Annotated in this window: 60 protein-coding genes and 4 pseudogenes (2 of these 64 only partly in view); 36 read left to right on the top strand and 28 right to left on the bottom strand. The window is 37.2% G+C overall.

The window, feature by feature from the left end; all coding sequences use genetic code 11:
• The 4 genes from GPDM_RS00770 to GPDM_RS00785 all read right to left on the bottom strand — a co-directional run.
• On the bottom strand, positions 1–690 hold the 5' portion of the coding sequence (locus tag GPDM_RS00770) for a class F sortase (RefSeq protein WP_008427943.1). The gene continues 279 nt to the left of window position 1, outside the view; only the first 690 of its 969 coding nucleotides appear in the window; its start codon is at positions 688–690; its stop codon lies off the left edge, out of view.
• A gap of 58 nt (positions 691–748) precedes the next feature.
• A complete protein-coding gene (locus tag GPDM_RS00775; protein WP_008427946.1) occupies positions 749–2,083 on the bottom strand; it encodes a hypothetical protein in 1,335 nt (444 codons plus the stop codon).
• Positions 2,084–2,350: 267 nt separating this feature from the next.
• A complete protein-coding gene (locus GPDM_RS00780) occupies positions 2,351–3,172 on the bottom strand; it encodes an aldo/keto reductase (RefSeq protein ID WP_008427950.1) in 822 nt (273 codons plus the stop codon).
• Between the two features lie 130 nt (positions 3,173–3,302).
• Positions 3,303–4,121 (bottom strand): alpha/beta fold hydrolase, encoded by an 819-nt coding sequence (locus GPDM_RS00785; protein ID WP_008427952.1) that lies wholly within the window; start codon positions 4,119–4,121, stop codon positions 3,303–3,305.
• 159 nt (positions 4,122–4,280) lie between these two features.
• On the opposite strand from GPDM_RS00785, the gene GPDM_RS00790 reads away from it, so the two are divergent.
• From GPDM_RS00790 to GPDM_RS00805, 4 genes are all read left to right on the top strand, one after another.
• Positions 4,281–5,351, top strand: a complete 1,071-nt coding sequence (locus GPDM_RS00790) for an aldo/keto reductase (RefSeq protein ID WP_008427955.1) — start codon at positions 4,281–4,283, stop codon at positions 5,349–5,351.
• Positions 5,352–5,769: 418 nt separating this feature from the next.
• Positions 5,770–6,051: a hypothetical protein gene (locus GPDM_RS00795; protein WP_008427957.1), complete on the top strand. Its 282-nt coding sequence runs from the start codon at positions 5,770–5,772 to the stop codon at positions 6,049–6,051.
• On the top strand, positions 6,038–6,352 hold the full coding sequence (locus GPDM_RS00800) for a TIGR04104 family putative zinc finger protein (RefSeq protein ID WP_008427959.1): 315 nt from the start codon (positions 6,038–6,040) through the stop codon (positions 6,350–6,352). The genes GPDM_RS00795 and GPDM_RS00800 overlap by 14 nt, the downstream gene beginning before the upstream one ends.
• Before the next feature lie 96 nt (positions 6,353–6,448).
• The gene (locus tag GPDM_RS00805) at positions 6,449–7,258 is read left to right on the top strand and encodes a hypothetical protein (RefSeq protein WP_008427962.1); all 810 of its coding nucleotides are present in this window, start codon (positions 6,449–6,451) and stop codon (positions 7,256–7,258) included.
• Positions 7,259–7,597: 339 nt separating this feature from the next.
• Here GPDM_RS00805 and GPDM_RS00810 read toward each other — a convergent pair whose 3' ends face one another.
• Positions 7,598–8,215: a GntR family transcriptional regulator gene (locus GPDM_RS00810; protein WP_008427965.1), complete on the bottom strand. Its 618-nt coding sequence runs from the start codon at positions 8,213–8,215 to the stop codon at positions 7,598–7,600.
• 195 nt (positions 8,216–8,410) lie between these two features.
• Here GPDM_RS00810 and garR point away from each other — a divergent pair, with 195 nt between their 5' ends.
• The 8 genes and pseudogenes from garR to GPDM_RS00845 all read left to right on the top strand — a co-directional run bounded on the left by garR (position 8,411) and on the right by GPDM_RS00845 (position 15,699).
• Complete coding sequence (garR, locus tag GPDM_RS00815) at positions 8,411–9,301, top strand: 2-hydroxy-3-oxopropionate reductase (protein ID WP_008427967.1); 891 nt, start codon at positions 8,411–8,413, stop codon at positions 9,299–9,301.
• A 7-nt stretch (positions 9,302–9,308) separates the two neighbouring features.
• Complete coding sequence (locus GPDM_RS00820) at positions 9,309–10,748, top strand: four-carbon acid sugar kinase family protein (protein WP_008427969.1); 1,440 nt, start codon at positions 9,309–9,311, stop codon at positions 10,746–10,748.
• Between the two features lie 52 nt (positions 10,749–10,800).
• Entirely contained in the window at positions 10,801–11,634 is an 834-nt protein-coding gene (locus GPDM_RS00825) for a class II fructose-bisphosphate aldolase (protein WP_008427970.1), read from the top strand.
• A gap of 153 nt (positions 11,635–11,787) precedes the next feature.
• Positions 11,788–12,237 (top strand): annotated as a pseudogene (locus GPDM_RS16910) (GntT/GntP/DsdX family permease); the annotation flags it as partial.
• A gap of 52 nt (positions 12,238–12,289) precedes the next feature.
• On the top strand, positions 12,290–13,132 hold the full coding sequence (locus GPDM_RS16915; protein WP_272941503.1) for a GntP family permease: 843 nt from the start codon (positions 12,290–12,292) through the stop codon (positions 13,130–13,132).
• A gap of 531 nt (positions 13,133–13,663) precedes the next feature.
• Complete coding sequence (locus GPDM_RS00835) at positions 13,664–14,590, top strand: trypsin-like serine peptidase (RefSeq protein WP_237704108.1); 927 nt, start codon at positions 13,664–13,666, stop codon at positions 14,588–14,590.
• 87 nt (positions 14,591–14,677) lie between these two features.
• Positions 14,678–14,935: a hypothetical protein gene (locus GPDM_RS00840; protein ID WP_008427976.1), complete on the top strand. Its 258-nt coding sequence runs from the start codon at positions 14,678–14,680 to the stop codon at positions 14,933–14,935.
• A gap of 185 nt (positions 14,936–15,120) precedes the next feature.
• Positions 15,121–15,699 (top strand): hypothetical protein, encoded by a 579-nt coding sequence (locus tag GPDM_RS00845; protein WP_237704109.1) that lies wholly within the window; start codon positions 15,121–15,123, stop codon positions 15,697–15,699.
• A 168-nt stretch (positions 15,700–15,867) separates the two neighbouring features.
• On the opposite strand, the gene GPDM_RS00850 is transcribed toward GPDM_RS00845, so the two are convergent.
• The 4 genes from GPDM_RS00850 to GPDM_RS00865 all read right to left on the bottom strand — a co-directional run bounded on the left by GPDM_RS00850 (position 15,868) and on the right by GPDM_RS00865 (position 19,058).
• Positions 15,868–16,827, bottom strand: a complete 960-nt coding sequence (locus tag GPDM_RS00850; protein WP_008427979.1) for a CBASS cGAMP-activated phospholipase — start codon at positions 16,825–16,827, stop codon at positions 15,868–15,870.
• A 600-nt stretch (positions 16,828–17,427) separates the two neighbouring features.
• Positions 17,428–18,171 carry an SDR family NAD(P)-dependent oxidoreductase gene (locus GPDM_RS00855; protein ID WP_008427981.1) on the bottom strand — a complete coding sequence of 248 codons (744 nt, stop codon included), beginning with the start codon at positions 18,169–18,171 and terminating at the stop codon, positions 17,428–17,430.
• A 117-nt stretch (positions 18,172–18,288) separates the two neighbouring features.
• Positions 18,289–18,591 carry a hypothetical protein gene (locus GPDM_RS00860; protein ID WP_008427983.1) on the bottom strand — a complete coding sequence of 101 codons (303 nt, stop codon included), beginning with the start codon at positions 18,589–18,591 and terminating at the stop codon, positions 18,289–18,291.
• A gap of 65 nt (positions 18,592–18,656) precedes the next feature.
• The gene (locus GPDM_RS00865) at positions 18,657–19,058 is read right to left on the bottom strand and encodes a DUF4362 domain-containing protein (protein WP_008427984.1); all 402 of its coding nucleotides are present in this window, start codon (positions 19,056–19,058) and stop codon (positions 18,657–18,659) included.
• 387 nt (positions 19,059–19,445) lie between these two features.
• On the opposite strand from GPDM_RS00865, the gene GPDM_RS00870 reads away from it, so the two are divergent.
• Positions 19,446–19,721, top strand: coding sequence for an AbrB/MazE/SpoVT family DNA-binding domain-containing protein (locus tag GPDM_RS00870; RefSeq protein WP_008427987.1), 276 nt, complete (start codon positions 19,446–19,448; stop codon positions 19,719–19,721).
• A 67-nt stretch (positions 19,722–19,788) separates the two neighbouring features.
• Here GPDM_RS00870 and GPDM_RS16270 read toward each other — a convergent pair whose 3' ends face one another.
• The 3 genes from GPDM_RS16270 to GPDM_RS00885 form a co-directional block, all read right to left on the bottom strand.
• Positions 19,789–20,436 carry a hypothetical protein gene (locus tag GPDM_RS16270; RefSeq protein ID WP_008427990.1) on the bottom strand — a complete coding sequence of 216 codons (648 nt, stop codon included), beginning with the start codon at positions 20,434–20,436 and terminating at the stop codon, positions 19,789–19,791.
• Positions 20,433–20,996 (bottom strand): GNAT family N-acetyltransferase, encoded by a 564-nt coding sequence (locus tag GPDM_RS00880; RefSeq protein ID WP_008427992.1) that lies wholly within the window; start codon positions 20,994–20,996, stop codon positions 20,433–20,435. The genes GPDM_RS16270 and GPDM_RS00880 overlap by 4 nt, the downstream gene beginning before the upstream one ends.
• Positions 20,997–21,071: 75 nt before the next feature.
• Positions 21,072–21,410: a hypothetical protein gene (locus GPDM_RS00885; RefSeq protein ID WP_008427993.1), complete on the bottom strand. Its 339-nt coding sequence runs from the start codon at positions 21,408–21,410 to the stop codon at positions 21,072–21,074.
• Positions 21,411–21,681: 271 nt separating this feature from the next.
• Here GPDM_RS00885 and GPDM_RS00890 point away from each other — a divergent pair.
• A pseudogene (locus GPDM_RS00890) lies at positions 21,682–22,367 on the top strand (copper homeostasis protein CutC).
• Between the two features lie 163 nt (positions 22,368–22,530).
• Here GPDM_RS00890 and GPDM_RS00895 read toward each other — a convergent pair.
• Both GPDM_RS00895 and GPDM_RS16985 read right to left on the bottom strand, forming a co-directional pair.
• Positions 22,531–23,688: a DNA/RNA non-specific endonuclease gene (locus tag GPDM_RS00895; protein WP_008427996.1), complete on the bottom strand. Its 1,158-nt coding sequence runs from the start codon at positions 23,686–23,688 to the stop codon at positions 22,531–22,533.
• A gap of 395 nt (positions 23,689–24,083) precedes the next feature.
• Positions 24,084–24,188: an IS3 family transposase gene (locus GPDM_RS16985; RefSeq protein WP_081458190.1), complete on the bottom strand. Its 105-nt coding sequence runs from the start codon at positions 24,186–24,188 to the stop codon at positions 24,084–24,086.
• Between the two features lie 383 nt (positions 24,189–24,571).
• Between GPDM_RS16985 and GPDM_RS00900 the strand changes: the two genes are divergently transcribed.
• Genes GPDM_RS00900 through GPDM_RS00910 form a run of 3 tightly spaced genes read left to right on the top strand, consistent with a single transcriptional unit; the run spans position 24,572 to position 29,900 of the window.
• On the top strand, positions 24,572–26,110 hold the full coding sequence (locus tag GPDM_RS00900; protein WP_008427997.1) for a MutH/Sau3AI family endonuclease: 1,539 nt from the start codon (positions 24,572–24,574) through the stop codon (positions 26,108–26,110).
• Positions 26,111–26,146: 36 nt separating this feature from the next.
• Positions 26,147–27,352, top strand: coding sequence for a hypothetical protein (locus tag GPDM_RS00905; RefSeq protein ID WP_008427998.1), 1,206 nt, complete (start codon positions 26,147–26,149; stop codon positions 27,350–27,352).
• The gene (locus GPDM_RS00910) at positions 27,345–29,900 is read left to right on the top strand and encodes an SNF2-related protein (RefSeq protein WP_008427999.1); all 2,556 of its coding nucleotides are present in this window, start codon (positions 27,345–27,347) and stop codon (positions 29,898–29,900) included. The genes GPDM_RS00905 and GPDM_RS00910 overlap by 8 nt, the downstream gene beginning before the upstream one ends.
• Before the next feature lie 36 nt (positions 29,901–29,936).
• Here the strand turns inward: GPDM_RS00910 and GPDM_RS00915 are convergent, their stop codons facing one another.
• Positions 29,937–30,605: a BglII/BstYI family type II restriction endonuclease gene (locus GPDM_RS00915; RefSeq protein ID WP_008428000.1), complete on the bottom strand. Its 669-nt coding sequence runs from the start codon at positions 30,603–30,605 to the stop codon at positions 29,937–29,939.
• A 295-nt stretch (positions 30,606–30,900) separates the two neighbouring features.
• Positions 30,901–32,163: a DNA (cytosine-5-)-methyltransferase gene (gene dcm, locus GPDM_RS00920; RefSeq protein ID WP_008428001.1), complete on the bottom strand. Its 1,263-nt coding sequence runs from the start codon at positions 32,161–32,163 to the stop codon at positions 30,901–30,903.
• Positions 32,164–32,694: 531 nt separating this feature from the next.
• Here dcm and GPDM_RS00925 point away from each other — a divergent pair.
• Positions 32,695–33,033, top strand: coding sequence for a hypothetical protein (locus GPDM_RS00925; RefSeq protein ID WP_237704110.1), 339 nt, complete (start codon positions 32,695–32,697; stop codon positions 33,031–33,033).
• A 99-nt stretch (positions 33,034–33,132) separates the two neighbouring features.
• Here the strand turns inward: GPDM_RS00925 and GPDM_RS00930 are convergent, their stop codons facing one another.
• Together GPDM_RS00930 and GPDM_RS00935 are read right to left on the bottom strand one after the other, a co-directional pair.
• A complete protein-coding gene (locus GPDM_RS00930) occupies positions 33,133–33,477 on the bottom strand; it encodes a helix-turn-helix domain-containing protein (protein ID WP_008428003.1) in 345 nt (114 codons plus the stop codon).
• A gap of 171 nt (positions 33,478–33,648) precedes the next feature.
• The gene (locus GPDM_RS00935) at positions 33,649–34,755 is read right to left on the bottom strand and encodes a restriction endonuclease, SacI family (protein ID WP_039862649.1); all 1,107 of its coding nucleotides are present in this window, start codon (positions 34,753–34,755) and stop codon (positions 33,649–33,651) included.
• A 104-nt stretch (positions 34,756–34,859) separates the two neighbouring features.
• Between GPDM_RS00935 and GPDM_RS00940 the strand changes: the two genes are divergently transcribed.
• From GPDM_RS00940 to GPDM_RS00960, 5 genes are all read left to right on the top strand, one after another.
• Positions 34,860–35,963, top strand: coding sequence for a DNA cytosine methyltransferase (locus GPDM_RS00940; protein ID WP_008428007.1), 1,104 nt, complete (start codon positions 34,860–34,862; stop codon positions 35,961–35,963).
• Between the two features lie 341 nt (positions 35,964–36,304).
• The gene (locus GPDM_RS00945) at positions 36,305–36,541 is read left to right on the top strand and encodes a hypothetical protein (RefSeq protein ID WP_008428009.1); all 237 of its coding nucleotides are present in this window, start codon (positions 36,305–36,307) and stop codon (positions 36,539–36,541) included.
• 236 nt (positions 36,542–36,777) lie between these two features.
• Positions 36,778–37,401 (top strand): competence protein CoiA family protein, encoded by a 624-nt coding sequence (locus tag GPDM_RS00950; protein ID WP_008428014.1) that lies wholly within the window; start codon positions 36,778–36,780, stop codon positions 37,399–37,401.
• A 381-nt stretch (positions 37,402–37,782) separates the two neighbouring features.
• Complete coding sequence (locus GPDM_RS00955) at positions 37,783–38,286, top strand: hypothetical protein (RefSeq protein WP_039862652.1); 504 nt, start codon at positions 37,783–37,785, stop codon at positions 38,284–38,286.
• Between the two features lie 426 nt (positions 38,287–38,712).
• Positions 38,713–39,072 (top strand): hypothetical protein, encoded by a 360-nt coding sequence (locus tag GPDM_RS00960; RefSeq protein WP_008428018.1) that lies wholly within the window; start codon positions 38,713–38,715, stop codon positions 39,070–39,072.
• 1,063 nt (positions 39,073–40,135) lie between these two features.
• On the opposite strand, the gene GPDM_RS00965 is transcribed toward GPDM_RS00960, so the two are convergent.
• The 6 genes from GPDM_RS00965 to GPDM_RS00995 all read right to left on the bottom strand — a co-directional run bounded on the left by GPDM_RS00965 (position 40,136) and on the right by GPDM_RS00995 (position 43,970).
• Complete coding sequence (locus GPDM_RS00965; RefSeq protein ID WP_008428020.1) at positions 40,136–40,420, bottom strand: hypothetical protein; 285 nt, start codon at positions 40,418–40,420, stop codon at positions 40,136–40,138.
• 11 nt (positions 40,421–40,431) lie between these two features.
• Positions 40,432–41,382 (bottom strand): ABC transporter permease subunit, encoded by a 951-nt coding sequence (locus GPDM_RS00970; protein ID WP_008428021.1) that lies wholly within the window; start codon positions 41,380–41,382, stop codon positions 40,432–40,434.
• A complete protein-coding gene (locus GPDM_RS00975; RefSeq protein ID WP_008428023.1) occupies positions 41,375–42,280 on the bottom strand; it encodes an ABC transporter ATP-binding protein in 906 nt (301 codons plus the stop codon). Before GPDM_RS00975 ends, GPDM_RS00970 begins: the two co-directional genes overlap by 8 nt.
• A 25-nt stretch (positions 42,281–42,305) precedes the next feature.
• The gene (locus tag GPDM_RS00980; RefSeq protein WP_008428024.1) at positions 42,306–42,632 is read right to left on the bottom strand and encodes a LytTR family DNA-binding domain-containing protein; all 327 of its coding nucleotides are present in this window, start codon (positions 42,630–42,632) and stop codon (positions 42,306–42,308) included.
• 7 nt (positions 42,633–42,639) lie between these two features.
• Positions 42,640–43,149, bottom strand: a complete 510-nt coding sequence (locus GPDM_RS00985; protein WP_008428026.1) for a tubby C-terminal domain-like protein — start codon at positions 43,147–43,149, stop codon at positions 42,640–42,642.
• 596 nt (positions 43,150–43,745) lie between these two features.
• Positions 43,746–43,970 carry a DUF6677 family protein gene (locus GPDM_RS00995; RefSeq protein WP_008428027.1) on the bottom strand — a complete coding sequence of 75 codons (225 nt, stop codon included), beginning with the start codon at positions 43,968–43,970 and terminating at the stop codon, positions 43,746–43,748.
• Positions 43,971–44,215: 245 nt separating this feature from the next.
• On the opposite strand from GPDM_RS00995, the gene GPDM_RS01000 reads away from it, so the two are divergent.
• Positions 44,216–44,500 carry a hypothetical protein gene (locus tag GPDM_RS01000; protein ID WP_008428029.1) on the top strand — a complete coding sequence of 95 codons (285 nt, stop codon included), beginning with the start codon at positions 44,216–44,218 and terminating at the stop codon, positions 44,498–44,500.
• 77 nt (positions 44,501–44,577) lie between these two features.
• Here the strand turns inward: GPDM_RS01000 and GPDM_RS16795 are convergent.
• A pseudogene (locus tag GPDM_RS16795) lies at positions 44,578–44,856 on the bottom strand (IS3 family transposase); the annotation flags it as partial.
• 503 nt (positions 44,857–45,359) lie between these two features.
• Here GPDM_RS16795 and GPDM_RS16670 point away from each other — a divergent pair.
• From GPDM_RS16670 to GPDM_RS01030, 9 genes are all read left to right on the top strand, one after another.
• On the top strand, positions 45,360–45,512 hold the full coding sequence (locus GPDM_RS16670) for a hypothetical protein (protein WP_008428031.1): 153 nt from the start codon (positions 45,360–45,362) through the stop codon (positions 45,510–45,512).
• A 54-nt stretch (positions 45,513–45,566) separates the two neighbouring features.
• Complete coding sequence (locus GPDM_RS17000) at positions 45,567–45,716, top strand: hypothetical protein (RefSeq protein WP_475612386.1); 150 nt, start codon at positions 45,567–45,569, stop codon at positions 45,714–45,716.
• Positions 45,676–45,888, top strand: coding sequence for a hypothetical protein (locus GPDM_RS16800; RefSeq protein ID WP_008428035.1), 213 nt, complete (start codon positions 45,676–45,678; stop codon positions 45,886–45,888). The genes GPDM_RS17000 and GPDM_RS16800 overlap by 41 nt, the downstream gene beginning before the upstream one ends.
• 54 nt (positions 45,889–45,942) lie before the next feature.
• On the top strand, positions 45,943–46,164 hold the full coding sequence (locus GPDM_RS16805; protein ID WP_237704111.1) for an HNH endonuclease: 222 nt from the start codon (positions 45,943–45,945) through the stop codon (positions 46,162–46,164).
• Positions 46,165–46,470: 306 nt separating this feature from the next.
• The gene (locus tag GPDM_RS01010; protein WP_008428037.1) at positions 46,471–46,743 is read left to right on the top strand and encodes a hypothetical protein; all 273 of its coding nucleotides are present in this window, start codon (positions 46,471–46,473) and stop codon (positions 46,741–46,743) included.
• A 27-nt stretch (positions 46,744–46,770) separates the two neighbouring features.
• Positions 46,771–47,097 (top strand): nucleoside triphosphate pyrophosphohydrolase, encoded by a 327-nt coding sequence (locus GPDM_RS01015; RefSeq protein ID WP_008428039.1) that lies wholly within the window; start codon positions 46,771–46,773, stop codon positions 47,095–47,097.
• The gene (locus tag GPDM_RS01020) at positions 47,090–49,519 is read left to right on the top strand and encodes a DEAD/DEAH box helicase family protein (RefSeq protein ID WP_008428041.1); all 2,430 of its coding nucleotides are present in this window, start codon (positions 47,090–47,092) and stop codon (positions 49,517–49,519) included. Before GPDM_RS01015 ends, GPDM_RS01020 begins: the two co-directional genes overlap by 8 nt.
• A gap of 176 nt (positions 49,520–49,695) precedes the next feature.
• Entirely contained in the window at positions 49,696–50,646 is a 951-nt protein-coding gene (locus GPDM_RS01025) for a ribose-phosphate diphosphokinase (RefSeq protein WP_008428043.1), read from the top strand.
• Positions 50,647–50,901: 255 nt separating this feature from the next.
• Positions 50,902–52,398 carry a BCCT family transporter gene (locus tag GPDM_RS01030; RefSeq protein WP_008428045.1) on the top strand — a complete coding sequence of 499 codons (1,497 nt, stop codon included), beginning with the start codon at positions 50,902–50,904 and terminating at the stop codon, positions 52,396–52,398.
• A gap of 100 nt (positions 52,399–52,498) precedes the next feature.
• On the opposite strand, the gene GPDM_RS01035 is transcribed toward GPDM_RS01030, so the two are convergent.
• Positions 52,499–52,876, bottom strand: a complete 378-nt coding sequence (locus tag GPDM_RS01035) for a hypothetical protein (protein ID WP_008428047.1) — start codon at positions 52,874–52,876, stop codon at positions 52,499–52,501.
• A gap of 4 nt (positions 52,877–52,880) precedes the next feature.
• Complete coding sequence (locus tag GPDM_RS01040; RefSeq protein WP_008428049.1) at positions 52,881–54,074, bottom strand: MalY/PatB family protein; 1,194 nt, start codon at positions 54,072–54,074, stop codon at positions 52,881–52,883.
• 268 nt (positions 54,075–54,342) lie between these two features.
• On the opposite strand from GPDM_RS01040, the pseudogene GPDM_RS16810 reads away from it, so the two are divergent.
• A pseudogene (locus GPDM_RS16810) lies at positions 54,343–54,483 on the top strand (DUF6366 family protein); the annotation flags it as partial.
• Between the two features lie 13 nt (positions 54,484–54,496).
• Entirely contained in the window at positions 54,497–54,904 is a 408-nt protein-coding gene (locus GPDM_RS01050) for a DUF4181 domain-containing protein (RefSeq protein WP_008428052.1), read from the top strand.
• Between the two features lie 87 nt (positions 54,905–54,991).
• On the opposite strand, the gene GPDM_RS01055 is transcribed toward GPDM_RS01050, so the two are convergent.
• Complete coding sequence (locus tag GPDM_RS01055; protein WP_008428054.1) at positions 54,992–56,518, bottom strand: FAD-dependent oxidoreductase; 1,527 nt, start codon at positions 56,516–56,518, stop codon at positions 54,992–54,994.
• Positions 56,519–56,676: 158 nt separating this feature from the next.
• Between GPDM_RS01055 and GPDM_RS01060 the strand changes: the two genes are divergently transcribed.
• Positions 56,677–57,671 carry the 5' portion of an MFS transporter gene (locus GPDM_RS01060; protein WP_158004625.1) on the top strand. The gene runs 220 nt beyond the window's last position, so 995 of the gene's 1,215 nt are visible here — the first part of the coding sequence; its start codon is at positions 56,677–56,679; its stop codon lies beyond the right edge, outside the window.

Consider the following 57,671-nt stretch of genomic DNA (forward strand, 5'->3'; position numbering starts at 1 on the left):
AATCAATTCAGCTGTTACAACTAGACGCTCTTCGTGTGAACCAATATCGCGGTTGTAATCGCCTGTACACGTGATCAAACTCAAGAGACGTTTGTCTGAGCTACCGAATATTTTTTCAATCGGTGCATCATCTGTTTCGTAGCTAGTTAAATCGGTCACTTTATAGACCATTTCGCGTCCGTCTGGACCTGTTACCGTAACGGTTTCACCAATTTTTATATTTTCAAGTTCATAAAAAACAGCGGGCCCTGTCAAGCTGTCGACATGTCCTGCTAAAACTGCATGACCTTTTGCGCCCACTTTATAACCAGGCTCAAACCAGCCAACTTGGTCAACATCTTCAGGTACACCCATTTCACCATTGTCTAAAATACCAGTCGATTCAATGGCTGCATCAACGCCGATTGAAGGGATTTTAATTTGAAAAGGCTCCATGCCTTTAATGCTTTCTTGACGTTCGCGTTGCAACATTTGTAGCTTTTCACGTTGCTCGGGAAGAATGGGAAACTCAGCAATTTTGTCTACGTAGTTGCCAGTTACTTCTTCTTTTTTAATCGGTTCTTTTTCTTCTACTTTTTTGACCTGTTCAATTTGCTCTTCAAAAGTAGGGCTAGCGGCCAAAGGCTTTAATATGATAAACAAAGCGAGACACAATACTAACGCAGTCCCAATGGTAACAAGCTGCTTCATTTGTCATTCCTCCTTTCTAATCGTGAACAGAGAGAGCTTCGGGCTCTCCCTGATAAGTTTATTGTTGGTTTTTTGTTTGGCGATAAGTAATCGTTCCAGCTGCTAATAAAATCATCATGCTCAATGTGATCCAAAGAACCATTGTGTTTGATTGATTCGCAGTGCCACCAAGTCCAGTAGCTGGCATTTTTTCAGGTGCAGTGTTTTCGAATTTCTCAGGGAATTGATCAACAATTGCGCCGCTCAACCCTTTACCAATATCAAACATAATCGCATATCCTGAACGATATGTTTCATAAGAAGTTGTGTAATCACCAGATACGTATTGTTGGAATGTATCGATAACTGACGTTTCGTGAGCTTTCACACCTGCAATAGTTTCATCCAAAGGCATGCGATCTTCTGTGGCAGTATTTAAAAATGTTCCTAAATCTTTTGCGAACGTGCTTGTTAATGTGTTTGTTGCTTCTTCAGCCGCTTGTTTGTCGTCAGCTGCTACAGCAATCACTAAGTCACCTTGAACAGAAATGTGTTGGTTGTTCCAAAGTTGAACAAATTCGTTGCTTGCTTCTTCACCATAAACCGTAGCAAGTGCTGCACGGAATTCTTCTGTATTTTGATCTTGCGCCCAATCGGCAAAATCAAAGTCGTCAGAACCAGTATAACCTTTTGTCATACTAAGTTGCGCTAAAGCGAAATGCTCAGCCGCAATTCGGTTCACTGTCGAACGGAAGTCACCAGCTGGCGTATTTGGATCTGAAAACTGGTCAGGGAACTGAGTTGAAATGGCGCCACTAATTGCGCCGCCTGCTCCAAAGATTTGTGTGAATCCATCTAAGTAAGACGTATAAGCCGCCACATAATCTCCTTCTACATAAAGGTCAAATGTGTTTTGCACAAAATCTTCGTGTTCACGAAGAGCTGATGTGGCACCATCTTCAGGAAGGTTGCCTTCTGTCGCAGTACCAAGAAATGCTCCCATGTCGTCAACGAAAGATTGAATTTCGTCTAACGCTTCTTCTTTCATTGCGTCATCGCCATCTCTAACCGCTGCGGCATAATCATCTGTCCCAGTATTGTGCTTATCAAAAATCTCCGTGAACGCTGCGCCGCCTTCTTCGCCATATACAGAAGCAATAACTGGCTCCATGTCTGCTGCGTTGGCATCAAGCGCTGCAATTGCCGCTTCAGCCGCTTCATCTTCGTCATAAATCTTCATCATTGAATCTACTGCCAATGCGTAATGCTCGGATAATAATGAATCCAATGTTGCGCGAAGTTCCACGCCTGTCGTTTCAGTTGGTGAACCTTCAGCTGCTAATACGTTTGTTGCCATGCCCGGTATTAAAAGCGTTGCCCCTAATACAGGTGCTAAGATTTTATTCCATTTCATATAAAAACACTCCTCGTTTTTTGATCTGTTAATAGACATAACGGAGAGAGTTGAAGTTTAGATCACATTTTCCGTAAAAAATAATTAGGAATTTCATTTCGACAGTAAATAGAGTGATTTGGACAGTATTTAGTCTCATTTGGACAGTATTTGATCTAAATCGGACAGTATTTCTACTAAACTGGACAGTATATCCAAATAACTGGAAAAACGCATGAAAAAAATACACGAATTCTCTCGAAAAAAACCGCTCGAGGGCGGTTTTCATCACGATTTAGCGCGAACATCTTCAAATGCATCAAGTGTTTCCACATCTTCTGGAGAAATCGTGAAATCCAATTGGCTATTTTCTGAAATGCGATTTTCGTTTGTCGATTTTGGAAGGGGCAATGTGTTTTTCTCTAAACAGTAACGAATGCATAATTGAGCAGGGGTTACATTATATTTAGCAGCCATTTCTTTAATGTCTGGGCTGTCTAAAATTTGGCCAGTTGCGAGCGGAGAATACGCTTCGACCACAATGTCATGCTTTGCACAAAACTGCAGCAAGCTCTTTTGATCGCGCCCAACATAAAACGAAATTTGATTGGCCATTGGCATAATCTCGCAAGCATCGATAAGTGCTTGAATATCGCTTTCCGCAAAATTGGAAACACCGATTGCACGGATTTTGCCTTCTTTATAAAGCTTCTCCATCGCTTTCCACGATTCAATATTGGCTGCTGTGCAATCTTTGCCAATATCATCCCAAGGCCACGGCGCATGAATCAAATAAAGGTCTAGGTAGTCGACACCAAGATTTGAAATCGTTTCTTCAAAAGCCTTCAAGGTCTCTTCATAGCCTTTTGTTTCAGCGGGTAGCTTGCTTGTGATAAAGACGTTTTCCCGGGAAATATCAAAATCTTTGATCGCTTTCCCAACATTTTCTTCATTTTTATATGCTAACGCCGTGTCAATGTGCGTATATCCAGTTTTCAACGCAATCGTTACTGCGTCGTAAGCTTCTTCATTTGGAATTTGCCACGTACCAAAACCAATTTTGGGAATTGATACGCCGTTGTGAAATGTGAAAAACTGATCGTTTGTCATTAAAACATTTCCTCCTCTTTCTTGATCTTCCTTTTGATTTAGCAACTAGGTCTGGAATAAAAGCTGTTTAAAACAAGGCATCACGATTTGTCATCCAAGTGCCTAACAACTTCCATGCTGCATAAGTTCTTTATTTTGCATCGGAACCTTTCAAGAACTTCAACAACTCACTGTTAAAACGTTCTGGCTCATCTGCGTTGATGCCATGTCCGCTGTCTTCGAACGGAACGAGCACGGAGTTGGAGATTTGTTTGTCCAGTTCTTCAGCTAATTCATAAGTACAAATTTGGTCTTTTTTCCCGTGGAAAATAGCCGTTGGCACAGTAATGCCTGCTAACTCATCGCGCAAGTCCTCGTCTCGTAAGGCAATCGCGGATTTAATGGTTGAGTGAGCACCGGCTTCGAGTCCAAGCGTTTGGAACCAATGCAGAAATTCAGGTGATTTTTCTTGTTCAAAGAACATATCCGCAAATTGACCAAGAAAAGCGGGGCGGTCTTCTTTAAGTTGATCGATAATGCCATCGACTTCTTCAGGCTTTAAGTTGTATTGGAAATCCTCGCGTTGCGTGAACAATGGAGCCGCCGCTGCTAAAAGCATTAGTTTATCAACGCCTTGCTGATTGAAATTTGTTAAGTAACGAATGGCAATCGGTCCGCCCATAGAGAATCCGGCAAGCACAAAATGATCAAGTTTCAAATAATCGACGACAGCTTTGACGTCGTTTGCTGCCATATCGTAATCATAGCTTGACCACGGCTTATCTGATTTCCCGTAACCTCTGAGGTCAATGCCGATAAATCGGAAGTTTTGCTCCGCAAGCACACTTACTTGCGACTCAAATGCTTTGCTATTTAAAGGCCAGCCGTGAATAAAGACGACCGGTTGTCCTGAGCCGATGTCTTCTACATAAACGTTTACGCCATCTTCTACTTCAATATAATGTCCCAACTAGTTCTCCTCCTTTAATGTAAAACAGTATTAATGTAGAACTTCCCGTTGTCGAATTAAAGTAAACAACTGGAAATGGAAAGCCTGGCTTTTCAGTTTAGCCGGAGATGGTCGGGGGAATCTAATTAGTAGAAAATACATATTCAGAAGGAGGCAATTATGGATTATATCTATTTAGGAAACTCAGGTTTGCGGGTTCCAAAGTACATACTCGGAACAGTTCCTTTTAGCGGAACAAATGGCTTTAATGCCGCAGGGAATATTGATGAAAAAACAGCTCGTCGCATGGTGGACATGTCGCTTGAAGCCGGCATCAACATGTTTGATACTGCTAATTTGTATTCAAAAGGCGATGCAGAGCGCGTGTTGGGTGCGGCCATTAAAGGACGCCGTGACGAATTGTTGCTGACGTCGAAAACAGGTTTTCCTCTCGGGGAAAACCCTAACGCAAGAGGAGCTTCAAGAAGCAATATTTTAACATCTATTGATCAATCACTTGAGCGGTTGGGGACAGATTACCTTGACGTCTACTTTGTTCATTTATGGGACGGGCAAACACCGGTCGAAGAAACGGTCAATACGATGACAAGTCTCGTCAAGTCCGGCAAAATCCGCCATTGGGGTGTTTCAAATTATAGCGGCTGGGCATTGGCCCGAACGTTCACGATCGCTGAGCAATCTGGTTTTATTCCGCCGATTACGCAACAAATCTATTACACACCAGAAGCCAGAGAAGCGGAATACGAACTACTTCCCGCGGGCAGTGAGCTCGGCATTGGCTCGATGATTTGGAGTCCGCTCGGAGAAGGGCTGCTAAACGGCAAAATCGGCCGCAATAAACAAGCACCGGCGAATACACGCCAAGGAGCTGGATGGCCAGAGCCATGGGTGCAAGATCAGGAAAGACTTTACCAAGTAATCGATGCGTTAGAAAGAGTCGCAGCCAATCACAATGCATCAGTGCCGCAAATCGCTTACGCATGGGTTCGAGACCGGCCAAACGTCGGTCCGATTGTCATCGCAGCGCGTAACGAAGAGCAGCTAAAAGAAAACATCGCTTCTTTTGAAATCGAGTTAACAAAAGAAGAGCACGACCAGATTGAATCGGTCGCGCGACCAGCGCCACTTTATCCGAACTGGCACCGCGCCATGAACTCGTTTGACATGGGCAGTGAGTCTGAAAAAACGTATTTGACCGGGTATAAACAATCGATGGGCATCGATGACTAGTCAGCAGGTTTAATAAAGAAGACACGAGGGAACTCTTATACTATAATGAGTACCCCAAAAGACTGCCAGGTCATAAAAAAACTGGCAGTCTTTTTTGCGTTAATTGGCCATGTGTCGTTTTCAAGACCATCGAGCCATTACTTTAGATTAATTGCTTAAAAAGCGCCGTTCGCTAGTAAATGCCATGATTCGGACAGTATTCAGTCCCATTTGGACAGTATTTGATGCGAATCGGACAGTATTTCCACTAAATCGGACAGTATATCCAAATAACTGGAAATAAACAATGAACCACAAGCAAAAAGCGTTGATTTCAAAGAAAATTCACCCACATATGCGAAGTAAAATCCTTAAAAAACCGAAACTTCTTCGGATTCAACTCGTAAATACTGGTATAAGAAATAAGGGGGGCGCTGTTGTGTGGGCAATCGTCTTTACGTTACTGACAGTCGTAGCATTAGGCATCTCAATTTATAAAATCAAAACATCCAATACAGATCCCAAAAGTACAGTAACCGCAATGTGTTTTTTTCTAATTAGTGGTGTTAACTTAGTTGGCTACTGGTTCGACTTACTTGGTGTGTTCACTATGGTGCTAACCGTCGCATTGTTAATTACCGGTGCTTACTTTATTCGCTATACGCAAACAGATCATAAGGAAAATCAATCAAATAAGGAGCGAAATCATGCCGAACTGTGAAAATTGTGGTCAAAAATGGCCGTGGAAAACAGTAGTGAAAAATACAGTCAAGCTTAGCAATAAAACCAAGTGTCCTTATTGCGAAAAGACCCAATACCTCATACCAAAGTCGAGAAAGCGAACCGCCATTTTTAGCTACATGCCAGCATTTCTCATTATTACATTGACGCTAATTTTAGACCTCGATGGGTGGGGCATTTTCTTTCTTGCGGCCGCTTTAATGATTGTGTTTTTAGGGCTGTATCCATTTATGATGAAACTTTCGAATGACGATCACATGCCGACTTATAAAATGCAGTGACCTTATTCAATGTTTTGTTTAGTAAATCTTCCATAAGGGAAAACTTATTAAAGCAATGCAATTTTTGAACACTACAAATCAGGAGGCGCAATCCTTATGGACGATAAAACACGTAAGCAAACAAAGCTGTTCTCCATCTTGAATTTAGTTTTTTATTTCCTAACCTTAGGGGTAAACTATCTCGGGTCATCCGGGTTTTTTAATGGCATGAGTCAAAAAGACCTGTCAGACAAATACATGACGCTCATCTCACCAGCACCATTCACGTTTTCAATTTGGGGCGTGATTTACACGCTACTGCTAGTGACATTAGTTTATTTCTTTATTAAACGAAAAGATCAACGTGTAGGTAAACTCATTCGATTGGTATCGCCTTTATTTATCGCCAGCGCTGTATTCAATATGGCGTGGATTATCGTGTTCTCATACGAATTACTTGGGATTTCAACGCTACTGATTTTGGGATTGCTGTTCTCATTGATTTTGATCGTCAAACAGATCACCAACAATCGCTCTCAATTTCCAAGTACATTAGCAGGCATCAGTTTTACGCTCTACAGCTCGTGGGTGTTTATCGCCTCAATCGTCAATACGTCGTTATTTTTAGTGCAGCAAGAGTGGGACGGACTTGGACTATCTGATTCGATTTGGACAATCGTCATCTTGTTTGTCGCCATTGGATTTGTATTTTTCTACTTAGCGCTATACAAAAATGCCGCATTTCCGCTCCCCATCGCCTGGGCTTTCTTTGGCATCTATAGCGCATATGCGAGCGGGGTCTTAGACGCATCGATGGCAACAACCATTCAAGCCGTGTTAGTAGCCGGGATCGTCTTATTGCTAATTGCGAGTGCGTGGACATTTGTTAAAAACGACAAAGGGCTTTTTCCAAAAACCAATCACTAAATGTAGTTAAATAAAACCAGCCACAACGTCTCTTTTGAAGAGATTTTGTGGCTGTTTTAAATTTCGCTAGTAAATAGCGTGATTTGGACAGTATTCAGCCTCATTTGGACAGTATTTGCTACAAAACGGACAGTATTTCTACTAAACTCGACAGTATATCCAAATAACTGGAAATAACATACGCTAAGCATGCGAAAAGCATTGATTTCAAACGGATTTCCTCCGAAATTCCCATCATAAATCTTCATAATCACTAAATTGAACAAAAAAATAAGCAAAAAAGAGCATGGCTTGAATTCACTCAAGCCATGCTCTTTTTTCATGCGTCTAACAAATCTATTAGCCTTTCATTCGATTTAGACAAAACTCCAAATCGAGTTGCAGGTGTTCTTTCATCAACCGCTCTGCTTCATCCGCATGGTGTTGACGGATGGCCTCATAAATATCATGATGTTCTTCGATTAATAGAGGACGCTTGTGAAGGACCACTGTTTTTCGGAACAAGTAAATAATCGATTGCATGCGGTCAAATATATCAATCATTACAGGATTGTTGGTAGCGCCTACAATGATTTCATGAAATTCTTTATTTGCCGCCATGACTTCTTCGATCGTGCCTGTTCGACCGATGTCTACACAATTTTTCAGTTTGGCCAATGCCTCATCTGTTATATAAGTGGCACAATAGTTCGCCGCAAAACCTTCTAGTAACGTACGAACTTGAAAGACGTGGCGAAGATCCATATCGCTAGGATTTACAACACATTTTTGTTTGATCAAACCTTCTTGTTCAAGCTTCCGTATAGAATCTCGCACCGGCGTACGGCTAATGCCCATCTCTTCCGCTAGCCGTTCCTCAACCAACTTTGTACCGCGCTCGAGCTCTCCACTTAAAATTCGATCCCGTATATATTCATAAGCATGGACGTAAGCAAGTTGTGTTGGTTTTTTTGTCAATCTAATCGTCTCCTAAAGTAAGTTGTCTTATTTTAAAGTATAAGTTTAATAACCAAAATTTAAAAGGATGGATATTTTGTATACAATTTAAAATAAAATGTATACAAAATATAAAATTGTGTGTACAATTCATTTTAAGAGTTATGAAAGCGCTATCTAAACAAATCTATTTAAAGACTGAAAGGGGAAATTGAAATGGCACAGACTATTGGAGTTATTGGTTTAGGGATAATGGGAAAGCCGATGTCACTGAACCTACTTAAAGCAGGATACAAGGTAATGGTAAATGATCTCAATACAGAAAGTGTAGATGCACTAGTAGAAGCTGGAGCAACAGCAGGTAAGCCCGATGAAATGGGATCTGTGTGTGAGGTAATTATTACGATGTTGCCAGCTTCTCAGCATGTGAAACAAGTAGTGACTGGGGAAAATGGCATTTTGAAAACGGCAAAAGAAGGACTTGTGATTATAGATATGAGTTCCATTTCTCCTGTGGCTTCGGTTGAAATTTCTAACGAGGCTGCAAAGCGAGGCGTCGAAATGCTAGATGCTCCGGTAAGTGGTGGAGAGCCAAAAGCAATCGATGGCACGCTATCGATTATGGTAGGCGGTAAAGAAACGGTATTCGAATCCGTGAAACCCGTACTACAAGCGGTAGGTTCAGACATTATACTCGTTGGCAAAAGTGGAAGCGGTGTCACAGCCAAACTGGCAAATCAAATTATCGTAAACCTAAACATCGCAGCAATGTCTGAAGCCCTTATTCTTGCTGCAAAAGCAGGCATTGATATTGAAAAAATGTATCAAGCAATTCGAGGTGGCCTTGCTGGAAGTGCGGTACTAGATGCGAAAGTGCCTTTAATATTAGATCGCAACTTCGTAGCAGGTGGACGAATTGACATCAACTTAAAAGATATTACAAACGTAATGGAAACAGCACATGATATTGGCGTGCCACTACCACTTTCGAGCCAATTGCTTGAAATTTTTCATGCATTAAAAGTAGATGGAAAAGCTGGCGATGATCATGGCGGCATCATTCAATACTACGAAAAATTGGCAAACGTTGAAGTAAAAAGGGGGTAACCTGATCATGGCCAATTCTAAGACTTTAAATACAACCGAGATATTTAGCCATCTGCCATCCGTTCCGGATGAAGAAAAAGTAAATCAACTACTCGCAAATGAATTGCAAAGTTTCAATAAAAAAATCATTGTGCTAGATGATGATCCGACAGGTGTTCAAACTGTACACGGCATTTCCGTTTACACAGACTGGACGGCTGAAAGTATAGAAGCAGGTTTTGCTGAAGAGAACGCGATGTTTTTTATCTTAACCAACTCAAGAGGGTTTACAGCTGCGGAAACAAAAGTCGCACACGAAGAAATAGCAAAGACGATTCTGCAAACGGCGGAGCAACAACAAAAAGACTATATGATCATTAGTCGTGGGGACTCGACATTACGTGGTCATTATCCGCTTGAAACAGAAGTATTAAAAAATACGATAGAAGCGCAATCAAATGGTCTGTTTGATGGAGAAGTGATTATGCCGTTTTTCAAAGAAGGCGGACGTTTCACAATCGAAAATATTCATTACGTGCAAGATGAAGATCAATTAATTCCAGCAGGGGAAACCGAATTTGCAAAAGATCGCACATTTGGTTATGCGTCTTCGCATCTTGGAGAATGGGCAGAAGAAAAGTCAGCTGGTGCCTTTAAAGCATCCGATGCGACATATCTTTCTTTAGAAGACATACGTGGACTCCAAATTGACCGTCTGGTAGAGCAGCTTATGGCAGTAGAAGACTTTAACAAAGTAATTATCAATGCGACAGACTATGTGGACGTGAAAGTTGTCGTAATCGCTCTGATTCGCGCGATGAAAGCAGGAAAGAATTTCATGTTCCGAAGTGCTGCCGCATTAACGAAAATTATTGGCGGTATTGAAGACAAAGCGCTTTTAACAAGAGACGAATTGGTCAAAGATCATTCTGGCAATGGCGGGTTAATCATGATTGGCTCCCATGTGAAAAAAACAACCGAACAATTTAATGTACTGCAAACATGCAAGTTCATAGAATTTATCGAGTTCGATGTTCATTTGGTGTTGGATCCAGAGAAGTTTGAAAACGAAATTCAGCGAGTCATTCAAAAGAGCGAACAACTGATTCAAAAAGGAAAGACGGTTGCCGTATACACGAAGCGGGAGCGGCTCGATCTTGGTGAAGATAAAAAAGAAGAAGAGTTGCTATTGTCCGTGAAAATTTCGGATGCTGTCACAAGTATCGTCAAAAACATTCAAACAAGACCGAGCTTTATTATTGCCAAAGGAGGCATTACCTCTAGTGATATTGGAACGAATGGACTTGGCGTAAAGCGAGCAACAGTTGCCGGTCAAATCAAGCCAGGAATTCCGGTATGGCTGACTGGCAGTGAAAGCAAGTTTCCCGGCTTAGCTTATGTTATTTTTCCAGGGAATGTCGGTTCGAAAACAACCTTAAAAGAAGTCGCTGAGCTGTTGCACCAATAAATTGATGATTCATACGTATGGCAAGCAAATACAAGAAGAAGGTGGACTGTGAATGTTACTAAATACAAAAGATATTCTTTTAACAGCTCAAAAAGAACAGTACGGCGTAGCCGCTTTTAATGTTTACAGCCTTGAGACTTTGCAGGCAGTCATTCGCGTAGCAGAAGCAGAAAATCATCCAGTGATTATTGCGTTAGGCGAACGGTATTTTGATACGGTAGACGTAGAGGGCTTTGCCGCTTTAACCAAAGTATTGGCTGAAAAATCGACTATTCCGATTGCGCTTCACTTAGATCATGCTTATCAAAAACAATCAGTTATTCGAGCGATCAATTGTGGATTTACTTCGGTGATGTTTGATGGTTCTAAATACGATCTTGAAAAAAATATAAGTTACACAAAAGAAATCGTAAAAATTGCCCATATGGCAGGAGTTAGTGTAGAAGCCGAAATCGGTTCAGTTGCGCGTGGTGCGTTTTCAGATGAAGAAGACGGCGATGGCACATTGACCGATCCACAGGATGCTAAGAAGTTTGTGGAAGAAACAGGCGTTGATTTTTTGGCAGCAGCGATTGGTACGGTTCACGGCATGTATACAGGGGAGCCGAATATTAACTTAGCGCTGCTAGAGGAAATTCAACAGTCTGTCAGCATCCCGTTAGTTTTACATGGAGGTTCTGGGACGCCAGAACATGTGATGAAAAGAGCGGTTGAAAAAGGAATTTGCAAAGTGAATGTTAATACAGAAGTCTCGATAGCTGCAACTTCTTACCTCAAGCAAGTTTTGAAAGAGGAAGAAACAATGCATCTCTCAGATGTAATGGCAGGTATGCAACAAGCAATAGAGCCAGTAATAGCGAAATTTATACAAGTGCTCAAAAAATAACAACCCGAGTGAAAATCCTTTTCTTGCGGATATAAGCGATAGCGCTCATGTTTTAAAAGAGAAGGGTTAGGTCTAATGAAACCGTTATCATTTCTAATTAAATTTATACTTGCTGTACCTCATAAAAACTGAATTGAAAAGGGAGAGGTTTCCATGATTACTGGTAATTTGTTGATTTTGATTTTTGTTCTATCACTGGCTATTTTGTTTTTTGCAATTCTTAAGCTGAAAATCGAACCGTTTCTCGCGTTAATCACAATCGCTATTTTAACTGCATTATCTATTGGCATGCCTTTAAAAGAAGTCGCTTCGACTGTTACAGCAGGATTCGGAAATACGCTCGCGGGTGTCGGGATCTTAATTGGTCTTGGCGTGATTTTTGGTCAATTTTTAGGTGCATCAGGTGCGGTTGAAAAAATTGCACAAGCTGTCTTAAATGTATTTGGGATTAAACGATCTCCTGCAGGTCTAGCCTTAACAGGTACAGCTGTTTCGATTCCAGTATTTTTTGACGCAGCATTTGTTATTTTAAGTGGGTTGATTCGTTCGCTTGCTACAAAAACAGGCATTTCAGTCGTTAGCTTTGTAACGGCACTTGGTGTCGGGTTGATCGTGTCACATAATATGATTGCTCCAACTCCAGGACCACTGGTGGTTGCAGAAAATACGGGGGGCAGAACTTGGTCTCTTTATCATCTATGGCATTATCGTAGCCATTCCAGCTACGTTAGTTGGAGGTTACTTATACGGGATGTTTATTGGAAAGCGCATCAAGCATTCAGGAGAAGTAGAAGAAATCGTCATCGAAAAAGCAGATTTACCGAAAAAAGAAATTAGCACAGGCTTAAGCTTCACGATGTTAGCTTTACCAATCGTTTTAATCTTAACAAATACAGTTTCTCAACTATTGTTGCCGGGTACCGCAATTGCTAGTTTCTTCGGTTTTGTTGGAGAGAAAAACGTAGCACTTTTAATCAGTGTATTCGCAGCCATTATCTTTTTACGCCCGTACATCGCAATTCCAAACAATCGTTTATATGCTGAAGCAATTAACTCAGCAGGAATGATCATCTTAATCACCGGAGCAGGTGGTGCGTTTGGTGCGGTTATTAACAGCAGTGGAATTGGCGATCACTTGATTGCGACAATGCAAAGTTGGAGCATTCCAGTTCTGTTACTAGCATTTATCTTTTCTCAAATTTTGCGTGCTTCACTTGGTTCAGCAACGGTGGCACTGGTTACGACATCGAGTATTCTTGGACCAATGGTCGGGGAACTTGGCGTTTCGCCAATTCTACTAGGTCTAGCGATTTGTGCGGGGGGTATCGGTCTATCACTGCCAAACGATTCGGGCTTTTGGGTCGTTAACCGTTTTGGTAAACTGACCATCCCACAAACTCTATTAGCATGGACAGGTGGAGGATTTGTTGCAGGCGTGACAGCTTTAATCACGGTGTTTATCTTAAACTTGTTTGCGGGAATATTGCCTGGGCTTTAAGGATAAATAAAAAAATATTTTAGCTAAATGAAACCAGCCACAGAGTCTCTTTTGGGAGAGAGTTTATGGCTGGTTTTTCGTTAATAACTTTCATAAATAAAAGATAAATGAAATATAAGAAAGATGAAGTTTTCTGAAAATTAAAAAAACCAAGTGTTTTTCATTGCATCTTGTCGATATCGGTGTATAATGAGCCGTGACTAAAACAATTAATTGATAATTAGAACAAAAAAATAATAAAAAATATACATAATGTAAACTTTATAGATATATTTGGTAATTTAGTCTCTTATTTTTGATGTGTATCACGGTAATTTCACAGGCATATTCCATGTTTAATGTGAGTTAAGATTCTCTAAAGTCCAGTTCAAAGCGCATGTAAGTATAGTCTTAACTGGATTAGGAGCTTGAGCCCATTGAATAAACAATTCGCTTTTAAATAATAGAGGAACTTTGCGCATAGAACACTCTCGTAACCAAATTGTTTCTCAAAGAGGGGTATGAGTTTTATTTCTAATGTAGACAAAATTATTGAAAAAGGAGATGGTTACCATTTCTGACATTCAACCGTTTAAAAACTTAGAAAATAAAAAAGAAAAATTAATCGAAGAAAAAGAAAGAATCAATGAAGAGGCACTGAACAGATATCAAGAACTTCTCGAAAAAGATGAAGAAAAAACACATGAGGAAGACATAGAAGGTGCACATGAAACAGCAAAAAAAATAGAAGCACGAATAGAAAATGCTGAGAATCTGGATGGCCCTGCCTTAGAACGAATCATTTTTGGAAATGATTTATTTCCCATTTCCTATTTGCAACACGGTTTCAATATAGGGAATTCAGTTTGTCGTATCGTTCTTTCCGACCGCATAGGAAGGGTTGTCGGATATGGTACGGGATTTCTAATATCTCCTTCTCTAATCATGACAAACAACCATGTGTTAGACAAAGAAGAAGTAGCAGTTTTTAGTACCGCTGAGTTTAACTATCAGACCGATGAAAATAACATTTTGCGTCAATCGACCATTTTTAGACTTGATCCAGAAAAACTATTCATAACGGATAAGAGGCTAGATTTTACCATCGTGGCGGTCCAAGAATTTTCAGGTGATGGCAAAAGGGTGAGTGATTTTGGATATTTAAAACTCTCACCTAATTTAAACATCATGGAAAATGAATATGTATCTATTATTCAGCATCCACAAGGTGGACATAAAGCAGTCACAGTCAGAGAAAACCGAGTTAAATTTTTATCAGAAGATTTTATTCATTATGTGACAGATACACAGCCGGGTTCATCTGGGTCACCTGTATTTAACGATCAGTGGGTTGTCGTTGCGCTTCACCACTCAGGCGTACGCAATCCCAATGACAGAACCCAATGGGTTGCAAATGAAGGGATACGAATAAGCTCGATTTTAAAGCATCTAGATTCTTTAGTAGATTCTTCTAAATAAAAAGAGTAACAGGTAGCGGGTATTTAGGATCTATAAATCAGGATTTATTTCGATGCTGCTTAAGTTCGAAAGGCAGGTGAGGGTAATTTGTCTGAAAAAAGATTATCCCAAAATCAAATTGAAATCCTTAAACAAATTGTGAAAAGTGAAGAACAAAATTATTCTCAAGAATCCACAAGTAACGAAAATGTTGAAAACTGCGATAGCTATGAAGCATTTGGACGTGCTGTGATTGAACAAATTGTGAAGGAAGGCATGAAAAGTGTAGAAAGTTTTAAGGGTTCTACAAATGAAATCGTGTTAGATGCCCAAATAACGCTTATTCCTGCATCAGTGGAAGATTAATAAGTCTGGTTTAGTAAGATTATGCCACAACCTTTAGATGCCATATCGGGCTATCCTTATCGAAAAAATTGAAGATTGTTAGAATAAGGATTTTATATTACTATCCAAGGAAATAAGCATTGTAGTGGATCTTTGGGCAAAGAAAATGAAAGTTAAGTAGAGCTTGTGGAGCTGATACATTAGACATGATTAAAGCGATTAAAATTAGAAAGGGAGTTGAGATTAAAATGTCTGAAAAAAGACTATCCCAAAATCAAATTGAAATCCTTAAACAAATTATCGATAGTGAAGAAAAAAAGGCTTCTCAAGAATCGATGAGTAACGAGAATGTTGAAAACTATGACAATTATGAAGCATTCGGACGCGCCATTATTGAACAAATTATGAATGAGGGCATGAAAGATGTAGAGAGTTTCGGGGGCTCTACAAATGAAATCGTGTTAGATACCCAAATAACGCTAATTCCTGCATCAGCAGAAGATCAAGAAGGCTGGTTTAGTGACGCTGTAGGTAAAGTTGGCGGTGCGGTGAGTGATGCGGCAGGAGCAGTTGGTGGTGCAGTAAGTGATGCCACAAAAAAGATCGATAAAATCAAGGATAAAATTGTAGATGTCATTGAAGACACCGTTGATGATGCTGGGGATCTCTTGGATCATCCGTTTGTCAAAAAGGGTACAGATTTAGCGCTGAATGGGGTTTGTGTTAAGATGTTTGGAAGAAAAGTTTGTTACAACCCTCTGACAGGTAAGCCGAGCTTGAAATAAGTATGAGACTATTTAGGGCCATAGACAAACTCGATACACTCGAGCTGTCTATGGTCTTTTTATGGAAAGGAATTTATTTATTTTTGTCAATTCAGAAATATCTCTAGTAGCACCTTATCCAGTTTACTTAAATATGAGATTTATAAAACCAATCCAGTGAGCAAAGTTTTATTTTAACTGCTCACATAAAGCCGTAATCTGTTGATCATTCCGTGCAATCAAATCTTTCGCTAAATCAACCAACGCATAAAAGTTCTCATCCGAAGAATCATCCAGCTTGTCACTTACTGTATTTAAATTTGTTTGAAAACGGTAATATCGCTCAAAACCTTCTTGATGGGGTAGAAGATTTCTGAGCTGATAATCGACCGTGTCACTGACTCCATCAAATACGACATTCAACAAGGGGCCGGCCCATTCGGCAAGACCCCAATCTTTTGCATCTTTATATAAAATGGGATCTTGCTGTTCGCCAGTTCCTAAAGAAACCACTAAAAAGTTTTCCTCGTTTAAAAAAGTGCATTTAGCTTCAACGTAAGCGCACATAGCAGGGTTGTTTGCAAAGACACCACCATCGATAAAACTAAAAGTATCGTGCATTTTGATTTGCTTTGGTTCGAAATAGGTTGGAGCTGCGGAAGTCGCTCTGGCAACGTCCTTCATATAGGCATCTCGATTTTGTTGATCTTTCATTTTGGCTTTCCTACTTTTAAAAAACCAAGAAGTGCGTGTTTCAATTTCGTAACTTGTGATAATGACATCCGTCAATGCTTCAGAAAGTTTTGTTTCACCAAAATATTTCTCAAATACAGATTCAGCCCCGGTTGAATGGTACCGCTCATCCACGAGTCCCCCAAGTGAAAGGAGTCGATGTTCAAACGAATTAGCAAAAATCACTTTGCGTTCATTTTCGTATAACTGTACAAGTTCCAGTGCCGTATACATGGCAGTCGCATTTTTATTTGGACTCACAAGACCCAAAGTAAGAAGTCCGCCCGTCGATGTCCCCGCAATTAAGTCAAAAAGCTCAGAGATGGGTTTGCCTGTACGTTTCTCAATTTCTGCTAAGACAAGTGCAGGGATTACGCCGCGAACGCCTCCGCCATCAATAGAGAGTATTTTCTTCATGGTTACTCCTCCTTTTCGAAGTGCAGATAACCAAAAATCCCATGACTGACTTGATAGCTTCTTAATTTCTACTCATGGATCGCGTACCGTCCTTATAAATAGTTAGTGGGATTATACAATAAATTCATCAAAATGTCATTTAATTATCATTTTATTCTATTAATTAAGACAACTATAAGGGTTTATAAAATAAGAAAGAACGTATAAGAGTAGTTGTCGAATGAAAATAGCCACAAAATCTCTCGAGAAGAGGTATCTGTGGCTGTTTTGAATGTACAGAAAACTTGATTGACCTCTGAAAAATTTCGTTCGCTAGTAAATGAGTTGATTTGGACAGTATTCAGTTCAATTTGGACAGTATTTAAGACAAATCGGACAGTATTTCGACTAATTCGGACAGTATATCCAAATATATGGAAAAAACGTCATGATACAAGTACAAAAAGTTAATGTCATAGCGGCATCGCCAGAAATTCATTAGTAATAAAATCTTTCTTTATTCAATTCGTGGTTAGAGGCATAAGAAATAGAAGATCACGCTATTTTTCAAAATTCATTTATTGTATAAGAGCTTTTGATCCACTATTAGTCGGGTGACACTCACTCATCCGCAACCCCAAGCGTCATCCCACCATCGACAACAATCTCCGTGCCCGTACAATATGAACTATCGTCAGAAGCGAGAAAGGCGACTGCTTTTGCAATTTCAATGGGTTGGCCAATACGCCCTAATGGAACAGAATCATAAAAAGCAGGAACAGCTTTGCCGCCAGTAGCCATGTCCGTTTCGATTCCGCCTGGGTGGACCATATTTACGCGGATTCCGAGTGAACCGAGTTCAATAGCGGCAACTTTAGACATGGCCACGACCGATGCTTTTGTTGCGGCATAAGCGGCGGATTTCGCAATAGGGGAAAATGCAGAAATCGAGATGTTGTTGACAATCGAACCTTTTCGCTGCTTTTCCATTTGCGGAAGTACCGCTTGCATGCCGAGAAAAACACCGAGTTGGTTAACGTTGATCAATTGTTGGAAATCATCAAACGTTGTCTCTCGAAACGATTTGCGCGTCAGTGCGCCAGCATTATTCACTAACACATCCAGTTTGCCGAATTTATTGACCATCGTTTCAACCGCTGATTGCCACTCCGACTCTTTTGTAACATCTAACTGAACCGGGAAGGCACGTTCGCCAATTATCCCGGCGACTCTTTTAGCTTCGTCGTAATTCCGGGCACCAATTCCTACTACGGCGCCTAATGTAGTAAGGTGCTCGGCAATCGCCTTTCCTTGACCGCGATTAGCTCCGGTGACAAGAATAACGTTATTCGTTAAATTGGGCATGGAATCACTCCTTTCTATCAATATAACATAAAGAAATTTCACCAGAAAAGAGCAGCCGAAGCTACTCTTTTTTAAACGTTTATTAAATAAATCTCTAAAACTAGAATAACCACTAGCTCACTTTTGCTCTTCCTGTTCAGGCGGAGCTTTAACACCCAAAAATAAAGCAGTGAAATAAGTAAGTATAGCTGTTACCAAACCTGCAGCAAATAAAATCCCTCCGGTAATGAGAAAAGCGTTGGTATACGTTTCCATCACCATCACGTAATTGTTCGTATCAACAATATTATCTACTTGACTGGACAGCCAAGAGTTTCCGAAAGAAATTCCAAAAGAAGCACTCGAAAACAGTAAAATCAATCCTATGATTGCTAATATAATCGAAATTATTCCCAATCCGGTAATATGATTTTTGAACATCTTATTTTTCCTCCTAACTATGATTTTCTCTAAAAATTTATTAATATTTCTTTGCTCATTAAAAGTTACTCTAAAACTTCAAGGCTAAAATACTTTCCAATTTCAGAAGAACAGCCACTTAGGCGATATATTCTTCCATTTTCACTTTGTTCACTGTATAGGTTTTCGCAAGTCCCACTTTGTGTTCCTTTAGATGAACCACCCCATTCATCATGAGAATTATCGTACGTATACGTAATGTTTTCGCCATTATAATCTAGCGTATCAAAAATTGGATCGCCTTCTGTCGTTCTTTGAACAATACGGATTTTATCTTCTTCTCCATTTTTAAGATTTTCGATAAACGCTTCAAATTTCTCCGAATTAATTATGATTTCCCCTTGCTCGAATACAATGTCGGTATCTATAACAGGGTTACACGCGCTTAAGAAAATGGCCAATAAAATTACCAGTAAAATTTTTCGCAATACTGTAACCTCCTTTTGAATAGGGGATAGATTTACCAACTTTAGTAAAAATTGAACCGTTTTTTGATGCCTATAACCTTAGTACGAGTCAGCTTTGCTTTTGTTTCACTGTTTTTAGTAAAGAAACAAATATAAATAAGAAGAAAGTAGAAAATTCATAACAGATGAAAGAGGTTTGAAAAGGTATTGATTTCTTCGATTTTTTTACTAAATTTTATGAGTAAAAGTAGAAATTAAATGATATGATAGGAACGTACGTTCTTTTCGGTAGAAGTTTTGAATACCACGAATACAAAAAGCAAATCAGGCATTCAAGAAATAATAGTTGATGCTTGTCACGAAATGAATTTGATCAAAACATGTATGTATTAAAAGGAGAGTCGAACCATGAAAACTACAGGAATCGTGAGAAACACCGACCCACTGGGACGCATCGTCATTCCGAAAGAACTGAGAAGAGGAATGGAGATAAACGTTGGAGATCCAGTAGAGGTTTTAGTAGAAGAAGACGTGATTATGTTAAGGAAATCCCAAGCTGTGGGTGCTTGTTTAGTAACAGGAGAAGTTTTAGCAGAAAATAAAGAATTTGCGCCAGGACTCACACTAAGTCTAGAAGGCGCGCGCGTTCTCTTGCATGAGCTAGAAACTAAAAAGCTAAAGTAAACACATAAGAGAGTAGCCCACCTAGCTACTCTTTTTTCAACACTTAACAAATTTCAAATAAAATCACTCATAGAAAAGGGTAATAATAGAAGTAATAACCTATTGGTGTTATTGCAACAAGGGTTAATGAATAAATTATTTTGTTTTTCGTTTTTTGATAAAACCAGAATCCTAATAATAAGAAACTAAAAAAATCGAAAATGAATTGAAACAAAAAAATATGATGGTGATATAAGTACATCCCTACGCCAATTGTTTCCGCAGCCAAACCGCTTACTGGTAGTGCATACAAAAAGTTACTCAATTTGCTCTCCTTGTTCCAATAGTAAAGTACATAACTAATAGCACTGCATACTAAGGCGATGATGTTGTACAGCATGAAAAGATTCCATTGAAATGTTCCTCCGTTTGCGAAAATAGGAAAGAAGAAACCGAGTACATATTTTAAAAAGTAAAAAGCGAAGTTCATGCTCAATAAGTACAAAAACACATTAATAGCAGCATTTATATTTGATGTACTGAAGTAGATAACTAATGTGACTGTTAGCATCCAAAAGCCAAACAAAGTGGCTATTGAACTAAAGCTCCATAGATCATCATTCGGAAAAAAGTCTGACAATCTAGTTATTACACCAGCGATCAATCCCAATCCAATAAATAACAGATAAGATTTCAAATAGATTGGACTTTTTTCGGTAGATACCGCTATTGTCATTCAAATTCTCCTTTATTTATGAGGTCACTTCTTAATATAGAGTACATGTACAAATCATCGAATTTGCCACAAGTAAACTCATAATGCCTTAATAACCCTTCTTGTGTAAATCCATTTTTATCTAACAATTTTAGTGAAGCGGAGTTAGCCGGCTCAACTAATGCTTCAATTCGTTCTAATTGGAAGTATTGAAACCCATAACCAATTACCGCTTCCAATGCTTCACTGGCAATCCCTTTACTCCAATAGTCTTTGTTCAATTCATAACCAATCTCCGTTCGGGAATGCTCGGGGTGCATATTAAAAAAACCACAACTGCCAATAACTTTTCCTTCTTCTTTAAGTGTGATTCCCCATCTAATTCCTGTGGCCTCTGTATATAGGGTTTGGTACCAGCCGATTTCATCGAGTGCCTCATTTTCCATCTTAAAAGCTTCCAGCCCCATATGTTTCATCACATCTTTATCAGATAAATAGCGGAACATATCCGCTGCATCTTCTTTTACTACCTCTCTTAAAATTAATCTATCTGTTTCAATAACGGGAAACTTGTTTTTCACGATGGATCTCCACCTTCTTAAATTTTATAGCTGTCCAATTTCTTAAGCTTTACTCAACAATCGCACTCTACAAACCTATCCAAAGTATTGAAAAACAAGTTGATAGATCGCTACGCAAAATCCTAAAGCACTCGCTTTTAATTTAGCGGAATGATACCGTTTACTGCTATACAGATAAGCCATTATAAAAAGAAATCCGATAGGAAACCACAACTCAAAAACACCATTTTCCGTACTTCGTGTATAAAGTGGAATGATATAAGCACTAATTAAAAAATAAAAGAAAATGGTAAAGCGGCGTGTTTTGAGTTGTTTGCTCCATCTAACTAAAAGAAAAATAATAATAATCGCGCTAATTGTAATGTGTAAAGCAGGTAGATGAAGAGTAACACCATTTCCTAAATCAAAATCCATATGTATCACATCTCCTAATTGAAAATTATTCAGTAGATAAGTTTTTTAGCTCTATTCTGTAAATATACCACTTTATTATGAAAATAAAGGAAAAAGACGAGAAAAAACTGAGAATTTATTTCGTTGTGAACATAATTCCGTGGGAAATAAGTTGGTTCTTTCCGCAATGTCTTAGTTCGCTGCGATTGGATACAGAAATAATGGAGCAATTCAAATCATTGGTCTATCATGGTTAGTAGAAATCATCCGGTATGAGGGGAAATGAAAAATAATGATAGAAGTTATTGTACAAAATGAACAGGAAGCAGTCGAAGCAGAAAAATTGGGAGCGGGAAGATTAGAACTTGTTTCGTCCATCAATGAAGGAGGGCTGACACCGAGCTTTGAAACCATCAAGCAAGTTTTGAACAGCGTCGCGATACCGGTTCAAGAATAATCCGTCCTCACAGTCGAGACTTTTTCTATACCGATTCAGAAATGAACACAATCATCGAAGACGTCAAAAATGTATTGAATTTAGGTGGTCGTGGAATCGTATTTGGAGCTTTAACAAAGGATTACACGGTAGATGAAAATGCATTAGAAAAAATTATCGCAGTTTCCGATCAACTCGATATCACGTTCCATCGTGCGTTTGATGAAATTGACGATCAGTTGAGTGCCTACAAAGGATTAACAAACTACAAAAAGCAGGTAAAGCGGATTTTAACTTCTGGTGGTCTGGTGGATTGTTTGAAAGGGAAGCATGAGTTACGAAAGTTAGTCAAATTATCAAAAGAGACGGAGGGACCGGCTATACTTTGTGGGGGTGGATTAACTTCGACAAATATAGAAGAAATTCATCAAACTGTGAAATCTGATGAGTATCATTTTGGGAGTGGCGTTCGAAAAAACGGTTCTTACGCTGAAGGGTTTAATAAAGAAATAATTCAACAACTTATAAAATTGAAGGTTTAGAGAAACACGATTGGAATGGTCAGAACTTTATGGAGAGACCTCGAGCACGTCCTTATAAAAGGACTTAAGTAAAAAAAATAAAGCCGCAATCAAAAACAGACTTGTTTTTGATTGCGGCTTCTTTCGTTCAAAAAAAGTGGGTTGCTGCACGCAAGTTAAAAAATCACTCGCCAACCATCCCATCATTGTCATTATCTCGCATATGCGGGTATAACCAATGATCGCTCATAATTGGCATGCTAAAACCGGCTGCTTTGGCTTCTGCAATCGTTACTTGTCCATTGCCGTTTGTATCCACACTCGAAACATCTTCGTTTGTCGTTGGACTACTGGACTCTGTCGGCTCACTTTGGGTTAAGCCGAGCGATGCATTTAGTTCATCAGGGTTTATGTTATCAAAAGTATCCACAACTTCGTTCCCCATTATCGTATACGTATATTGATAACTTGAAGGAATTTGCGTTTCTGTATCTGGGTAAGTGATGATTGCTTCAAAATGGGTCGCGCCACCTGCTTTGCGAATGGCATCTTCCATATAAGCTTGATCACCATGTCGGTTGAGCGTGCTTTCTTGTGGCGTAATGTTATAAGCATTCGATACCCCACCAAGCGAATCCGCAAGTACGTGTCCTTCATCTAATACGTCACTTTCCACACCTGGAACTTTTGCCTCGTCGGAATAATATCGGCCAGACGCTAATACAGGTTCATTATCGTCATCTTGCAAAACGATTTCGTCCGCTACAACCCGTTCCAATTGGCCGTATTCGTTCGTGAACGCCCAATAGTCGCGGTCGCCAAAGCCAATGTTAACAGCCACGTTAGACTCACGATCGCCAGACAAATCTCCGCCGTCTACCTCGATTAGCTCATAGCCTGCGAATAAGTCATTGTTTTGTTTTGCTAAAACTTCCTCTTCTGCCTCTTTTTCTTTAGCCAAACGTTCTTCTTCTTGTTTTTTCGCAAGTTCTTCAGCTTTTTCTTTTTCCTCTTTTTCAGCTAAGAGACGCGCTTCTTCTTTTTGCTTTTCTTCAGCAGCCTGCTTTTCAGCATTTTCCTGAGCTAGAAGTTCTTCCTTTTCCTTTTCTGAATCCGCCACTGCAGGCTCACTTTCAACTTCCTCCGTAGTCTCCACTTCTTCGATCGTAAAGCCCAGGCCAATAACAGAGCCAACCATGATTGCAAATGAAACTCCTGTAGCTAAACCTGCTTTCTTTGTCGTCCATCCCTTTTTAAATAGTGAACTGACCAGTAGCATCGCGATACTAGCGACTAAAGCCAATAAGGCAACAAACAGTAATAAACCAAAAACGATATCCATTTAAAAATCCCCCTATTATCTCTCTACAAAACTATCTCTCTGATTTCTAGTCCAAAATATACCATGTAATAAGGAGTGAATGTAAGGAAATAACAATATTTTATTCGGTAATATTTTGATTTGTTGATTAAAATATTTAAACGTCTGTATATTTTTCAGTTGTAGGAGGGAGGTCAAGTGGACATCACATAACGAACGACAGATAATAATCGAACCCTTCGTCAACGGTATGTTTTCGCTGTGAAGGAAAAAAGAGCGGATGAAGCCATTCGAATTGGCGAGGCGTGGATTAGTAAAGAAGGGTTGAAGTAAATTGTTCAGTACGTGAGTAGTGAATAAAAGAAGACTGCGAAACGTTAACACCAAGGTAGTACCCCTTAAATTTAGGGTTTTAGTTATGTAGCTAATTGGCTGGCGCATATCCGATACTGCACCGGGCTCATGCCGGCCATTTTTCGTTTGATGCGTTCATTGTTGAAGTAGGTTATATATTGTTCAATCCACTTCTATATGCTTCTCCCTTTAAGAAGGTAAGAAGCATATGATTATCACTATTTTCGATTAATCTATATTCACATAAATAAAACCAACTAGAAAGACAGACTGTAAAAGGTTCCTTAAGTATTTCAATTTCATTTAGTAGATTCTTCTAATAATTTCGTGCTGATTTAAAAATCAATAGTTAAGAAAACTATAAATTTATATACAGAAATTTCAGAAAAATAAATTATATATTTATAACTGTATTAAATTGCTATATAATAGGAACAAATACATATATTAGATTATGATTATAGGAGCGTTCAACTTGTTTTTAAAAAAATTGTAAAATTATTTTAATATACAATAGGCCAAGCACTATATTATAGAAAGGATGCTTATTATGAGCTTAGCTAATATTGACTTAAATCTGGAGGTATTCAAGAAGTTTGAGGGTCTTTCTTTTTTGCAGATAGCTAAAGAGGTAGGACTTAATCCAACTTTAATATCTCCTAAAACTTCAGCTGTCAAGGTTCTTAATAAGTTATTAATGCAATCGGGGTTTGATGAGAAACAAGCTGCTGATAAATGTAAACCAAAGCAGTTAGTTATAAAAACTATAAAGTTAAATGAAGTGGGAAGTTCTAAAGAGTCAATGTCTTTCGAACAAGTAAACTTTTTAAAGCTATCTGAAGAAACTTGGGAAACTAGTTATTTAAAAAAGAAGTTTGAAGAAACAATTTTTCTGTTTTTTGTTTTTCAATATAAAAAACATCTTAATCAAGAATCAATACTCTATTTTAGAGGAGTGAAAATCTGGGAGATGCCTGAAAGTGTTTTAAATAGGGAAGTTAGACACATGTGGAATCTTACACACCAAATTCTTAACGAGGGTGTAAAACTGGAAGAGAAGCTTCACGGAAAGAAAACAATAACTACAAATAACTTGCCGGGTATTAGAGACAATCCGGTGGTGCATCTTCGTCCAAAAGCAAAGGACGGCAATGATAAAGTTCAGATACCTGGAGGCCAGTTTATTACAAAGCAAGCATATTGGATTAACGCGAGCTATGCTGCCCATATTGTAAAAGACTTACCACCGTTAAAAACTGCCAGTTTGCAATTTGATTTTGTGAATTCAGAAAAAAATATTGAGTTCATCAAAATTAAGAGTCTTCTATTGAAAGAAGTTTATACAATCAATGAATTTCTTGAAATAGCTTTAAAAAATCAAATTGATATTAATGAGATGGATATTAACGGCGCAAATTTATATGCAATCGGATTTAATGTAATGCCTGGTGTCATAGTATCAGAAAGCATCGGAAATTTTAATGAATATTTGATGGGGCAAATTTTTAAAGAGAATTATTTTGTTGTTCCAGATTTACCTGTCTTTCGATTGGACCAAGTTAAAAGGAAAATTAATAATCTTGAGAATGCATATCAATTGATTAATGTAGGAGAAGGAATTTACTTAACAAATAGAGACCTTAGTAAAGGGGGATTGGATAAAGGTACTATCGAAGATTATAAGAAAGCAGTTGTAAATTTTATTGGATCAAACAGGTTCTTTACTTTAGATTACTTGACTGAGAAGGGATTTTCACATGAAATGGACGAATATGGATTTGAACCTATATTTTATGAGAGTATCTTAAAAGGACAAGGTCATCTCAAGTCTATAAAAGTTGAGGAGACAACAGTATTTATACGCACATTCGAAAACATCACTACGGGAAGCTTTGTGAAATTTATATTAGAGGAGAAGAAATCTCTAAGTGTGGAAGAATTTATTGTATGTGCAAGAGAACTAAGTGGGGTTCGTTTAAATTATAAAAATGCGATATTGTTAATAAAGAGTACGAATTATTTTTATTCCGAAGACTTGGAAAAAGTGTTTAGAACAAAGGATTTTTACTACAGTGAAATTTTCAACTAAGTTGTGAAATTTCATTTTAAAAATGGAGGCTAAAAAATGGAGACAAACTTAATAGAATTAATAGAAAAAGATATTACTCTTACTGATGGTACAAGAAATTTGACAGTAAAAGGTGAAACAAAGAATCACAAAGTATATAAAATTCCATTAGAATATTTATTTTACAATAATCAAAACGGTCGAATTACCACCTGGATTAGTAAATATAATAGCGAGAACAATCTATTAAATCTTGATGATATGGAATATTATAATAGTGTTTTACACGGGTTTATTAAGCAAGCAAATGAAAATGCATTCGATAAAACGAAAATAAACATTAAAATGTTCGGACAAAAAGTAGCTGGTGTAGTGCTGAAAAACGGTAGAATTATTGACGGGAATAGACGATTCACATGCTTGCGTGAAATAGCAGCGGAAGGTGAGGACTGTTACTTTAACGCAGTTATATTAGATACAGACGAGGGGATATCGGATAAAGATATTAAAAGGTTGGAGTTGAACCTACAACATGCAGAAGAACGGCCTGTAGATTACGATCCAATTGATAATCTCGTAGATATATATAGGGATTTAGAGCAGAATAAGACATTTACTATTTCTGAATATGTACGGAACGTGAATAAGAAAAAAACTGAAGTTGAGAAGACGTTAAAAAAAGCTATACTGATGGTGGAGTTTCTTGAGTTTATAAATGCTGATGGAAAATACTATATAGCACGAGAATTAAATTTGGATGGTCCATTACAGGAAATGGTAGGCATTTTGAACAAAGTAGAAGAAGGTAAGGAGGAGGATGTGAAGAGTGCTCTATTTACTGCTTTACTTACCTCCCAAACTGGGGATTTAACTAGACGTATTCGTGAAATTGGCAATGAAATTATTAAAACTAAAAATGCGGATAAGTTTATTGAAGAATATGAGGAAATAGTCGAAGAAGTATTTGAAGATTTGCAGGGTGAAGAAGAAGTGGACTTGTCTACTGTTAATGAAAAGGTTTCTAAGAATACTTCCTTAAAAGAAAAAGGTAACACTATTATCACAAAGAAGATTGATCAAAATCGTCATGAAGCTGTTCGTAACAAACCTATTGTTTTATTAAACAACGCATTGGATGCATTGAACGCCATCGATGAAACGGTTGTCTCAAGGATGAATGAAGAGAATAAAGAAGAGTTTGAAGAAGTGTTGAAAAAAATTTACGAAACACTAAATGCTTATAGTGAGGAAATAAATGTATAAAACGCTTAATTTAAAGCCCAGCTACTACACTACGACTTCTAATGTACTTAAGGAGTTCTATGAGCCTGTTCTGACCGAAACTGTAAAGTACGATAGAGTTAGTGGTTATTTTAGCTCAAAAGCCCTCGCTGTTTACAGCAAAGGGCTAGAAGGGTTAGTAAGAAACAATGGTCGTTATAGGCTTATAATTTCTGAAGATATAAGTGAAGAAGATTTTGAAATGATTAAAGGTGGATACGACTTAAGGGATAAGTTTACGCGTGGGTTAATAGAAAAAATGGAAGCTGAGCTCTCGGTGGACGAAGAAATGAAATTGAATAATCTAGCTTACTTGATATCAAACGGTTATGTCGATATTAAAATCGGTTTCAAAAGAGGAGGCTTATTTCATTCTAAATTTGGGATTTGCGAAGATTCGGATGGGAATGTCTTGTACTTTACTGGATCTAATAATGAAACTCAAGCAGCTATAAAACATAATTTTGAATCATTTGACGTCACCACATCTTGGTTATCTTCAGATTTTGATCAACAAAAAATTTCTCAAGCAAAAAATCAATTTGAGAAATTGTGGAATGATGAAGTTCAAGAAATGAATATATATATAAAGGATATAAACGAAATCATAAAGCGTAGAATTATGTCATATGATAAAGGAAGACTTATTTTGGATATTGCCATGCTACAAGAAGATAGTTTAGTTCTGACAATGGAAGATAATCGTCTACTATTGCATGATAATTTAACTTCATATGATATAAATCCAAAAGATTTTGTCATAGCAAAAAAACTCGTTAAATATTACGATGGAGGATTTCCAAACTTCCGTGAAGATTTAACTTATATAGAGATTCAAAATATAATCTCCATTTTAGATAAATATGCTAATAAAAAGGGATTTTCATTTGTGGTTAGCGAAAGGCTTTCCAAATTCATTGATCAGCAAGCTTATTGGATTGAAGAACGCTCCCAATATGGCTTACTGATTAAAAATAGAAATCCGAAAATCATAAATGACTTCAAAAAATTCGAAACTATTGTTTCTAGAGAATTATACAGACCATTAAGGGAACAACAGATGTGGAGTGCATTCTATATGCATCAAATGGAAAAAAGTGCGAATTTTTCAGTTCCTGGATCTGGTAAAACCTCAATGATTTATGGAGTCTTTGCTTATTTGAATGCTCCAGAAATCGATAAAATCGATAAAATTGTAATGATTGGTCCAAAGAACGCATTTTTATCATGGAAATTAGAGTTTGACGAAAATTTTGGGGGCAAGAAAGACTTGAAAGTATTGGATATACATCAAGAAGAAGGCGCGGAAGTGCAGATACGTATCAATAGTGGTGATAAAAATGTTATTTTAATAAACTACGAGTCGCTTGCAAAGTATGAGTCCGCTTTACAGAATATTTTAGATGAACGTACAATGTTGGTTTTCGACGAGGTTCATAAGGTCAAAGGGATACAAAGTAAAAGAGCTCAAGTAGCTAAACGAATCTCTGAGAAGCCTCGTTATAAGTTTGTATTGACTGGGACACCTATTCCTAACAGTTATCAAGATATTTATAATTTCTTAAATATATTATATGCAGAAGAGTATAAAATGTTTTTCGATTTCCAAATTAATGCTCTTAAGAATCCAAATCAATCTGAAGTTATCCAAATCAATGAAAAACTTTATCCATTTTTCTGGAGAACAAATAAGAAACAGTTACAAGTGCCTCAGATTAATCCGGATGAAGTCATTAAAGTCCCAGCGACTGAAGACGAACAAGCTATTATAGATTTATTGTTTGAAAAATATGGCTATTCGCCTTTTGTTTTATATATTCGCTTAATTCAAGCTGCTACTAATCCTGAATTATTGTTGAAAGCAATCGATACAATTGAGATGTATGGAGAAGAAGAGGTTAAAGTCAGTGACTGGTACAATAATTTTATAAGCGAGCCAGTAGCTTTTTCGGAAGAAGAAGTAAGTTTGATTCGTCAAAATCCTACTACATCAAAATATCAGGCAGCTATCAATCTAGCTGAAGAATTAATCGGAGAAAGTAAACAAACTATTATTTGGTGTATATTCGTAAATACGATAGACAAAGTATATAGAGATTTGAGTGCACTTGGAATTAAGGCTGCAGTAATTTATGGCAGTACACCCCAAGAAGAGCGTGACGCAATAATAGGTATGTTTAAAAATAATGAAATCGAAGTACTTATAACAAACCCTCATACCTTAGCCGAGTCAGTTTCTCTTCATAAAACCTGTCACGATGCCATATATTTAGAATATTCCTTTAACTTAACGCATATGCTGCAATCTCGAGATCGTATTCATCGTCTAGGATTACCTTCAAATCAATATACGCAGTACTATTATTTTATGTTGGAAGGTCAAGAAGAGAAAAGGAATACAATTGATGAAAAAATCTACATTCGTTTAAAAGAAAAAGAAGAACGAATGCTTGAGGCAATAGAGGGTGATGTTTTGACACCTGAGCCAACAGACGATATGGATGATATTCTGTCATTATTTAAGCTGTAGAAAAATAAAGATGGGGAAGGGAATTATAACCCTTTTTCATCTTTTTAATTTATAACCATTTTTCAAATAGGAAATTAGCTTAAGTTTGCTTGGTTTGATAAGGATTTTCCCTAAAGTTCTGTTGCCTTTCTTATATAGTTTAACCGAAAGTGACTCCGGCTTTTTTAATCCTAAGATTACTAAAGGAGTTGTAAGTTGTACTCTTAAAGGATTTAGATAATTGACATACTGTTCATAGGTACCAACAGCATTATCAAATCCACCCGAAGACTTCAATTCTTGGGTAGCACATATGATTACACCGATTCTAGTTTGTATTGCTTTTTCCACATGGTTCAATTCGCTAGCTATTACTGGTTTCATTAGGTTCCATGCAATAGTACCGCTGTGGTTAAATCCAACTTCAAGAGAAACTGCCTCTTTTGCAAAATCTAACCGCCAAGATTTATGTGTATATTTCGGGTCGTTGAAAATGTTACTTTCATAATTCCAACCTTTATTGATAAAGCGGTCTTTAATAAGTGTATTCAGCGCAGATGAGAGACTTTTATTCCGGTGTTGATACGAACGAGTATGTAATTCATAAATATCTTTATCACTGATACTAGTAACAACATCTATAATTTCATCCCAAAGTGGTATACAACTTGTATCGTTTTGCATTACCGTTAGACCGTGTCTGTGTGAGTGTATAACATAATCCATAACAAATCTCCTTTATAATAAACATTTAGTACAGTTCGATTCGGAATTGTGAAGTTTTAAAGGGATGTGTGCAGTGCTTTAATCCAACCCTATGTACGTAGCATAATCTTATTATCTCACATATGGAGTTATAACCAATAATCATCTATTTTTCGCGTATTTTAACCGCAACCTTCTGATTCCGCTTCTTTAGCCGCTAATTTATATAAACACTAGAAATCTCATCACTATTGTTTGAACTGGTTCAATGCTCGTATGTTGGTTTTTAGAAATAAAAAAACTGACATCTAAGATGTCAGCCGAAAGCTGGAAATTCCATTTGAAGTTCAGTTACTTCGTTCACGTTTTCGATTTCTTCGATTCTATTTCCCATCCGCTCAATCAAATCTACTACTAGAGCATTGCCCATACAGAAGTAGCGCATACGATCGCTCATTCCGGCTGTCCAATTATCTGGAAATCCATTAAGACGTTCGCACTCTACAGGAGTTAGGAGCCGTTTTTTACCTTCAACTTCAACGATATGAGTACTTCGATTAGTAGATCCTTCGCTAGTCAACATAGTTCGACCAGGTTTGTCCAATTCATCTACTGGAGACATTGCACCCTCAGAGAAGTGATAAATATGTCCTTCAGCCGTTTTACGTTCAATTTTCTTAGGCCCTCGAAGGTATGCAAATTTCTCAATACTCGCTTCGGTTAGATAAAATTTTTCTGAAACTGCTTCTTCATCAATTAGAATATCCTTTAAAGGAATTGGATTTTCTAGTTTAGGAGAAAGATGAGCAGTGAAAATTTTTCCGGCCCTCATATATCCGGAATTATGAAAGTTATATGAAAACTCATCAGAAATCTCGACGATATCTGACGGAAGCTCTATAGAGGAAATTCTATTTTTATATGGTTCTTCTCCAACTGGAAAAGGCTTAGCAAAGAAACCTTTATTGAAGACGACTTCTTCAGGAGAGAAATTACTCTGTTCGTTCTCAAAAGAAATCCCATTTTTATAAGCAAAGATGAAAACGCGACGACGGCGTTGAGCTAAGCCGTATTCTGCAGCATTAATTACCCGCCATTCGACAGAATAATTCATATCGCGGAAAGTAGCAAGCATAACGGCAAAGTCTCTTCCTCTTTGCGTTGAAGGAGATTTCAATAAACGATCAACGTTCTCTAATAAAACGTATTTTGGGTGAGTGTTTTCAATAACCCGTTTAATTTCCCAAAAGAGAACGCCTTTCTTACCTTGAATTCCTTGTTCCCCAGATTTAGTTCGAGCTACTGAATAATCTTGACAAGGAAATCCGCCAACTAGAAGATCAGCGCGGAGGTCGTGAAATGTATCGTCAGAAACCTTAGTAATATCTTCATTTGAATGAATCCCTGTGTCAAAATTACGTGAGTAACAGTCAAAGGCATCTTGTGCTTTACGTGAAGGTTCCCACTGATTGCCCCACACGATATCGAATAGTTCATGATTAGCTTTTTGTAAGCCGAGTCGGAATCCACCGACTCCAGCGAAGAGTTCAATGACTCGAAGTGGTTTAATGTGTTCCATACACCGAACATCCTTTCGGTTTTTCTTAATTATAACGAATTATTAATGAAAGATCAACAAATACTTTCGGAAATAACAATTTTATCTGAAATCAAAATAATCATCCAGTAATTGAGTCTTTAAAGCTTCTTAAAACTGTCCGCCCAAATTCTGATAACGGCTAAACTAATGCGTTAATCTCTTATTATAAACATGTCTAGTTTGTTTTACAAAATTCGAAAAAACAAAAGTAGTTAAAAAGATGTTATTAAAATTTTAAGTATAATATGCATTAAAGAATAATAGATTTTCAGTAAGATTATTATCTAGAAAACTTTTATTAAGAATTCTAGCGTGTAAGTTAAAATATTAGAGGATTATTATAACCTACATCTATAGCGATATTTAATCTCGTAATTGATTTACCATAAAAGCCGACAGTAATTTAATATTAAAATATAGCAACAAAATAAAATTTTCTTTGAGGTGGGAATTATAGAGTCTTTAACTGAAGAAATACAAGTTTACATAATTGGGTTTGATGTAGAGAAAGTGAGTCCTTTTGCAAAAGTGGAGAAGATACCTTTGATATCCAGGCCAGAACAAACGAAGAAAATTGAAGAAATACTCGATTGTGAAAGAATTGAAATAGTCGATTATAGTAACGAGATTGCCATAGTAGTAAGCGATCGCGGAATGTTTACAGATGGACTGCCTATTTTCGAAATCATTGCGCCTGACAATACTGAGCTACATCTAGCAGGAACACTGCTCTTCGCCAAAAATACATATACGGCTGAAGATGTTGAGATAGGAGAATTAAATTCAATAGAAATCCATCAGCTCGTACAGAACCTCAAAATCAAAGTGATAGGAGCAATCAGAAATTGAATCTCCTATCATATTTAAAGGAAATAAAAATCTAAATAAGGTGTATTACAGATTGTATTGCTTTAACAACTCTTCAGAGTGAGTTTAATAATTTAGTTTTCAATTCTTATTTAAGTTTTTTTTTCTTAAAAATTCTATTTGATTTTTTAAAAATTCAATGTCTTCCTGATTCAATCCTGACACCTCAATAAAATGAGTATTATTTTCTTGTGCGTCTTTTAACTTTTCTCTTAGAAAATCACTCGATTCCAAAGTTCTTCCTAAAAGGTAATCAGTAGATGAATTTAAAATATTAGCTATGTTTACTAGCACTTCTACTGAAGGTGAGCTACGTCCGTTTTCGTAATTACTTATGCTCCCTTTAGTTGTTCCTAAAGTTCGTGCTAATTCTTCTTGAGTCATTTTTCTTTTTTGTCTTACAAGCTTTAACCTTTTAGATAACATATATCAGAGTCCTCCATTATAAAGAAAGTATAAAAAATATTTAAAAGTACAAGATTCTTTTACTTATAGTTGAATTAGTTATAAATATTCAATATACTTACTTTAAGTACAAAAATAATATACAAAAAGAGATATTATTTTAAGTGAAATACATGATTTTTTGTTACTAAATTATTTAATAAAACCATTTTTTTGTGAAACTTCAATTAAATGATCTATTGTAGTCGCTCTCATTCTAGCCTTTTTTGAGATTCCAAGGAGAATATCGAAAAAAATTTTTTCGTCTTCTAAGACTACCAATGAAAGTATCATTCTAGTAAATTCACTGTAAGTAAAGAATGATAGATAAATTCCTTTTGATGAGGCTTCATTAACTAAATCTGCTTGAGATTTATCTGTGTCGACTAATTTACCTCGAGGACCAGTCACAAACATCATTCTATTGGCTCCCGAAGTAGCTGCTTTAAGAACAGCATGCTGGACATCTTCAGGTGTATATTCTTTGTCTTTAGCTTCAACTGTATATAAAATTTTCTTGTTTAAAAATACATCTATATCGCTTATTTCTCTAGAAGAGGCTCCAGATTGGTTTACTGTATGAACTTCTACGCTTATTTCTTCTTTGAAGTTCTTAGAAAAAAGAGTTAACAAACCGCCGATAGTTAAAGCTAATGTCTCTCCTCCAAATGATTTTTCTACTAAATTAGTTGTTAACTTCTCGCATTGTTCGTATGTATAAGATCTTTTATCGAAGGAATCATATAGAGAATTTTTACTTTCGACAGTTTTTAAGATAATAAAGATAGCATCAGACAATGCTGAAAATGCTTCTTCTTGTGTTTCAAGTTTAGGAAGAAAAGTGCATAAAAGGTTGAGAATTTGCTGATCAGTCCCTCGCCGAACAGCATTACTTACATTCAGTTCAGTATAACGAGCAGGGTTATTTACAAACGGTTCGTTAGAACCACCTAGAGCATTAGAAAGATAGTCTCTTTCAAATTGAACCAAGACTTTATGACAAAGCGTTCGTGCGTCATATGCTCCTTCTAAAAGAGATTGTTGTTGAAGAACTAAAGGATTTACTCCAGGAAAAGACGCTTTTGCTAACAATGCTGTCATTAATATATATTTAAAAGTTAAGTGGTTAGCAGTTAAAATAGTATTTACTTCATTAGCAAAAGGTGATTTAAGGTCGTAATCAGGTTTTTTAGCATTCTCAAGTGCTTTATTTAATACCTCTTTAGCTTTATCTCTATCTATAGTTATTTTCAAATTCAACTACCGTCCTTTTATAAGGTGATTATGATATACTGCTCAGATAAAATTATATTATAGAGAGTCGTTAACACATTTTAACATACGGAATTTCAGAGGTGATGCAAATGGAAAAAATTTATAAAGGAATTTCTTTATTCACAGGTGCTGGAGGTATGGATGTAGGTTTTAAAAGTGCAGGTATACATGTGGAATGGGCAAATGAAATAGATAAAGATGCATGCAATACTTATGAAACAAATAATCCAGAAACAATTTTAGCAAAAGGCGACTTACGTAATTATATTGAAACTTTGAAAGAACATAGAGACATAGATATTGTGTTCGGAGGACCACCATGTCAAGGTTTTTCTGTTGCTGGAAAAATGGATCCTCAAGATGAAAGAAGCACTTTAATTTGGAGTTTTTTAGATGTTGTAAAGGCTGTGAAACCTAAAGCGTTTGTAATGGAAAATGTGAAGGCGTTGGCTACCCTCGAAAAATGGGGAAGAGTAAGAGAGGAAATATATAGAGTTTCTAGTGAGCTAGGCTATACATGTTATCCTTTTTTACTGAACTCTGCAGATTTTGGAGTCCCTCAGAAAAGAGAAAGAGTTTTCTTCATAGGGTTTCTAAATAAAGACATCGATTCAAATCAAATGATGGCTAGAATTATGTCTAAAAAGAAAAATAAAGTAACTGTTAGAGAGAGTATCAGTCACCTTCCGCCAGCGGGAAATGAAGAGAATCCTATCACATGTACAGCAAAAATTACTTTAGCCAAAAATCCAATAATGAGAAAATCACCTTATGCAGGTATGCTTTTTAATGGAATGGGAAGACCAATCAATATAGACGAAGCTTCAAATACATTGCCTGCTTCAATGGGAGGAAATAAAACTCCCATTATCGATGAAAACCTTTTGTATAATCGTAAAGGTGAAGATTGGGTTGTAAATTATCATAATCAATTATTATCCAAAAACATAAAATCGGAATATCAAGAAGCTCCTAAAAATTTGAGAAGACTGACGATAAAAGAAGCGGCAGTTATTCAGACTTTTCCCAAACAATATAATTTTATGGGGAGCAAAAGCTCTATTTATAAACAGATTGGCAATGCAGTGCCCTGTTTATTAGCTGAAGCAGTTGCTAAATCAGTTGTTGAAGTACTCGATGAAACTAAATATGAAATGAATGAACCTTATCAACTAATTATGGATTTTTCTTGATACTGTTTTAATTTTCTAATGAAAAAAGGCTTCCTCTTTAGGATGCCTTTTTCATTGATTTTATTTAATTCTGACTCACCTATTTTAATTTTTTGAACCCAAAGCTGTTTTAAATGCGTAAGCATTCCAAATGTTTGTAAAGGAGTCTACTATTGACCACTTGCCACTCATGTTTCTTGGAAGAATTTCTCCAGCATCATCTACAAATATCCATCGGAAGTTCTCGATTGAAGTATACTCCAAGGTTTCTATAAGGATAAAAGTAATCTCTATTTTCATTTGAATATAGAATAGATGCTATCGTTCCCGATGTCATCGTTTGGATAAAAGGAAGAGCTTTGATGATAGAAGTAACTGTGACGCATAAAACGGATGAAGCAAAAATAGCGAAAATAAAAAAACTAGGCATTTCCAGTCTCGAAATCGATTTAAGTGCCATCAAAAGAGAGATTTCAGTTAGAGAGTTGGAACTAATTCTGATTGAAGAGATTGGCTATAAAAAGTGGCTGCATAATGAAAAAATGAATTTTTATAAGGCGAGAGCGCTGACTTTTGCTGAAGTGAAAAAAACCAATTGAGCGCAATTGGGCTTTGCACATCGATGGGAGTCCTATTCGATCAAGAGTGTACCGTGGAAAACCTTATGCGAACGTTATCGATGATTGCTTGTCTTGTGAATACTGTTTACATTATAGAAGATGGAGAGACTGGAATTGGAAACATTCATTGTAGCGGTTCCACTGGAATAAAAGAACTTGTAGATTTACAAAGAAGATAAAGCGCTAGGGGGAATTATTGAAAGGAGGGAAAGTTCGTGAATTATGCCATCCATAAGTTGGATCGTACCGAGGAATTTATCAGTCTGCTTCTTGAGACCCAGACAATGGAAGAATTAAAGCAAGTGGCAGAGAAAGATACCTACGAATGCCCATACTGCCAAGAAACACTGCATGTCCGTGGAGGAAATATACGTGAATGTCACTTTTTCCATCTGTATAACAAATCTTGTGATGCCTCCAGACAAATGGAAAAGTCCTATAGGCAGTACAAAAAACAAATCAAACGTGAATCAACGAAGCATTCGATTTTAGTCAGTATAGTTAAAGATGAACTGAAAACGGCTGCCACCGGAAAAGAAAATATCGAAATTGTAGAAGGGTATCGAGTAGAAAAGTTCAATAAACACTTTCCAGACCTTTACGTTTGTATCGGTAGCCGTGAGTGGGCATTCACCATCTTGACTGAATTGACCGAGAACGAAAATAACACATATGCAAGAAACTTTAGGGAACGTCACCACTATTTTCAGGAGAATGGATTAGAATCTATATGGCTGTTTGATAAAGCGAATTTTGCAACTGAAAAAAATAAAAGAAGCCTTGTCATGTGGGAAATTGAATACTTAAGTTCGAGAGAAAGCAAAGAGGATCTTCATTAGAAAGAATCTATTAGCCAATATATAGATAGATACGACTTATTTAAACTGCTAAGGTATCCAACGGTAGATGTCGGTAAAGAACTGCTAGTAAAAAGTATTTACTACATTTCCAAAATAGAAGAAAAGAATGTGATACGGATTTACCGATATATTGATGACGCGGATACTGGTCCATATCGCGGGTTTTTGATAGGAGAGACTTCTACTGTTCGCCCTGCAAATTGAATGGGAATCATTTCAGTTGAGCGATTCCGAAAATGAGAGCAGGTTGAGGAAAGAGCGGAAGGAAGAATTTGTGAAATCTCAAGAAGAGGAAGTGAAAAAAAGCAACTGTTAGCTAAAGAAAGAGAGTTAGAAGAAATAAATGATTTACAAAAGCGCTTGGAAGAAGCAAATGCTCCAAAATCACAGACTCCCTATATGCTTAATGAAAACAATCAAGCCAGCTTTCAATTAAGCTGGAATTCATTTTCTACAATCAGTTATGGAGAGCGAGAAGTGGATAAATATTGGCATGAGCAGTTTAAAGAGATGAGAAAAGTACGGCCTCAAAAGTTAACTTCTATCATCCGAGTTTCTAAAAAAAGGTACGAAGAGTTTAGAGAACGGCTTTTAACTGTACGGATAGAAGGAGAAAATTATATTCAATCTCCCAATAGAAAATGGAGAAAGCTCATTTTGGGTTGGTTGGAAGATAATTACTATGAGGAGAAATGGAACGTATCAACTCAGGTGATGCTAGATTTACTAAATAACGATGGAATCGAATTTACCAATAATAATGAGAAAATCTTAAAGACGCCAATAAAAGGAATTCTAAAGGCTTTTAACACATCAGTAAAAAAAGACTTGAAGATTAAGAATGGTTTAGAAATTATGGAATAAAAAATTTTTCGAATTTTGAAATCTCGTAAAAATTTTTGGGAAGTAAGGAATCGAATGAACCTAGAAGAATTGGAAAAGTTGAAGCAGCACTGTTAAATGATGAAATCACGCACGAGGAGGCTGGGGAGAGAATTTTCAAAGCTTCTACCAAACCATAGTAAACAGCTCATTGGAAGAAAAAAAGAATAGAAATTATTAAAGAATCTTGCGAGCAGTGCAATAGCGCAAAAGCTCCCATACATGGCATCCCACCTCTTATAGAGATTATACACGTGAGTTCTATCGGTTTTATCTTGAAAAGGAAAGTGCTGGAAATCTTCAATTGATGGTTAGCGATGATGAGGTCCATCAATACTTGAACAAATTCCCGATGTTAAAGCAGTGTGTCCTGCATGTGAAAAGGGGAATGTTAGAGCACGAAAAACGATGAAACCAACTTTTCATTGTGGCAAATGCCATCATGAACTTGAGGAACCTATAATGCTTCCCTATCATCAGTTATTAGGGATTGCACGTACCTTCAATGATGTGAAAGAAAGTATGAAAAGGAAGAGGATACAGGAATATATTTGGGGAACATACGGGCCAACAAGTAAAAAAAGCGCAACCCTAAAAGGAATCGAAGAATACAAACGCTATATATCAATGGAAGATACTATGACCTTTTGTAAACGTTGCGCTTTTCTGTGGGACAAAAAAGGTAAGAAAGCTTGTGAAATTTGCAAAGAAACCTTAATTTCTCTTGATACGCACGATTGTTATAAATGCCAAACCTATGGGCATTAGGGTATTTTAATGAGATCCTAAGACGGACTGACATATTATTAAGTAAATCAAAAACAAAGGTTTATAAAAGATTGAGAAGAAGATTTGAATTTCTTCTTAGTCTTTTTTGTATTTCATAACTGTTCTTAAAATAAACTCACTAAAAATGTTAGTTAATAAGAATTAGGAAACGAACTGGAATACCCTTTTAATTCGTGAAATGAAATATAAGAATTACTCAAGATTAATCCTATATAACACTATATGTGGAATTCAAAAAGGGATATATGTTCGTGTATAAAAGTTTTATTTTTAGAATGGAGAGAGAAATTTGGTTGAATGTAAGGAAATGAATCTGTTGGAGGAAATGATGAAGAACTTGATTTTCCTGAATATGTAACTGAACAATCAATCAGGTGATATAAGTCTTTGGGTGAATGGTTTGACCTCGATGGTGGTCTTTTTGAAGATACGGTAATAGAAGTTTTCCTCAAGGCTCGTTTGCTTTAGGTGCAACTATACAGGTTCAAAGAAGACATCGCTTTTTTGGAATGCATAATTGTTAAATCAAATTTATTTTCACTAAAGATTTGGGCAGAAATTTTGCTCGCTTAACTCTCTTTCACGCATGGATTTTGAATTCCGGCGTGTGCTGAATCGTACGATGAAATACAGAAGCGACATTCGGATTCGCCTCGAATACCCGTTGTTGGTGTTCGTTGAATATAATTTACTCGTGTGATCTTCTCCCGTCCAAGTTAGCTAAATTTAGTATGCCAGGGTCTAAAATAGAAAAAACCCAAAATGGGGTCACTTTTTAAAGTGTCTACCATTTCGGGGGGTTCAGGGTTCAGTTCCTTTTTTTTATTTCTTTTTTTAGGGATGCAGAAAGCAAAACGCGTAAAACGTACGCTAAGAGTTATATTGCATAAGAGCACTAATAACGATAAAATGGCTAGTTAATACAACACAAGTGTAGTTATATTGTTATAATCACCAATTGTTGAGCGTTATTCTTCTTATTGGGGTACCTAGCAAAACGTGGACAGCGTACGTTAGGGATAAGAAAGGCTTTTTCTATGGATTAAGGTTTTTTCGTTCTGAAGTTCTTCTTAATATTTTCCTCCAGGTATTCATCAAAAATCTCCCGATGAGTATTTTTAGGAATGCAAAATTTCATACTTCCTTTATGTGCATCTATTATATTATATTCTATTGAGTCTCCTTTTATTGAAATGTCTATTACTCTGTTGTAATCATTTGGCCTCACACTCACCTTCCTGCCATTACGTGTTTCTTTTATCTTAATTTGTAACCCTTCTTGGAAAAACGTTGCTAATTCCTTGCTTTTCTTAAATTTATTAAACATGCTAGTCTCCTTTAAGCTATATCCCTCTTTTTAAACAAGGATAAAGGGATAATTATAAAGAGCATAGTATAAGTCAAGTTCACTAGTATAGCAAATAGTAAGGTTGTCTCTGAAGACAATGCGCCTGCACCTGTTATAAATCCAGTCAAATCTGTGTTTGTAAAAAGAACAAATTTTGACCACGGCTGACCCTGTATAACTTTAGTAAGTGTTCCTCCAAACATTAAACACCCAAGCGAGACTGCTGTAGGGACAATAGAATTTTTGGTAATAATAGAAATCATATAAGCCATAGTAATGAATGTTATAGATGGGACTAAGCTTAAGGTGTATTTTTTAAATATACTTAAAAGTACATTTTGTTTAATAACTTCTCCATCCTTCACAATCATATTTACTAAGTCTATTGAATTAAATCCATATATAATTATTCCTACTAATAACAATGAAATTAAAAGGAGAAGGTAAAGCCCTAATATTAATATAATTAAAGCCAAATATTTACCTAAAAATAATTTACTACGGCTAAAAGGTTTAATTGATAAAAAGGTAATAGTGCCCCAATTAAACTCATTAACCATTATTCCACTAGCATAAATAATCACAAATATGCTAATTATAGTAGTTAATCCAGCATGTTCATTAATAAAATCAAGAAATGAGTCATTATTAGGATTTATATTATTCTCTAAATAATACCTGTCAGCTACCACCTTTGCTTCTATTTTACTAGTATACTTATCACTTTCCCCCATATTTTTAGCTTCTTCTAACAATTTTTCATCTTCAATAATTGCGTTGTTTAAACTTTCTTTCCAATTCAATCCACTGGGGATATTGGAATATGTAATTACTCCAGAAAATATTGAAATCGCTAATATTAGAAATACGGGGATTAATATAGTCTTCTTGTTTATTATTTTCTCAATTTCTTTGATAGATAAAAAAAAGATACTACGCAATTACTCCTCCTCCAGTAATTTCCATAAACTTTTCTTCCACACTAGATCTTTTTTGAATGGCTTCGTACACATTGATACCTTCATTTAATAATTCTTTTAAGATGTTTGGAATAGAAGTTTCGTTTGTTTTGATTTGTACTGACTCTTTCTCAATACAACAAACTAAGTTAAATTGAGAGCTAATGACAGAAGCTGCCCATGAAAGATCATCTACAACTATACTTACTAAAACATATGATGCAGTGAATGATAGTTCGTTGACTTTAAAATCCCCTACCAATTTTCCTTTATTCATTACCATAATGTCATCGCAAATCAGTTCAATTTCAGAAATAATATGGCTTGATATAAGGATAGATGTCCCTTTCGATGCAAGACCTTTTAAATATCGCCTTACTACCCTTAAAGAATGAGGATCTAACCCGTTAAAGGGTTCATCTAGTATAAGAAGAGATGGCTGGTTAAGAGTTGCCAGAGCAATCCCTAACTTCTGTTTCATCCCAAGAGAATAGTATTTAACCTTTTTTCTTCCATCCTTTAAGAGACCTAGTAGCTCCAAGACTTCTGTTATTCTATTATTATCTGAGTTCGTATCCAATGAATTAAAGTATTTAAGGTTCTGTATACCACTTAAATGTGGGTAGAATTTAGGAGCTTCAATAATAGCTCCTACACCCATTAAAGCCCTTTCAAATTCAGTATCTAAACTCTTATTGTTAATAGTGATAGAACCATTCTTTTTTGATACTAATCCTAAAATCATTCTCATTGTAGTAGTTTTACCTGCTCCATTTGGCCCCAATATTCCTAACACTCTTCCCCTCCCTATAGAGAAAGAAAGATCATCTACCAATGTTTGATTATTAATTTTTTTTGTTAGATTTGATACATGAAGCATTAAAATGTTCTCCTCCAATAAAGTTTCACAAAACCAATTTAATTAATTCTCTATTAACTAATGCTTGATTATCACCCGGAAGAAAAGCCTCATATGTATTATTATTTAATACTTTTAGTTCCCTAACATGTTCAGTATTAATGATAAAAGAGCGATGAGTTCTTTTAAATTGCTCTGGAAGTATTGTCTCCAAATATTTAAGTGAATCTCTTATATGTATTTCCTCGTTATATGTTTGAATGTATGTTTTTTGATTAAAACGTTCAAAATTAAAAATCTCATTAAGAGGAATGAATAGAATTCTATCTCTTTTAATAATCACAAGTTTGTTAGACTTAATCGTTAAATTCATAAGCTAATCAATCCCTTAAAATAAATACATAATAGAGGCAAATTAATTCCAGATAATGAATGTTATCTGTATTTATATCAGCTTCAATGGTTTTAGAACCAACAATCTTATCGTAGGTAAAAGTAGCTATCGTTTTACTGTCAGTTTCAAAATATACCCTTCTATCTGCAAAGTCCTTTTTTATGAAATGCTTTTTTCCATTCAATTCAAATTCCATTCTCGGGTTAGTTTTAATTTTAGTCTTATTGTGTAACAAATATTTAGATGAATTCGTAGTTATTTCCCATTCAGATCTTATCAATCCATACTCTTGAGCCTTGCAAGAAAAATCATTCTTCTTATCAAAAGACTCTACGTTTATAAACATATCATTGCTAAATATAGTATCAATTATTTTTTGGAAAGCATTAGTGTACACTCTTCTCAAGCTTCCTACTGTTCTATTTTGAGTATCGAAAATTTCTATTTCTTTAGAGCTTTTTCTGTACATCGGTATTTTAAAAGTATAGTAACTCAACCTCATCCCCCTCTAGGATAAAGCCAAATCCGACAAAGGTTTTAGTCAGGTTTGGCCTTAAAAAAAGTAAATTATCATTCTATTAGAGATATATACCTCCAATATAGAGCTAATAAAGACAATAAACATTGTACTTGGTAAAACATACTTTAAAAAATTTTTATAAAGAGTTTTTAGTTGAGATTTAGAGCTGTTTCCAAAATAAACACTAAATAAAACTCTAATATGTTCAATAGTGAAACAAAAAATTATACAACCTATAATCAGCTCCCCAACTCCATGGAAAAACGAGGAAAGATAATATATCCCGCTATCTATACCAGCTAGTGAGGGACCTTGTCCTATTAAAACAAATATCTTAAAAACAAGTATTAGAGACAGGCCTGAAAAAGAAATCAAATACGAGAACAATGCGAATAAAAAGTTGTTCCCAAATATATATATAGTATCTTCCATTCCTAATCTTCTTATACTTGAAATGGATTCTTGAGGTGCAGCCAAAACATTTGAAATTACAATGGTTAATATCCCCACTAGGAAGTATGATATTATGTAATATTTATAAATATTTATAAGCCTAACAATATTTTTCATAATTAGGTAGCAACTGCATTAGACGTTCTTGCTAATTTTACTGAATCAAATATTGAGTAAATCCAAACTATCAACATTCCGAAGATCCCAACTATTAATCCAATAGTTAGTATTGAAATAATATTAATTATTACTAATAATAGTCCTTTTTTAACTTTACCCAAATACAAATGTCCAATTCCCGGAAAAACAAAAGAGAGTATACCTGCTATCCATGGATTTTTCATGTTTTTTCCTCCTTTTTCACATAAAGTTTAGCTACATTCAACCAAATTGTATTCTATCATAGTATTTTACTTATTTGTTATATTATAACTATAAAATATTTCAAAATATAAATTCAATCCCATTAAGCCCATATTCAATTCACTAAACCCTATTATCAAATGCATTAGAAAAATCCCTCTTCAAAAAAATGTAATATCTGTGTTGTGACAAAACAGATATTAAAATTTTGAAGGGGGAAATGAATATGCTTTATAACTTTTTTGTTTCAGGTACAGGAGCAGCTGGGGTAGCTCAAACAATAGCTAACGCTGCAGTGAAGCGTTTTAATATTGTGGGGGAAGCGGCAGCACTAGTCAGTAGCCTTACATATAAGCTTAAAGTAATTTACAGATCTTTTGATGGAGACTTTTCTTGGACGGATTTAGGTGGAGCAATTTTGGATTTAGGTCAATTGATATTAACCTTCATCCCAGCAGGAAAAATAACTAATGTTATTGCTTTCTTATGGGATATGTCAACAATTTTATAGTAGCTTGTATATTAAAAAGCCTAAACTCTTGGCACGGCACTGATTGTCGTATTTGAGACAGTAAGAAAACACTTTTATTAAACAACCAGTCGTCGGTAATTTACCGATGACTGGTTGTTTAATTTCGTCTGAATTCGGATATGGTTGTAATAATCTAAATACGCTTTGACGGTTTAAATGACACATGCATTGGTTGTACTATGAATGCCGTCCAGGTAAAACGTTTCAGACTTTAGCAAGGAGTGAAGCGTTTCGATTGAGGAATTATCAGTGGGCGTGTCTTTGCGGAACATGCTCATGATTATTTCGTTTTCTTTGTCCACTTTCTGATACACATATGACGTACAAACAGATCCTATAGATAATAAAAAGAAGTCAATACTTAAATGATATCACCATCGGTGATAAAATGATTCTTCCGCCATTTTGGTGAAGCTTGATGTTATTATGTTTTAGTTGGGGTCTATATTTTTACAGAAAGAAGTACAAAGATAATTAAAAAAGTTGAAGTAGATTTAAGTTGAGAAGAGAGTATTCTCACTTAAGAAGATTCACAAGAAATGTAGTTTATATATCAGATTATCGGCAGAGGAAAAGCGATAGGTAGCTTTTTCTCTTCTATTGCGTTTAAAAAGCGTACTTTTACTAACACTTAAAGAACTCTCAGCAACCTTGTTAAGAAAGGATTGCTGAGAGTTCTCTGTTTATATACTAAATAGTGAAAAGACTGGAGTAAACTACTAGTAGTCAAACCTGTAAATAGACTATACCCTACATGCTTAAAGATATATAACAGTATTATCCATTGTAGTACAATATAGTTACTATAAAACTAAACTAGTTAGGGGTACTATCTACGATGATGACACGCAATTTAGCCATAGGAGAAATAATTAATAACCAGCAGCTTGGCGAAGTATTTTTATGTGGACCACAGGGAGGCATGCGTCGAGCAATTCGGACAAATACCTTAATGCTGATTTCAGACAAAACAAAAATTTATGATGATTGAGTAGTTGGAGATATTTATCACTATACCGGAATGGGTCAAAGTGGTGATCAGAAAATGAGTGGGCAAAATCTAACGTTGGCAGAATCAGATACAAACGGAGTGGAAGTTCACTTCTTTGAGGTACTAAAACCAAAAGAAAATACATACCGGGGCCAAGTACAGCTTGCAGGAGAACCTTACCAAAATCGACAAAAATCAAGATGATAAAAATCGTCTAGTCTGGATTTACCTTTTGCGCTTACTAAATAGTAATGCCACTTTCACAAAAATTCCTATAGCACTAAATGATGAGCAAGAATTCCAAGAAAAATTTCAAGAAGAGATTCAAGAAGAGCTTGAAGAAATTAACCGAGTTGAAAGTCTGCCTATTGAATAAACAGAAAAGGAACGATTAATCAAAGCGGGGATTGGGCAAGATAAGTTTAAGAAATTGTTACTCCAACGTGAATCGAAGTGTGCGCTATGTGGTGTATATAATCCTCGTCTTTTAATAGTCAGTCATATCAAGCCCTGGAGTACTTCCACCAACGATGAACGCCTGGATGTACATAATGGCTTGTTATTATGTTCTAATCACGATGCTTTATTTGATAAAAAGTTAATTTCCTTTACTGACAATAGAGGAATAAAGAATTCGAAAAACGGTATCTGAAACAGCTCAAACATCTATGAATCTCCACGACAAAATACGTACAAGACCAAAAAAAGAGCAATTGGACTACACGAAGGGCCATCACAAAAATATTTTAATAAATCTGACAAAAAAGCGTGGATGTATCTGTAGAACAGGCTGTTTGTTTAGCTGGAGTATTAATGCCATATAAAAGGTTTAAAAGTAGTTAGGTAAAAATACTAGAAGGTTCAGCTTTTTTTCAATTGGATATCAAAAAAGAGGCCGAAACTTAACTTCTGATACCGACTAGTTTATTAAATTAAAACCAATAATAAAGGAGAAAAAATGATTATAGATATTATTTTGGGTAATAATATTGATACGAAAATATGGATACAAGAATTAAGGGAAAATGGTGCAGATGAAGTTATAGTAGTTGATTATGATTCGACTGAAGAGTATGAGGAGATAGATGGTACTAGCTACATGACGCCTAATTATGCTAAGAATTATATTGGGAAATATGATACTAAAAATTATTATAAATCTATGTACATATTTCCAGGAATGCTAAGTACAATGTCTTCTTTACGCCGCAGCAATAATGATAGAAATTAAATAATGTGATTAAAAAGGAGCCTACCCATGCCAATCTACAACAAACTAGTACGCGACGCAATACCTGAAGTAATTGCGAAAACAGGAAAAGAATTTTCAACACGCATTTTATCGGAAGAGGAGTATAGAGTGGAGTTGAAAAAGAAGTTAGGCGAAGAACTTGATGAATATCATGAAGCAAACAATAACGAAGAAGCAGTAGAAGAGTTGGCTGACATACTTGAACTTCTTCATGCGGCTACAAAAATTCACGGATCTTCAGTGGAAGAACTAGAAAATATTCGTAAAACAAAAGCGGAGAAACGTGGCGGTTTTGAAAAGCGGATCTTTTTAATCGAGGTAGAAGATGACTAAGCTGGAACTGGTTACTTCTCAGCTCGTTTCACATTTAGAAAGGTTATCCAAAGAAGCGGTTGAAATTCAATGGATTACAGCTTTTGCGATGAAATCTGGTGTGAAGAAAATTATTCCATTCTTAAAAGAAGCTACCGATAGAGGCGTGCCGATAAAGTTATTAGTAGGCGACTACCTTTTTGTTACGCAACCAGACGCTTTGCAATTACTACTAGAAGAGTTACCTTCTGCAGAAATTCGAGTTTGGCAGAGTGGAGGAACTTCATTTCATCCGAAATCTTATTTGTTTCGAGGGACTGAAGCCTCTCAGTTAATCGTTGGATCTTCTAATTTATCAGCGTCTGCTTTGACTAATGGAGTCGAGTGGAACTTAATCGCGCCAACTGCAGTGGATGCAGAAGTTTTTGAAGAAGCGACTACTCAGTTCTTAAAATATTTTTATGCCGATCAAACGGTGGCTCTAAATACAGAGACATTAGCAGAATATCGGTTATTACATACAGAAGCGAATATACAAAAGCCTATCAGTCCGGTATGGTCAGAGGCGGAAGAAGTTGAAATTACATTAGGACCAGCTCAGCCGCAACAACCAGAAGTAGCTGAAACTCAAGAAAATTATAATACACCCATCTCTCCAAGACCTGCGCAAGAAGAAGCGTTAGAAGCTCTGGACAATGTACTCGCAGAGGAATACAGTCGGGCAATGGTAGTTTTAGCAACAGGTTTAGGGAAAACGTACTTAGCTGCTTTTTTTGCAGCGAAATTCAAACGAGTGTTGTTTGTTGCTCACCGCGAGGAAATTCTGACGCAAGCCGAGCAATCATTCAAGCATGTACACCCTAATAGAACAAGTTCTTTTTACAATGCTTCTGAAAAAGATACGGCTGCAGATTTTGTTTTTGCTTCCATCTATACATTGAGTAGCCAATATCATTTAGATCGTTTTGAAAAAGATGCTTTTGATTTGATTGTTGTGGATGAATTTCATCATGCAGCAGCACCAACTTACGGGCGTTTGCTAAATCATTTTGAACCGAAATTTATGCTAGGTATTACTGCTACACCAGATCGTATGGACAATAAAGATGTTTATGCTTTATGTGACGGGAACGTAGCGATTTCGATTCATTTTCTTGATGCCATCGAGCGAAATTGGCTAGCGCCGTTCCATTATTACGGAGTACATGATGATACCGATTACTCAGCTATACCATGGCGAGGTAACCGCTATGATGAACAAGAATTACTGCACTTACAGTTACGTGAGAGTTTTGCGGAAAAAATTTTTGATGAGTGGAGCCGTTACAAACAAACGAGAACCATTGTTTTTTGTTCTTCAGTAAAACAAGCTCTTTATATGAATAACTTTTTCCAGAGTAAAGGTGTGCGCTCTATTGCGCTTCATGGTGAATCTCACCCACAAGAACGGAAAACAGCTCGTACCAAATTAGATGCTGGCGATATTGAATTGATTTTCACGGTAGATCTCTTCAATGAAGGAGTCGACATTCCGAAAGTGGATACGCTCGTTTTCATTCGACCGACAGAATCACTTGCAGTTTATACGCAGCAAATTGGACGCGGTTTACGTATTGCGGATGGCAAAACACATTGTGTCATTATTGATTTTATCGGCAATTATCGTAATGCCGATTTAAAGTTAGCTGTGTTTAATAAAGAGGAAACAAAAGTAGGAAATAAGAATGTCGAACCGCTTATTCCTTTTCAATGTGAATTTAATTTAGATTTGCAGGTCATCGATTTATTAACAGAAATGCGTAGAAAAAGATCCCCGCGTAAAGAATTGTTAGTTATAGAGTATCAAGAATTGAAGAAAGAAATGGGAAGACGTCCAAGTTATTTGGAGTTCCATCTTCATGCTAATCTTGAATCTAAGGCGGTAAAGCAAGAGTTTGGGAGTTATGTTGGTATGCTCGCTTACGCAAGTGAACTTACAGAATCAGAACAAAAGGTGTGGTTGAAATACAAGAACTGGCTGTTAGAAGTTGAGAAAACCTTGATGACCAAAAGTTACAAACTGGTAGTTTTGAGTTATATGCTTTCAAAAGGCGTAGAGACGTGGCTTGAGCCGATAACGCCACAAGAAGCGGCTCCGTTTTTCCATAGCTATTTAACGGAAAAAGATTACCGTATGAAAGTAGACTTTAGTGATGCTAAGGGGAAAAGATTGCGTGAGTATGATGAAAAGAACATGACTGATTTAATTTCAGATATGCCGATGACAAAATGGAGCGGTAGTGCAAAAGAAGGATTAGTCACTTTTGAAAACGATATGTTCAAATTCAATTTGCAGCCTTCTAGTGAAGAAAATGAGAGTTTGTATAAGTGGACGGAGGAAATAGCAGAGTACCGACTTCATGCCTATTTTGAAAAGAAATCAATATTAACTGTATTAAATTAGTTTAATACAGGAGTAAAAAAGCGACCGCCTGTAGCGAGTTTCCTACTATTTTCAGTGGCTATTGCCTCATTAAACAGGTATCATAAAACCAACAGCTAAAGGCCATTTGCAATTGCTTGGTCATAGCCATAGCTAATCAGCTAATAGGTACTATAAAAATTCGAGGGGGCTATCACTTGCCATATCAATTAAGAAAAAACTTTAAGCTGTTTACATTAAACTCAAATCCGGAGTTGGCACAAGAAATTGCGGATTCGCTTGGGTGTAAATTAGGGAAAAGCTCGATTACGCATTTTAGTGATGGAGAAATTCAAATTCACATTGAAGAAAGTGTCCGCGGGGCAGATGTCTATGTAGTGCAATCGACATCGCAGCCGGGAACTGAGCATGTGATGGAGTTGTTGATCATGATTGATGCGTTAAAACGTGCCTCTGTGAAAACCATTAACGTGGTTATTCCGTATTATGGCTATGCGCGTCAAGACCGTAAAGCCAGTTCGCGTGAGCCGATTACGGCAAAGTTAGTTGCGAATATGTTAGAAAAAGCAGGCGCGACACACATCATCACGTTGGATTTACACGCTCCGCAAATTCAAGGGTTCTTTAATGTGCCGGTCGATCAATTGCTAGGTGGCAAAATTTTAGAACAGTATTTTACGGACAAAGGATTAACAGATGCGATTGTGGTAGCTCCAGACAACGGAGGACTCGGACGTGCTCGTAAACTAGCAAGTCATTTGGACGTGCCAATCGGCTTTATCGATAAACGTCGGATGCACCCTGATGAGCCGGAAATGGTCAACATTGTTGGAGACATCAAAGGCAAAAACGTCATCATTATTGTCGACATCATCGATACGGCGAAGACGGTTTCGGCAGCTGCGGATGTACTTGTGGAAAATGGCGCGAAAGCCGTTTATGCTTGTTGCACACACGCTGTGTTATCTGGTGACGCCATTCAAAAAATCGAGAAATCGGCTGTGACGGAATTGGTTGTCACGAATACTATCCATGTGCCAGAAGAAAAACAAACGCCAAAAGTTAAAATTTTATCGGTTGCTCCACTACTAGCTGAAGCGATTGAACACGTGCATAACGAAAAACCGGTTACGCCATTGTTTGAATAATGCCACCGGTTTAGGTAGTAACTTCCTATTATGAAATAAATATCCACCAAAAGCACTGCGGAAGATAAAATTCCGCAGTGCTTTTTTAGTAGAAACTTTACGTTTTCTTAAGAAAAAATAAATAAAAAGGCTTACATTAGCGCAATTCGGGGAATATAAATCGTATATTCCGTCAATTTTCACTTGATTGAATAGACGCTTTTATCCTTATATAAGATTTACTATGCGCAAATTTGTGTTGGAAAGGAGACTCCTATGAAGGAAGTCACAAGAGTATTTTATATTACCATCACACTGGTGATTATCGCCGTGTTGGTTGCTGCACTTATGCCTGGTGCATATGAACAAGTGACAAGCAACATTACTTCTTTACTGAGTACCGTATTCGGTTGGTATTACATGCTGATTATGACGCTCATCTTAGTAGTCGTTGGGTTTCTGATTATTAGTCCGTACGGCAATATCCGACTTGGTAACCCTAACGATCGACCAGAATTTAGAACGCCGACTTGGGTAGCTATGCTTTTCTCAGCAGGACTTGGAATCGGTCTCGTATTTTATGGCTCCTATGAACCGCTCTCCCACTTTGCCATCTCACCGGCAACTGCAGAACCTGGAACACAAGCCGCGTTTCAGGAATCGATGCAACGTACTTTTTTCCACTACGGGTTTAACGCTTGGGCGATGTATGGAATCGTCGCATTGGTACTTGCTTATTTCCAATTCCGTAAAGGTGAACGTGGTCTCATCTCGAGTACGTTAAGACCTCTTTTTGGAGACAAAATGAACACTGGCTGGGGAACGATGATTGACGTTATTGCTATTTTCGCAACGGTATTTGGTGTTGCGACGTCACTCGGATTCGGCGCTGTTCAAATAAACGGCGGACTCAGCTTTTTGTTTGGGATTAGCAACAACAATTGGAGTCAGTTGATCATTATTGCCATTATTACGGTACTGTTTTTGGCATCTGCATGGTCTGGACTTTCAAAAGGGATCAAGTATTTATCCAACATCAATATGGTGTTAGCCGTGATTCTGCTTGTATTGGTTGTCATTTTGGGACCCACTCTCCTCATTTTGAATGTCTTCACTCAATCGTTTGGTGAGTACATCCAAAATTTGATGTCAATCAGCACAAAAACCGAAGCCTTTAGTAGCGATGATCGCCAGTGGCTAGATGCATGGACGATTTTCTACTGGGCATGGTGGATTTCTTGGGCACCATTCGTTAGTATGTTTATCGCCCGTGTTTCTAAAGGGCGGACCATTCGCGAATTCTTAATCTATGTCGTTCTTTTGCCGACATTATTATGTGCGATTTGGTTTTCTACGTTTGGCGCAACGGCAATCGACATCCAACAAAGTGGCGCTGTCGATTTAACCGCTGGTGCTGTTGAAACCATCTTATTTATGGTATTTAACGAAATGCCATTTGGTTTCGGATTATCGGTTATTGCCATTTTGTTATTGTTGACATTCTTTATCTCGTCTGCCGATTCGGCGACGTTTGTGCTTGGTATGCAATCAACAAATGGTTCACTAACGCCTGTTAATAGCGTCAAAATTGTCTGGGGAGTTCTTCAGTCGTCGATTGCCGCTATTCTGTTATCAGTTGGTGGATTAGCCGCTATTCAAAACACCATCATCATTGCGGCCTTGCCGTTCTCGTTTGTGATGATTTTGATGGTTTGGTCGCTGCTCAAGTCACTCAAAGCAGAAGAAAAATTATACGAAGGCAAGAAAAAATAAGCTTATTCCAGTAGCGCAGCTGGAATAAACGGAAGAAAGCCTCCGAAGGTTCCTAACATGGAATCCTCGGAGGCTTTGTTTGTGTTTTATAAAATAGCAATTAGACTTTACTGGCACTCATCATTTTCTGGTATTCTAAAACTTCTTCATCCGTAAAGGCGTTAGCAGACAAACGTTTTACTTTATCCCAGTACTCTGTTTTAAACTGACTGTAGTCATCCCCTTGTTGACCGATAAACTCCACAAGGCTTCCACCCGTGAAGAATAGGTGGGTTTTTGGGTATTTCGCATCCCAATAAATATTTGCGCGAAGATTTAATTCGTTTTCGGTTTCTTTCGCTTGAAGCTTAATAGAAACCGCGCAACGTAGTCGAGGTTCTCCTCTGTCGTGACCTTCGCCTTTACTGGTAATGGTCATCTCCGTTACATAACGTTCGTTTTCAAAAACCATTAAATTGTTTTCAAATTTAGCATTCATTCAATCATACGCCCCCATTTTCTCTATTCTCTGCTAACGCCAACGCAATCCGGTTGATACCGTCAGCCAAAGTTTCTCTTGGACAAGCTGCGTTTAGTCGTAAATAGCCAAGTCCAGCATCCCCGTACTTACTGCCTGGTTCTAATGCCACTTTCCCCGTTAACAGCAATTTTTTCATGACTTCGTCTTCAGTTAAGTTTAACTTGCTGTAATCGATCCACAGCAAATAAGTCGATTGCGGCTTCATCACTTGTAAGCCCGGCACTTTGTTCTCTAATTCGTTACGGGCAAACTCGCTGTTGTCAGCGATTGTCTCTAACATCTCTTCAAGCCAAGGCTCACTGTCGTTATAAGCAGCAGCTAAAGCAGTCGGGGCGAATGCGTTGAGCGTGCCTGTACCGTGTGCGAGTGCATGCTTTTCTAGTTTGGCACGTTTTTCTTTGTCAGTTGCGACAATCATCGCCACTTGAATGCCCGCTAAGTTAAAGGTTTTAGTCGGCGCCAGACACGTAAACACGCGGTCGCTTTCTTTGCCAGCGATTTTGGCAATTGGCGTATGACGGCTTTCACCTAACATTAAATCCCCGTGAATTTCATCGGAAATAATGAGCACGTCATGTTTTGTACACAAGCGAAGTATTTCATTCAGCTCGTCAACAGTCCAGACACGTCCACCTGGGTTGTGCGGATTGCACAAGATAAAAAGTGCCGCTTGTTTTAGTTTTTCTTCAAAGTCGTTAAAGTCAATTGTGTATTGTCCGTCCTGCACGACAAGCGGAGAATACAAAACCTCTCGATCTTGATGCTCAGCAAGTTGGAAAAACGGGGGATAAACAGGAGGCGTCACCACAATTTTATCGTGTTTTTCTGTAAAGGTTTCAATAATCGATGCAATGGCTGGGATAATGCCTTGGTGAAACAACATCCAATCGGTTTCGATTTTCCAACCGTTTCGTTTTTCTTGCCAGTTGATCACGGAAGTTCGACATTCTTCACACATGAAAGAATAGCCGAAAATCGAATGCTCTACACGTTCATGCAATGCCTTTAAAATCGCTGGCGGTGCAGGGAAGTCCATATCTGCAATCCACATTGGCAAAATGTCTGACGTATCTTCTAGGCCATAAATTTCACCGATCATGTCCCATTTAACAGAGCGGGTATTTTTTCGGTCGTACACATGCTGAAAAAAATTCATAGAAAGAGCTCCCTTATCCGGTTAATTTTAAAAATCCACAGGTTTTTACTAATAGCTAACTGAAGCATAGCCCGTCCTAGTTAATCTTTCAAGTCTCGATCTTGTTGAATAGATTAAATAATCTGGGACGCACATCCAATATATGACATAATAGAAAAGAGTTGATTGAATTTTATAAATAGGGGCGTGGGTTATGGATATACAGAAAACACCTCAAGAAGAAAGAGAGAAATTAAGACAAGGTGAGCAAAAGTAAAACCCAACTGGCAACTTGCGTGATGGATTTGACCGAGGTGCAGGAAGCGGCAATGTAACAGACATAGCAGGTGACATGGGCTGGAAAGGCATGGCTTTGTTAATTGTGGTGCTAATTGTAGGGTACGTTATTTATCAGCTATTCTTAAATTGAAGGAGGGAGACCTATGTTTTGGTTAAAACTCAGTTTGTTTTTATTCGTTTTTTCAGGAGGCATATGGCTATTAAAGTGGGTTTTGCGAAAAATATTTAACATTGAAAAACCAAAAAGAGAGTGGTTTTCTTATAACCACATCAACAAACTACATGAGAAAGTTGACCGGATTGTAAGGATCGTCACGACAATTGTTATGCTCGGAGTTTTATATACGGCCATTTACCAAGAAAGTACGTTTATTTGGTTTTTAGTTGCTTGGTTTCTCGTGGCAGTTGTCGATTATTCCGTAAGAGCTTTTTTCGAATGGAAATACTCAGATCATCCGAAAGAGGCAATTTTGACACTTGGTGAATTAGGACTTTTAGTAATTGTTACTGCAGTGGTTCTTCAATTTGATTTGCTGAATATTGGATACTGAGCACCCGTTAGTTCATTCGTTTTAATGCTAGACAAAAAAGGCCTCCCAATAGTAGGAGGCTCTAAGTGAGTGGCGTATTTAGGTTGGTTATGCACGAAAAGCAGCAAATTCAAATTCATCAATATAGCCCTTCAACAAACCAACGTCTTGCGTTTTATTCGCCAAAGCCACATGGCCATCCGGGCGGATAAAGTACAAGGCGTTTTGGTGGAACCCGGATTTTTGCATAGCAGGTTCCCATGCAAATTCATGCAGCTCGAAAGAATGAGAGCGAGCAAAATCAATCAGTTCTTTGCTGGCTTTGCCGTATACGTGAATTTGCCAATCCACGGATCGCAGCGGAGTGAAATTGTCGCGACCTGCTGTTTGGATCCATGGCAAGCGCATGCCTCCATAGACTTTTCCAGCTTTGCCCTTGCTTATAGGACTGTCCCGGTAGTTAATGTGGATTTGCGACAAAATTTTAAAGCCATTCTTTTTAACAAACGCCAACTTGAACATGGAAGGCAAAATATGCGGCACCACAACTTTACGTAATAAGGTTCCGCGAAGATGTTGGTTGATGATGGTCTGGAACGCTTTATCCGTCGTCGCGATTAACTTTTTCGCAAAACCGATCCGCTCCAATTCATACGTATCGAGTAGAGAAGGGGCCGCTTTGCCTTGGCATACCGCTGCAAGTTTCCACGATAAATTAATGGCATCCCCAATGCCGGTATTCATCCCTTGTCCGCCTGCAGGGCTATGAAGATGTCCCGCGTCTCCTAATATAAAAATGCGTCCTTTGGAAAAGTGCTCACTCACACGGTTATGGACGCGGTAAGTAGAAAACCAATTGACAATTGATGCTTTCACTCTAATTTTATCTTCAATGTATTCGCTTATGTGACGGTATTCGATATCTTTTTGATCGTTAAATTCTTCAGGGACGACGCCGAGGATTCTTTTCGTACGGGCGTTTCGTACAGACATATACAACATAAAGCCATCATCGTCCATATACATGTCCATTTTTTCCATTCTCTCTTCTAGTTTTTCGGTTTCCACATCGGCGACAAAAAATAATTGCTCGTACGTGCCACCTGGAAACTCAAATTCCATTCCTTTTCGCACCATGCTGCTGGCGCCATCACAGCCGCATAAATACTTAAAGTCAGCCGATTCTTCTGGAAGTTCCTCTTTCTTTAACACTGCAGTTACCGAGTCTCCTATGTCTACAAAAGAAGATAACTCCGTACCCCATTCAATTTCGACTCCGATTTTCTTTAATTCATCCACAAGCATTTCTTCTTGTTCATCTTGCGGCAAGCTAAGGATAAACGGAAAAGGACTCAGCCCTTTACCGAAATCGTTAAATTTGAGATTGGCTTTTACTTCTTTTCCATCACTCAAATCCAATGACAAAATCGGCTGTCCTCTACTGACGAGCCTCTCAGACAACCCCAGTTGTTGATAATGCTCCAAGATTCGCGCATGAACAGCTAAGGCACGAGAAGCTTTTCCCGTACCCGAATTTTTTTCAATGATTCGAAAAGGAACGCCTTGAGTGGCAAGGCTATGAGCAAGAGCCAGACCGGTTGGGCCAGCTCCTACAATCAATATTTGTGGTTTCACGATGAAGACCTCCTATTGAATATCAGCTATTTCCCGGTTTCTGTTTTATCTTGTACTGTTACTATATCCTTTATTGACCAACTTTAAGCACTGTTGACAAAATAATATTTATCGTTAAAATATATTTTAACGATAAATATTATTTGGGTGGTGAAAGATTGTCGAAGAATAAAAATAGTCGACATCTCTTTTTAGGAAGACTCGTTTCAACCGCGGGGGATAGCTTGTATGAAATTGCGGTTATTTGGTATGTCTTTGAACTCACGCAACATGCGTTTTACACAGGACTAGCAGCCGCTATTGTCATGATCCCCAAATGCTTTAACTTTTTGCTAGGTCCCGTAATAGAAAGCATGAACAAAGTTAAAATACTCATCTATGCCCAATTTGTTCAGTTTTTTTTAATGCTCTTAATTCCTTTAGGGATTTGGCTAGGCTATGAATCGGTTTTTCTTGTGCTTGGGATCCTGTTTTGCATCTCATTTTTAGAGAATTTCCAAGGCACTGCTGAAATTGCGGTAGTCCCCAAAATCATGCCGAAAGAACATCGTGGAAAGTTCAACTCTTTGATCAGCAGTGCGCAACAACTCGTTGATATCTCGATGAAAGCCGTTTTTGCTGGGTTTATCTTAACGATTGGTGTGCAAAATATTTACTTGTTTAATGCATTTAGTTTTTTAATAGCCGCCATCTTTTTTAGTTTGTTGAAGATCAACTCGACTACAGGGGAGCAAGAACAAAGTATAAGAGACTGGAAGGCGTATAAAACCAGTTTAAAAAGCGGGTTTTCTTACTTTTTTAAATCGAAAATCGTTTTTATTTGTTTGCCGTTTTTAATCGCCAACTTTTCGTTTGGCATGACAGAAGCCATTCTCCCGGTTTACGCCCATGAAAGAGGAGGAGCTGAACAATATGGTGTTTTTATCCTCGCCATCACACTCGGCAACCTTACTGGATCTTTACTCGTAGTGAAAGTCATGAAGTTTCCGTTAGGCCAGTTAATGATGGCGTTGCCTTTGTTGTCATTTTTGTTGTGGTTTTCGTCGATTGTAATAAGCCACAATGGACTATCGACCCTCTTTTTAGGATTAACTTTTATCCCGTTTGGCATGATGAGTATTTTACTGATTACGTTTTTACAAACATCCATCGA

Origin of the sequence: Planococcus donghaensis MPA1U2, from assembly GCF_000189395.1 — a bacterium.
GTDB classification, from domain to species: domain Bacteria; phylum Bacillota; class Bacilli; order Bacillales_A; family Planococcaceae; genus Planococcus; species Planococcus donghaensis_B.

Excerpts from the sequence above, each read along its gene's own strand:
- GPDM_RS00775 (WP_008427946.1), bottom strand. The coding sequence starts at position 2,083 with ATGAAATGGAATAAAATCTTAGCACCTGTATTAGGGGCAACGCTTTTA.
- GPDM_RS00780 (WP_008427950.1), bottom strand. The coding sequence starts at position 3,172 with ATGACAAACGATCAGTTTTTCACATTTCACAACGGCGTATCAATTCCC.
- GPDM_RS00790 (WP_008427955.1), top strand. The coding sequence starts at position 4,281 with ATGGATTATATCTATTTAGGAAACTCAGGTTTGCGGGTTCCAAAGTAC.
- GPDM_RS00800 (WP_008427959.1), top strand. The coding sequence starts at position 6,038 with ATGCCGAACTGTGAAAATTGTGGTCAAAAATGGCCGTGGAAAACAGTA.
- GPDM_RS00805 (WP_008427962.1), top strand. The coding sequence starts at position 6,449 with ATGGACGATAAAACACGTAAGCAAACAAAGCTGTTCTCCATCTTGAAT.
- garR (WP_008427967.1), top strand. The coding sequence starts at position 8,411 with ATGGCACAGACTATTGGAGTTATTGGTTTAGGGATAATGGGAAAGCCG.
- GPDM_RS00820 (WP_008427969.1), top strand. The coding sequence starts at position 9,309 with ATGGCCAATTCTAAGACTTTAAATACAACCGAGATATTTAGCCATCTG.
- GPDM_RS00825 (WP_008427970.1), top strand. The coding sequence starts at position 10,801 with ATGTTACTAAATACAAAAGATATTCTTTTAACAGCTCAAAAAGAACAG.
- GPDM_RS00845 (WP_237704109.1), top strand. The coding sequence starts at position 15,121 with ATGATTAAAGCGATTAAAATTAGAAAGGGAGTTGAGATTAAAATGTCT.
- GPDM_RS00850 (WP_008427979.1), bottom strand. The coding sequence starts at position 16,827 with ATGAAGAAAATACTCTCTATTGATGGCGGAGGCGTTCGCGGCGTAATC.
- GPDM_RS00855 (WP_008427981.1), bottom strand. The coding sequence starts at position 18,171 with ATGCCCAATTTAACGAATAACGTTATTCTTGTCACCGGAGCTAATCGC.
- GPDM_RS00860 (WP_008427983.1), bottom strand. The coding sequence starts at position 18,591 with ATGTTCAAAAATCATATTACCGGATTGGGAATAATTTCGATTATATTA.
- GPDM_RS00870 (WP_008427987.1), top strand. The coding sequence starts at position 19,446 with ATGAAAACTACAGGAATCGTGAGAAACACCGACCCACTGGGACGCATC.
- GPDM_RS16270 (WP_008427990.1), bottom strand. The coding sequence starts at position 20,436 with ATGACAATAGCGGTATCTACCGAAAAAAGTCCAATCTATTTGAAATCT.
- GPDM_RS00885 (WP_008427993.1), bottom strand. The coding sequence starts at position 21,410 with ATGGATTTTGATTTAGGAAATGGTGTTACTCTTCATCTACCTGCTTTA.
- GPDM_RS00895 (WP_008427996.1), bottom strand. The coding sequence starts at position 23,688 with ATGGATATCGTTTTTGGTTTATTACTGTTTGTTGCCTTATTGGCTTTA.
- GPDM_RS00900 (WP_008427997.1), top strand. The coding sequence starts at position 24,572 with ATGAGCTTAGCTAATATTGACTTAAATCTGGAGGTATTCAAGAAGTTT.
- GPDM_RS00905 (WP_008427998.1), top strand. The coding sequence starts at position 26,147 with ATGGAGACAAACTTAATAGAATTAATAGAAAAAGATATTACTCTTACT.
- GPDM_RS00910 (WP_008427999.1), top strand. The coding sequence starts at position 27,345 with ATGTATAAAACGCTTAATTTAAAGCCCAGCTACTACACTACGACTTCT.
- GPDM_RS00915 (WP_008428000.1), bottom strand. The coding sequence starts at position 30,605 with ATGGATTATGTTATACACTCACACAGACACGGTCTAACGGTAATGCAA.
- dcm (WP_008428001.1), bottom strand. The coding sequence starts at position 32,163 with ATGGAACACATTAAACCACTTCGAGTCATTGAACTCTTCGCTGGAGTC.
- GPDM_RS00930 (WP_008428003.1), bottom strand. The coding sequence starts at position 33,477 with ATGTTATCTAAAAGGTTAAAGCTTGTAAGACAAAAAAGAAAAATGACT.
- GPDM_RS00940 (WP_008428007.1), top strand. The coding sequence starts at position 34,860 with ATGGAAAAAATTTATAAAGGAATTTCTTTATTCACAGGTGCTGGAGGT.
- GPDM_RS00945 (WP_008428009.1), top strand. The coding sequence starts at position 36,305 with ATGATAGAAGTAACTGTGACGCATAAAACGGATGAAGCAAAAATAGCG.
- GPDM_RS00960 (WP_008428018.1), top strand. The coding sequence starts at position 38,713 with ATGAAACCAACTTTTCATTGTGGCAAATGCCATCATGAACTTGAGGAA.
- GPDM_RS00965 (WP_008428020.1), bottom strand. The coding sequence starts at position 40,420 with ATGTTTAATAAATTTAAGAAAAGCAAGGAATTAGCAACGTTTTTCCAA.
- GPDM_RS00975 (WP_008428023.1), bottom strand. The coding sequence starts at position 42,280 with ATGCTTCATGTATCAAATCTAACAAAAAAAATTAATAATCAAACATTG.
- GPDM_RS00980 (WP_008428024.1), bottom strand. The coding sequence starts at position 42,632 with ATGAATTTAACGATTAAGTCTAACAAACTTGTGATTATTAAAAGAGAT.
- GPDM_RS00995 (WP_008428027.1), bottom strand. The coding sequence starts at position 43,970 with ATGAAAAATCCATGGATAGCAGGTATACTCTCTTTTGTTTTTCCGGGA.
- GPDM_RS01000 (WP_008428029.1), top strand. The coding sequence starts at position 44,216 with ATGCTTTATAACTTTTTTGTTTCAGGTACAGGAGCAGCTGGGGTAGCT.
- GPDM_RS16670 (WP_008428031.1), top strand. The coding sequence starts at position 45,360 with ATGATGACACGCAATTTAGCCATAGGAGAAATAATTAATAACCAGCAG.
- GPDM_RS17000 (WP_475612386.1), top strand. The coding sequence starts at position 45,567 with ATGAGTGGGCAAAATCTAACGTTGGCAGAATCAGATACAAACGGAGTG.
- GPDM_RS01010 (WP_008428037.1), top strand. The coding sequence starts at position 46,471 with ATGATTATAGATATTATTTTGGGTAATAATATTGATACGAAAATATGG.
- GPDM_RS01015 (WP_008428039.1), top strand. The coding sequence starts at position 46,771 with ATGCCAATCTACAACAAACTAGTACGCGACGCAATACCTGAAGTAATT.
- GPDM_RS01020 (WP_008428041.1), top strand. The coding sequence starts at position 47,090 with ATGACTAAGCTGGAACTGGTTACTTCTCAGCTCGTTTCACATTTAGAA.
- GPDM_RS01030 (WP_008428045.1), top strand. The coding sequence starts at position 50,902 with ATGAAGGAAGTCACAAGAGTATTTTATATTACCATCACACTGGTGATT.
- GPDM_RS01035 (WP_008428047.1), bottom strand. The coding sequence starts at position 52,876 with ATGAATGCTAAATTTGAAAACAATTTAATGGTTTTTGAAAACGAACGT.
- GPDM_RS01040 (WP_008428049.1), bottom strand. The coding sequence starts at position 54,074 with ATGAATTTTTTTCAGCATGTGTACGACCGAAAAAATACCCGCTCTGTT.
- GPDM_RS01050 (WP_008428052.1), top strand. The coding sequence starts at position 54,497 with ATGTTTTGGTTAAAACTCAGTTTGTTTTTATTCGTTTTTTCAGGAGGC.